The sequence below is a fragment of the Methylobacterium sp. WL120 genome, from assembly GCF_008039465.1.
In the GTDB taxonomy this organism is placed as follows: Bacteria; Pseudomonadota; Alphaproteobacteria; order Rhizobiales; family Beijerinckiaceae; genus Methylobacterium; species Methylobacterium cerastii.
Genome location: NZ_VRUT01000018.1, coordinates 1 through 46,000, shown reverse-complemented (window position 1 = coordinate 46,000; position 46,000 = coordinate 1). Strand labels below are relative to the sequence as shown.

Here is a 46,000-nt window from a genome sequence, read left to right as displayed (position 1 = left end):
CCTCCGAGGCGGCCGGAAGCCGCGGCGGCGTCATCAGGAAGGCCGGCAGGCCGGCCGCATCCTCGGCGACGGCGCGCGGCTCCTCGCGGCGGCGCTCGCGACGGGCGGGAGCCGGAGAGTCCGGGCGCACCGGCGCTTCGGCACGCACGGGCGCCTCGGTGCGGACGGGTGCCTCGGTGCGGACGTCCTGGCGCGACTCGCGGCGCGGCTGTTCCGTGCGTCCGTTCTCGTAGCGGCTGTCGCGCGGCGCGTCGGTGCGGGGCTGCTCCTGGCGCGACGGGTCCTGTCGCGCGATGTCCTGCCGAGACACGTCCTCGCGCGGCTGGTCCCGGCGGGTGAACTCGGCCCGGTTCTCCTGGCGATTCTCTTGCCGGTTCTCCTGGCGCGGATACTCCTGCCGCCCGTTCTCTTGCCGCCCGTTCTCCTGGCGATTGAAGGTCTGCCGGGGCGCGTCCTGACGGTCGTAGTCGGAGCGCTGGCCGTTATCCTGGCGCGGCTGATCCTGCCGATTGCCGTCCTGACGGTTGCCGTCCGGGCGCTGGTTGTCGAAGCGGGCGCCGTTGTCGAAGCGCGGCCGGTCGTTGCGGTTGTTCTGGAAGCGGTCGCGGCGCTCCTGCCGGTCGCCGCGGTTCTGGTTCTGGCCGAACCGGTCGTTCTGACCGCGATCGTTCTGGTTGCGATCCTGGCGCCCGTCCTGCTGGCCGCCCTCGCCGCGGTTGTCGTAGGGCTGCGGCTGCTGGCCGGGATCGCCGTACTCGGCGGCGTAGCCGGCATAGCCCTGGCCGTTGGCCTCGCCGCCCTGCTCGTCGTCACCGTCTTCCATGTCGTCGTCGTAGGCGCGGGAGGCGTAGCCGGCGCCAGCCTGCGGGCGGCCCTGCTCCTGGGCGCCGGAGATGATCCGGAAATAGTGCTCGCCGTGCTGGAAATAGTTTTCCGCCGCCACCGGGTCGCCCGCCGCCTGCGCGTCGCGCGCGAGCTGCGCGTACTTGTCGGCGATATGCTGGGCGGTGCCGCGGACTTTGACGTCGGGACCGTTGGATTCGTAGGACCGCGTCAACGGATTCGGGCCCTTCGGCCGGTTCCGGCCACGCACCCGTCGGTTCTGGTTTGGTCTCATCGGTCTCAGATGACCCTCGTTACTGCGAGCGCGTCTGGTCTGGGGTTCGGGCTGTGGGGCCGGGCTCCCGAGGCGCCGCCAGGCGGGTCCTCGCCGGCGCCCGCGGAGGGATCATCGGACTTGATCCACGAACCGCTCGCCTACCAGCCGTCTGTCCCGATCCCTCGGGGCCTACGCTTGCGTCCAAGACGCGTGTCGATTGTCAGGTTCGAAAACCGCCGCGCCGCTGCTCGAACCCGAGCCTGCGTCTGATCGGCGGTGGAGCGCTCGGCCGGCATCCCGCGAAGGATGACCCATGCCGAACCTACGATCGGTACTCTTAACGGATCGTCCACGAACCGCAAGTCGCACGGGCCGTTCCTGCAAAAACGTGATGGGGAGTTCGTCGCCTTTCGCAGGATCGTTGCCGCGAATCCGCTACGCGGACACCGCTGCGGCGTTCGAGGTGAACGATGCGACCCGTGCGTGCCCGGCGAGATCGCGCATGATGCCGCCCGGTCGAAGGCCGGCCGTCGCCCCCAAGTCGGTCACGGCCTCGGCCTGATCGTAGCCGATTTCGAGATGGAGCGAGCCGCCCGACGCCAGCAGGCCCCGAGACACCGCCCCAACGATCCGTCGATAGGCGCCGAGGCCGTCATCGCCGCCGTCGAGGGCCGTGAGGGGGTCGTGCTCGCGCACCTCGCGGTCGAGCCCGGCGATTACGGGACTCGCGATGTAGGGTGGGTTCGAGACCACGCGGTCGAACGGGGCGCCGAGGGCATCGCACCAATCGCCGGCGACGAAGCCGGCGCGCTCGGCGACGCCGTTGTCGCGCGCGTTCGCGCGCGCCGTCCTCAGGGCGCCCCACGACCGGTCCAGCCCGATCCCGGTGGCGTTCGGCAGCGCGCTCAGCAAGGCGACGAGGATGCAGCCGCTGCCGGTGCCGAGATCGAGGATGCGGACCGGCGCTGCGTGGTCGGGGATCGAGGCGAGCGTCGCCTCGACCAGGGTTTCGGTGTCCGGCCGTGGCACCAGCGTCTCCGGCGACAGGCGGAACGGCAAGCCCCAGAACTCCCACGCCCCGAGGATGCGAGCCACGGGCTCGCCGGACAGGCGGCGCTGTGCTGCGACCTCCAGCCTATTCGCTTCTCCCGGCCCGAGTACACGTTGCCCGTGCAGCGCGAGGTCGATCGCGCGAAGATCGAGCACGCCGAGCATCAGGAAGCGGGCGTCGCCCTCGGGCACACCCTCGGCTACGAAGGTGCTGGCGAGACGCCGAAGCGCATCGCTGCGGCTGTCGGCGGGATGCACGATCGCTGCGGCGCTCACCGCTGCTTCGCCGAGGCCCGCAATTCAGCGGATGCAACAGCGGCACGCTGTCCGAGCATGGCGCGGGTCCCCTTTCCCGGGCGGGAGAGGGACAGGGTGAGGGATGAGAGCCGTCCGGAGAGGTCACGCCCCTCACCCCACCCCTCTCCCCATGGGAGAGGGAGCCGCGCTGCGGCCAGCCTTACGCGGTACGGGCTCACGACATGCCTTCGGCGGCCAGCAGCTCGGCTTGGTGCTCGGTGACCAGGGCGTCGACGAGTTCGTCCAGCGCGGTGCCGGCGAGCATCTCCTCCAGCTTGTACAGGGTGAGGTTGATGCGGTGGTCGGTGACCCGGCCTTGCGGGAAGTTGTAGGTGCGGATGCGCTCGGAGCGGTCGCCGGTGCCGACCTGCGACTTGCGGTCGGCGGCGCGGACGGCATCCTTGGCGGTACGCTCGGCGTCGTAGAGCTTGGCGCGCAGCAGCGACATCGCGCGGGCGCGGTTCTTGTGCTGGGAGCGCTCCTCCTGGACGAAGATCACGATCCCCGACGGCAGGTGGGTGATGCGGATCGCCGATTCGGTCTTGTTGACGTGCTGACCGCCGGCGCCCTGTGAACGCATGGTGTCGATCTTCAAGTCGGAATCGTTGACGACGATATCCACCTCCTCGGCCTCGGGCAGCACCGCCACGGTGGCGGCGGAGGTGTGGATCCGCCCCTGCGCCTCGGTGTCGGGCACGCGCTGGACGCGGTGGGCGCCGCTCTCGAACTTCAGGCGAGCGAACACGCCACGCCCCTTCACCTCCGCCACGACCTCGCGGTAGCCGCCGACCGTGCCCTCGCTCTCGGAGATCACCTCAACCTTCCAGCCCTTGGTGTCGGCGTACTTCGCGTACATCCGGAACAGGTCGCCGGCGAAAAGCGCCGCCTCGTCGCCGCCGGTGCCGGCCCGGATTTCGAGGATCGCACTCTTCTCGTCGGCCGCATCCTTCGGCAGCAGCATCAGCTGCAGATCGCGATGCGCCTTGATCAGCGCGTCCTCGGCGTCGGGCTTCTCGGCGGCGGCGAGCGCCCGCATCTCCGGGTCGCCGCCGGGCTCGTCGATCAGCGCTTCGACCTCGGCGAGGTTGGCGGCGGCGGCACGGTAGGCATGGATGCCGGCGACGACGGGATCGAGGTCCGACAGCTCGCGGGAGAGCTGGACGATGCTCTCCGAGCTTCCGTCGCCAGCCGCGAGGGTGCCGGTGACGATGTCGTGGCGCACGAGGATGGCGTCGAGGCGGTCGGGGGGAAAGGGAATCATCGACCGGGGTCTACTCTGGGACGCTGACGGAAACGAGACCGGTTTTGACGCGTAGTGCGCTCAGACCGGGATGCCGTGGGCCTTGGCGAAGGCGGCGAGCGCCGGGCGGAGCGAGGCGCCGTCGTGAGAGCGGGCCATCTCGGCGTCGATCACGTCGGCGATCGCCCGCGCGTCGAGGCTCAGCACCATCGCCTTGATCGGGCCGATGGAGGCCGGCGACATCGAGAGGTCGCGGAACCCCATCCCGATCAGCGCCATCGCTTCGAGCGGACGGCCGCCGATCTCGCCGCACACCGTCACCGGGCACCCGGCCGCGTCGGCGCGCTCGGCGATCAGCCGGAAGGCGCGGATCGCGGCGGCGCAGAGCGGATCGAACCGGTCGGCGACCCGGCGGTTCTCGCGATCGACCGCGAACAGGAACTGCATGAGGTCGTTCGAGCCGACCGACAGGAAGTCGGCGACCTTCGCGATTTCGTCGATCTGGAACAGCAGCGAGGGCACCTCGACCATGGCGCCGAGGCGGCAATCGCTCGGAAGCGGATGGCCGTGGCGGCGCAGGTGCGCCTTCTCGCGGTCGACGATAGCCTTGGCCCGCACGAACTCGTCGACGGTGGCCACCATCGGGAACATGATCTTGAGCGGCCGCCCGGCCGCCGCCCGCAGCAGCGCCCGCAGCTGGACCCGCAGCAGCGCCGGCCGGTCGAGGCCGATGCGGATCGCGCGCCAGCCGAGCGCCGGGTTTTCCTCCTCGAGCTTGGGCATGTACGGCAGGATCTTGTCGCCGCCGATGTCGAGCGTCCGGATCGTCACCGGCCGGTCGCCGGTGGCGGAAAACACCGCCTCGTAGAGCGCCTGCTGCTCGGCCGCCGACGGCATCCGCTGCGCCACCATGAACTGCAGCTCGGTGCGGAACAGGCCGATGCCCTCGGCGCCGGTTTCGTTCAGGTGCCCGAGGTCGACGAGGAGGCCGGCGTTGAGGTGGAGCCCGATGCGGATGCCGTCGCGGGTGATCGCGGGCACGTCGCGCAGCGCCCGATATTGTTCCTGCCGCTTGGCGCGCAGGCGCACCATCTCGGCATAGGCCGCCTCGATCTCGGGTCCGGGGCGGACCTGGACCTCGCCCGAGACGCCGTCGACGATGATCGCGTCGCCAGAATCGCAGAGCGCCGTCGCGTTCTCGACCTCGCCGACGGCGGGGATGCCCAAAGCCCGCGCGACGATCGCGATATGGCTGGTCGGGCCGCCCTCCTCCAGCACCACGCCGCGCAACCGCGACGGGTCGTAGTCGAGGAGCGCCGCCGGCCCCATCGAGCGGGCGACCAGGATGGCGTTGTCGGGCAGGAACGCGCCTGAGCCCGCGCCCTCCTGGCCGGTGAGGCGGCGCAGCAGGCGGTTGGCGAGGTCGTCGAGGTCGTGCAGGCGGTCGCGCAGGTACGGGTCGCTCTGGCGCATCATCCGCGCGCGGTTGTCCGACTGGACCCGCTCGACCGCGGCCTCCGCGGTGAGGCCGGAGACCACCGCCTCGCGCATCCGGCGCAGCCAGCCCTTGTCGTGGGCGAACATGCGCACCGTCTCCAGCACTTCTCGCGATTCGCCGGTGCCGATCTTGTCGCCGCGCTCGACCAGGGCGTCGATCGCCGAGCGCACCGCCTCGATCGCGGCTTCGAGCCGGGTGATCTCGGCCTCGACGTTCTCGGCGATCAGTGTCTTCACGACGATACGCGGCTCGTGCAGCACGACGTGGCCGAGGCCGATGCCGTCGGCGAGCACGACGCCGCGGGCGCTGACCGCGCGGCGCGCGGCGGTGCCGGCGTCGGGCGCCAGCCCCTGCAACTCGCCGGACGCGATCATCTCCGAGAGCACCATGGCGGTGGTCTGGAGCGCCTCGATCTCCTCGTCGGAATAGACGCGGTAGGTCTTGTTCTGGACGGTGAGCACGCCGAGCGTGTTGCCGGCCCTCAGCAACGGCACGCCGAGGAAGGCGTGATACGCCTCCTCCCCCGTCTCGGGGCGGTAGGAGAAGGCCGGGTGGGTCTGCGCGTCGGAGAGCGAAAGCGGCTCGGCCGTCTGCGCGATCAGGCCGACGAGGCCCTCGTCGGCGCGCATCCGCGTGAGGTGGACCGCCTCGCGGTTGAGGCCTTCCGTCGCGAACAGCTCGAGCGTGTTGTCGTCGCGCAGGACGTAGACCGAGCAGACCTCGGCGATGACGTTGGCGGCGATGACCACGACGATGCGGTCCAGGCGCGCCTGGGGGCTGACCGGCTCCGCCATGGCTTCGCGAAGGCGGCGCAGCAGCAGGCGCGGGCCTCCGGGCGCAGCGGGCATCGTCTGGTCAATCCCCTGTCAGCGCGGCGCCGAACGTCGGCGCCGGGCAACCTCAGGTCGAACCCGTCGGACGGGCCTGCAAGCCTCAAGCTTGATCCAGGCCGTATAGCGAGTGGAGCGTGCGGACGGCAAGCTCGGTATAGGCCGCGTCGATCAGCACGGAGAACTTGATCTCGGAGGTGGTGATGGCGCGGATGTTGATGCCCTTGTCGGCAAGCGCCCGGAACGCCTTGGCCGCGACGCCGGCATGGCTGCGCATTCCGACGCCGATCGCCGACACCTTCACCACGTCGGTGGCGCCTTCGATCTGGGCGAAGCCGATCGTGTCGTGCGCCCGATCGAGCACTGTGCGGGCGCGGTCGTAGTCGGCCGCCGGCACGGTGAAGGTCATGTCGGTGGTGGACTGGTCGCCCGACACGGTCTGGATGATCATGTCGACGTTGATGTTGGCGTCGGCGAGCGGCCCGAAGATCGCGGCGGCGACGCCGGGGCTGTCCTTGACGCGGCGAAGCGTGATCTGCGCCTCGTCCCGCGCGAAGGCGATCCCGGTGATGATCTGCTGTTCCACGTCGGTTTCCTCGTCGCAGATGAGGGTGCCGGGGCGCGCGGCGTCCGGCGGATCGAAGGAGGAGCGGACCGTGGTCGGCACCCGGTGCACCATGGCGAGCTCGACGGAGCGGACCTGCAGCACCTTGGCGCCGAGGGAGGCCATCTCCAGCATCTCCTCGAAGGTGACGCGCTCCATGCGCCTCGCCTTCGGCACGACGCGCGGGTCGGTGGTGTAGACCCCGTCCACGTCGGTGTAGATGTCGCAGCGCTCCGCGCCGATCGCGGCGGCGATCGCGACCGCGCTGGTGTCCGACCCGCCACGGCCCAAAGTCGTGATCCGGCCGGTCTCGGAATGGATGCCCTGGAAGCCGGCGATCACCGCAACCTCGCCGCGCTTGAAGCCGGCGTCGAGCCGTGCGCCGTCGATCTCCTCGATGCGGGCCGAGCCGTGCGCGTCCGAGGTCTGGATCGGGATCTGCCAGCCTTGCCAGGAACGGGCCGCGATGCCGGCCTTGCGCAGCGCGATCGCCAGCAGGCCGGAGGTGACCTGCTCGCCCGATGCGACGACGGCGTCGTACTCGGCGGCGTCGTAGTCGCCGTCGGCGTCCTTGACCCAGCCGACGAGCTCGTTGGTTTTGCCCGACATCGCCGATACCACGACCGCGACCTCGTAGCCGGCCGCGACCTCGCGGGCGACGTGGGCGGCCACGTTGCGGATGCGCTCGACGTTGGCGACCGAGGTGCCGCCGAATTTCATCACCAGACGGGGCATGGAGCGTCCGCGTTTCTCAAACTTCGTCGATCGGCCGATCCGGGCGCATCGGGACCGGGCGTGTAGGACGGCCCGCGGGGATTTCCGAGCGACCGCGCCGATCGCTGTACCGCACCGGCGTCCGGCGGGTACAAGCGGGGTCGGGACCTGTCAACACGCCGCCGATTCCGCTGCCGCGTTCCGCTGCGAAGTTCGGCCGCCCGTGCGAACCGGTCGGGCCGGCGCGTGTTTCCAACTGCCTGGTACGGACCCTCAAGGAGAGCGGATGAGCATCGACGAGACCGCCGCGGGCGGCGCCGCGCACGCGCGCACCGGGTCGGTGAACCCGGCCGAAATCGCCCGGTTCGACGCGCTGGCGGCGACGTGGTGGGACCCGCGCGGGCCGATGCGGGTGCTGCACCGCTTCAATCCCGTCCGCCTCGCCTACATTCGCGACACGGTCTGCCGCCATTACGGGCGCTCGGCTGAGACGCCCTTCGCGCTGGACGGCCTCTCGGTGGTCGACGTCGGCTGCGGCGGCGGCGTGCTGTCCGAGCCGCTGGCGCGCCTCGGCGCCGACGTCACCGGCCTCGACCCGGCCGTGCAGAACATCGCCGCCGCCCGCCGCCATGCGGAGGCCGAGGGCGTGCCCGTGGATTACCGGGCCGAGACCATCGAGTCGGTGGCCGCCGCGGGCCGGACCTTCGACGTGGTGCTGATCATGGAGGTGATCGAGCACGTCTCCGACATGCCGGCCTTCGTCCGCACCGCGGCCTCGGCGGTGAAGCCGGGCGGCCTGCTCTTCGCCGCGACGCTGAACCGGACGATGCGCTCCTTCGCGCTCGCGATCGTCGGTGCCGAATACGTCCTCGGCTGGCTGCCGAAGGGCACGCACGACTGGCAGAAGTTCGTGACGCCGTCCGAGCTGACGGCTGCGCTCCGGGGCGGCGACCTGTCCGTGACCGACACGACGGGCGTCGTCTACAACCCGCTCACGGACGGATGGCGGGTGGGCCGCGACACGGCGGTGAACTACATGCTGGCGGCCGAGAAGCCGGCTTAGGGCGCCCCTGCCCAACCCTGCCACCACCGGGCGGTCCCCGAAGGAGACGCGATGCTCGAGAAGATACCCGCCGCCGTGGGCCATGCCCTGTCCGGCCTCAAGGCCGGGCTCGAGAAGGCCGTCTTTCACACCGAATTTCCCGACGCTCCGGCGACGATCGCGTTGACGAGCCCAGACTTCGCCGACGGCGCGGCTCTGCCGGCCCGTTTCACTGCGGACGGTGACGGAACCTCGCCGCCGCTTGCCTGGAGCAACCTTCCGGCCGGCACGGCCGCCGTCGTGATCCTGGCGGAGGATGCCGACAGCCCGACGCCGCATCCGCTGGTGCATCTGATCGCGTGGAACCTAGCGCCGGTAATGTCGGATCTCGCCGAGGGCGCGTTGACCGCGGATGCGCCCGTGGATCTGGGCAAGAACAGCTTCCTCAAGGCCGGCTGGCTGCCGCCGGACCCGCCGAGCGGTCACGGTGCGCACCGCTACCTGTTCCAGGTCTACGCCCTCGACCGTCGCCTCGACCTGTCGCCCTCCCCAGGCCGCGGCGCCCTGGTCGACGCGATGCGGGGCCACGTCCTGGCAAAGGGCTCGCTCACCGGGACCTACGAGCGGCGCTGAGGCGCATAGCCGGCCTCGATCGATCGAGGGCGGATGACCAAACCAACGGAACGCGCGCGATGAAGGCTCTCCTCTGCACCCGGCTCGGCGGACCGGACGACCTGTCGATCGAGACGTTGCCCGATCCCGTGCCCGGCCCCGGCGAGGCGCTGGTGCGGGTCTCGGTCGCCGCGCTCAACTTCTTCGACACGCTGATCATCGCCGGGCGCTACCAGGTGAAGCCGGAGCTGCCGTTCTCGCCCGGCGGCGAAGCCTGCGGCGTGGTCGAGGCGCTCGGCCCCGGCGCGGAGGGCGTGCGGGTCGGCGACCGGGTGATCGTGCACGCCAAGTACGGCACCTGCCGCGAACGGGTGACCGTCCCGGTGCGCCTGCTGACCCCCGTGCCAGACGGCGTGAGCGACGAGCAGGCGGCGGGCCTGACGATCACCTACGGCACCTCGCTGCATGCCCTGCGCAACCGCGCGAAGGTCCGGCCGGGCGAATGGCTCGCGGTGCTCGGCGCCTCGGGCGGCGTCGGCCTCGCGGCGGTGGAACTCGGGGCGCTGCTCGGCGCCCGCGTCATCGCCTGCGCCTCGTCGGAGGACAAGCTCGCGGTCGCGCGCGAGCACGGGGCCGAGATCGGCCTCGTCTACGACCCGGCGACCTTGCGTGACGCCCTCAAGGAGGCGACCGGGGGCAAGGGCGTCGACGTGGTCTACGACGCTGTCGGCGACGCGTTCTCGGAGCCGGCCTTCCGCGCGCTGACCTGGCGCGGGCGCCTCCTCGTCGTCGGCTTCGCCGCCGGCGAGATCCCGCGCCTGCCGCTCAACATCATGCTGCTCAAGGAACTCGACGTGATGGGCGTCCACTGGGGCGTGTTCACCGAGCGCGAGCCGGAGGTGCACCGCGAAAACCAGCGCCAGATGCTGGCCTGGGTCGCCGAGGGTCGGCTGACCGCGCGGGTGCACGGCGCCTACCCCCTCGAAGACTACGCCGCGGCCCTCGGCATCCTCAGCCGCCGCGAGGCGGTGGGCAAGGTGCTGCTGCGGCCCTGACGCCTCAGATCAGGCCCTGCGCCTTGGCGAGCGCCACGAGGTCGCCCTGCGGCCGGGCGCCGATGTGCTGGATCACCTCCGCCGCCGCCAGCGCGCCGAGGCGGGCCGCGGTGACGTAGTCGAGGCCGCGGGCGTGCCCGGCCAGGAAGCCGGCGGCGAAGAGGTCGCCGGCGCCGGTGGTGTCCACGACCTCGCGCACCGGCGACGCCTCGACCGAGCGGATCTCGCCGCCCTTCACCACCATCGCGCCCTCGGACGAGCGCGTGACGAGGCCGAGGAGGTGCTTGCCGCGGCCGTCGCGTTCGTCGCGCAAGGCCTTGAGCGCCGCGTCCGGGTCGTCGGTCTGGTACAGGCTCTGCAGCTCGCCGATGTTGGCGAACAGGATGTCGACGCTGCCGTCTCGGATCAGGCCGAGGAATTCGTCGCGGTAGCGGCCGACGCAGAACGCGTCCGAGAGGGTGAGCGCCACCGCATTGCCGGCACCGTGCGCGATCGACACCGCCTTGCGGAACGCGTCCTTGGCGGCCGGCGGGTCCCAGAGGTAGCCTTCGAGGTAGACGACGCGGGCGCTCTCGACGACCGCCTCGTCGAGGTCGGCGGGCGACAGGCCCTGGCATGCGCCGAGATAGGTGTTCATCGTGCGTTCGCCGTCCGGCGTCACCAGCACGAAGCAGCGGGCGGTGGCGGGGCCGTCGGTCGCGGCCGGCACGCCGAAGGCGACGCCGGTCGCCTTCAGGTCGTGGCTGAACAGGCGGCCGAGCTCGTCGTCGCGGACCTTGCCGACGAAGCCAGTCTTGGCGCCGAGCAGCGCGGCGCCGACCGCCGTGTTGGCGCCCGACCCGCCCGACACGATCGTCGCCGGCCCCATCGCGGAAAACAACGCCTCGGCGCGCGGCTCGTCGATGAGCGCCATCGCGCCCTTCGGCACGCCCTGGTCTGCGAGGAAGCCCTCGTCTGTGCGGGCGATGACGTCGACGATGGCGTTGCCGAGCACCAGGAGGTCGAGCTGAGCGGTCATTCGGTCGTCCCTTCGAAATCTGCCCGCGCTCTCGCACCGGCGTCCGAACGGGTCAAGCGAGGCGGCTCAGGCGTCGGCGAACATCTCGGCGACCGGCACGTCGAGGCCGAGCGGATCGAGCCGGAGCACGCTGTCGGCCGCGATCCGCGACTCGATCACCTCGGCGCCACGGCGGTGATGGATGACGAGGCGTTTGACGGGATCGACGATCAGGTAGTGCATCACGCTGGCGAGGCTGAAGTACCCGGCGAACTTGACGCCGGTGTCGATCGCCTTGGTGCTCGGCGAGATCACCTCGACGACGATCAACGGATCGTTCACCTCGACCGCGTCGGCATCCATCCGGGAGCCGCACACGACGAGGGCGTCCGGCTCGAAAGCAGTGGTCGGATCGATCCGCACGGTCATGCCGTCCGGAAACACCTCGCACGGGAGGCCGCCGGCACGAACCGCGGCGTGCAAGGCTACGAAGATCCTAGATTTGGCGCGGGCATGCCGTGCGCGCTGCGGCGAGATGGCGAAGACTTCGCCGTTCAGGATTTCGTAGCGGCCACGTCGATCCTCGGCCCAGGTCAGGAACTGATCCACGGTCATTCCCGGATCGGGCCGAAGCTTGGGCTGAGCGCTCATCGGCCGATCCTAGCAGTCGGCGACGCCGTCGCGAAGCGGCGGCTACTGCATCGACTTGACTTCGCACTGCGCGTAGTCGGCACTCGCCTTCACGTAGGCGTTGAGCTTCTGCAGGTAGCCTTCGGCCAGAGGCCGAAAGGCCTGGAGCTGGAGGTTGTAGGCCTTGATCGCGTCGTTGTAGCTGTAGGCCTCCCAGCCGGGGCATCCGCCCTTGGCATCGAGGCAGGCGGGCTTTGCCGGCAGGGCCGGCTTCTCCGGCTTGGCCGAGGCCGGCGGCGGCTCCGGCAGGGGGCAGGCCGCGAGTGCCGCCCTGGGCGCGACGAGCGCCAGGGCGAACAGGGATCGGCTCAGGAAACCGCGCATGGACAGGTCGAGCTCCGTTCGGCCCGCGTCGGGGCCGGCCGGGTTGTGCGTCCGCGTGCCTCCGGGAGCAAGGCGGTCATCCGGCCGGCTGGACGCGGTGCGGCCGCTCCGCCCGCGGCGCGGGCTTGCGCGCAGCCGGCATCCCGCGAACCAGGGCGACCACCGGCAGCAGCAGGCCGATGGCGAGCACCCACCAGGCGGGGCGGATCACGTCGGAGAAGTCGAGGTTGGCGCCGAGCACGAGGTCGGCCGGGATGCCGCTCTTGATCCCGTACCACGCCGCCTCGATCCCCGCCGTCGCGAGGCCGGCGGCGACCGCCAGCAGCGCCAGCGACCACGGCCGCATCGGCAGGCGGACGCGTTGCATCAGGCGCCAGCCCATCAGCAGCACGAAGAGCCCGGTCCAGAACACCGGGTCTGAAACGTCGATCTTCGATTGCAGGAAGTAGTGCAGCAGGCCGAGAATGCCGATCGCGTAGGCCGCCTTGTGCAGCCGCGTCCAGTTCTTTCCCATCCGCCGGATCGCAGCATCGGTCGAGGTGGCGCCGAGCGCGATCAGGCCGAGGAGCGCGACGAAGCCGATCGTCAGGTAGAACCGCAGTGCGATCTCGGACACGACCTTGGCGAGGTCGAAGTTCTGGTCGACCACGTAGAGCGTCAGGTGCGCCAGCGCGTAGGCCAGGGTGGTGACCCCGATAAGGCGGCGGACGTTGATCAGCTTCGGCCAGTTCGCCACCCGTCGCAGCGGCGTGACCGCAAGGGAGGCCAGCAGGAAGCGGATGGTCCACTCGCCGGTGCCGTGGATCAGTGCCGTGATCGGCTTGGGCCCGAGAGTGTTCGTCGCGTAGGCGCCCGCGAGGTAGCAGGCCGGCGCGACGGCGAGCAGGAACGCCGCGAGCTTCAGGAGCGAAAGGCGCCCGGCGCGGTCGAGCCAGGGCAGCGGCAGGGCGTGGGACCGGGCGTCGGACATGGCGGCTCTTCGTATCGGCTGTCGGTGACGGTTCGCGGCCCGGAACGGCCAGCGGGGAACGCTCGCGATCCATTCGCTGGGTTCGCCCCACGGTTACGGATGCGGGCCGTTTTCGGTTTCGAACGCGCGAAGACGGTTGACCGCACCGGAGCGCGGCCGAGATAGCCCCGCAACCCAACGACGCAGGATCGCATCCGATGGATTACCGCACGCTTGGCCGCTCCGGCCTCAAGGTCTCGCCGATCTGCCTCGGCACGATGATGTTCGGCGGCGCCACCGACGAGGCCGATTCCGCGCGCATCGTCGCCAGCGCCCGCGAGGCGGGCGTGAACTTCATCGACACGGCCGACGTCTACAACGCCGGCGTCTCGGAGGAGATCACCGGCCGGGCGATCGCCGCCGACCGGCATGCCTGGGTGCTGGCCACCAAGGTGGCCAACCCGATGGGCGACGGACCCAACGACCGCGGCCTGTCGCGCGTCCACGTGCTCCGCGCCGCCGACGAGAGCCTGCGCCGGCTCGGCACCGACTTCATCGACATCTACTACCTCCACCGGGAGGATCACGCGACGCCGCTCGACGAGACCGTGCGGGCGATGGAGACCCTGGTCCGCCAGGGCAAGATCCGGCATTTCGGCGTCTCGAACCACCGCTCCTGGCGCATCGCCGAGATCTGCCGCCTGTGCGACGCCTACGGCATCGACCGGCCGGTGGTGAGCCAGCCCTATTACAACGCCTTGAACCGCATGCCCGAGACCGAGCACCTGCCGGCCTGCGCGCATTTCGGCCTCGGGGTGGTGCCGTACTCGCCGCTCGCCCGCGGCGTGTTGACCGGAAAGTACGATCCCGACGCCCCGCCCCCGGCCGACACCCGCGCCGGCCGCCAGGACACGCGGATGATGCAGACGGAATGGCGCCCGGAATCGCTACGCATCGCCCGCACCCTGAAGGACCATGCCGAGGCCCGCGGCATCACCGCCGGCCAGTTCGCCTTCGGCTGGGTGATGAACAACCGCGCGGTGACAGCGGTCATCGCGGGTCCGCGCACGCTGGCGCAGTGGACCGACTACCTCGGCGGGCTCGACTACGCCTTCACCCCCGAGGACGAGGCCCTGGTCGACGGCCTCGTCGTGACCGGCCATCCCTCGACGCCCGGCTACAACGATCCGGCCTACCCGGTCGAGGGCCGCGTCACGGTGAGCGGGACCAAGGCCTGAGGCACGTATCGATCGATCGGGTCCAATATTGGCGCAGGCAAGATTGGCGCAGGACGACACGGCCGTCGGGAAGGAGGATTAAAGATCGATTCACGCAAAAGGCCCTAGCGTGATGGTCGTTGCAGTTCCTGCGTATCCGAAGTGCCATGCCCCCATCCGTCGAGGTCGCGCCCGACCTGTCCGGGCTGATCGAACTGTCGCGCATCGCGCATCTCGACCTGAAGCCCGTCATCCTGCGGGTCCAGACCGATCTGTTCGTGCAGGCGGCCAACCGCGACAAGTCGGACATCGAGTCCTTCGCATCCCTCGCCGGCGGGCTTATCCCGACCGTCGACGAGGAGACGGCGGCGATCATCGCGGAGAAGCTCGCGCCCTTCGCCGACACGCCGCAATCCGTTCTGGCCACCCTCGCCGCCCGCGGCGGCCGCGTCCGCGACATCGTCCTGGAGACAGCCGTCACGCTCTCGCCGGCCCTGATCGACGCGGCGCTCCTCGACGGCGCCGACCTCGGCTCGGCGATGGCCGGGCGGCCCGGCCTGCCCCGCGCAGTCGTCGCCGAGTTGGCGCAGCGCGGCGATCCGGCGATCGACCGGGCGCTGGCCGGGAACCTCGCGATCACCCTGCGCAGCGACAGCGCCCGCCACCTCGTGGGCCGCGGCCGCGCCGACCCGGACCTCGCCGGCCTGCTTCTGGCGCGCCCGGACCTCGCGGCCGACGACCTCGCGCCGCTCTACCTGCATGCCGACCCGATCCGGCGCGATGCGATCCGCGAGGCCATCGCCGCCACGGCGGCGCTTCGCCCCTGCCCGCCCCCACCACGCGACCTCGGCGCGATGCTGCTCGGACTGTCCGCCGCCCACGACGTGCCCGGCTTCATCGCCGCGCTGTCCGACGGCCTGGGGCTGCCGGCGAACTTCTTGCGCGCCGCGCCGGACCCGGGCTCGCGCTACGACCTGCTCACCCTATGCCTGCGCGCCGCCGACCTGCACGAGGAGGAGGCGGTCTACGTCTTCCTGACCCTCGACGAGGCGGTGTCGCGCTCGGCCGAGCGGGTGTTCGAACTTGTCCGCCTGTTCCGCACCACCGATCGCCCGGCCGCCCGCGACCTGCTCTCGGCGATCCTCGACCGGCCGCTGCGCGAGCGCACCGCCACGGCCGACGCGCACCAGCCGCACCATGCGCCGGACACGGGCAAGGTCAGGGCAAGTGCCGTCGAACGGCCTGCCGCCCGCACGACCCTGCCGGGACGAGCGCGCAAGTCGTCTTGAAGCCCGCCCGGATGTCGGTGACGAGCCGGGCCTTTCGCTTGCTGATGGGCTGCCGCCGTTAGAGCCGGCTTCGCGCGTCGCAGCTCAGTCCGCGCCGCGTCGTCAGTGCCCCTCCGCGCCGCGCCAGGCGGCCTTGCGGTCGGCGTCCGCCAGGGTGTCGCGCGAGACGCTTGCCGTGCCGACGTGCCTGCCGAGCTCGGCCATGGCATCCTGCGCCAAACGCTGGCGGGACTCCGCCGGCAGTGCGCTCCAGGCCACCGAGGCGGACCCGACCGTCGCGAGCACCGTCGATCCCGTCGCCAGGACCGTCGCAGCCGGATCGCGCACGGCCGCCGTCGCCGTCGCCGTCGCCGTCGCTGCGGGTCCGATCGCGGACGTCGAGGGCTGGTCGCGCGTCGCCGCGAAATAGGACAACGCGCCGATCACCAGGGCGGCTCGCAACAGGAACGACATGGACGGTGATCCGGACGGCGGACGGGTTGGACTGGCCGAGGGTGGCGCCGACTTCCTGAACCCGCCGTCAACTGAGCGCGGAAATCGGCGTCGATGGTGAACGAACCGCATTCGGGACGACGGCGCACAGTCACGGTTACGTTGTGGAAAGCATCCGGGTGATCGGAAGCCGGCGCGCAACACTCGTTTAAGCCCGGTCTGCGACGGTCGGCTCCTAGTCGTTCGTCACCGAACCGGGGGGCGCGAAGGCCGAGTATTTCCTGGGATGCCGCGGTGTTGGCTGCCCCGGGTCTTGGGTCTTGTGCGTTGCGCGTATCTGTCTTGCGTATTCAACACCGGCTGCCCGCGCTGCTCGACGCCCGCCTCGCGAGCTTCGTGCATGAATCCGCGATCGAGGACGCGGCCGTGCGCTTCCGCCACGAGCGCTTCCTGGTCTCGCGCCTCGCCACCGGCGCGGTGATGATGGCTGGGCTGCCGCCCTACCTGCTGTGGCGCGGCGTGCCCTCGGGCATCGAAGTCCTCGCCATCGCCAGCCTGTTCCTACCGGTCCTCGCCGCCGTCCTGCTCTCGCGCACCGGCTCGCTCTGGGTCGCTCACGCGGTCTCCTCCGCCGGCCTCACCGGGCTGATCGTCTGCCTCGCCGGGCTCACCGGCGGCGTGCAGTCGGCCGCGACCGTCTGGCTCGTGGCGATCCCGCTCGAAGCGGTGGTCTCCGGCTCGAAGCGGGCGACCGTCGCCGCGTCCCTGCTGGCGATGCTCGGCGTGCTCGGCGTCGCGCTCGCCGGCTCTTGGATCGTCACCAGCCCGACGGTCGCGCTCTCGGCCACCGTGGCGTTACCGGTCTTCGCCATCACCGCCATCGGCCACGTCGCCGCGCAGGTGTTGGAGCAGATGCGCAACGAGGGCCAATGGCGCAAGCGCATGCGCGACAACGAGGCCCGGGACCGGATGCTGCTCGCCGCGATCGACGACCTGGTCACCTGGCACGACGCCAACGGCCGGGTGATCGAGGCGTCGGCCTCGGCCGAGACCCTCGTCGGCACCGACGCCCTGCGCCTGCGCGGCCACGGCCTGCTGGAGCGCGTCCACGTCGCCGACCGCCCCGCCTTCCTGCAGGCGATCAGCGACGTCGCGGCGTTGGGCAAGCCCGCGACGGTGCAGCTGCGCCTCAACGTCGACCCGACCGCGCGGCGGCAGGACGGCGCACGGCTGATCCATGTCGAGATGCGGGCGCACCGGATCGCGCAGGGTCCGTCCGGCCCGGTCGGCGTCGTCGCCGTGACCCGGGACGTGACCGAGCATCGCCGCCATGCCGAGGAACTGGAGCGGGCGCGTGCCGAGGCGGAGCGCGCCGACGAGGTGAAGAGCCGGTTCCTGGCCAACGTCACCCACGAGCTGCGCACGCCCCTGAACGCCATCATCGGCTTCTCCGAGGTGCTGGCCGGCGAAGGCGCGATGGTGCTCGGGCCCGAGCGGGCGCGGGAATATGCCGGCATCATCGGCGCCTCGGGGCAGCACCTGCTCAGCGTCGTCAACACCCTGCTCGACATGAGCCGGATCCAGAGCGGCAACTTCGATTACGCGCCGGAGACGGTGGACGCGGCAGCTCTCGTGCGCAGCTGCTGCGACTTGATGAAGCTCAAGGCCGACGAGGCCGGAATCGTCCTTGTGCCGACGCCCGCGCACGGCTCTATCGAGATCACCGCGGATTCGCGTGCCTGCCGGCAGGTGCTGATCAACCTGATTTCGAACGCGGTGAAGTTCACGCCCGCCGGCGGCCGCATCGAGGTGGCGCTGCGCAGGACCGAGACCGGCCTCGACCTCGTCGTCTCGGATACCGGCATCGGCATCCGGGAAGCCGACCTGCCGCGGCTCGGCACGCCGTTCTTCCAGGCGGGGACCGGCGGCTACAAGCGCACCCACGAGGGTACCGGCCTCGGCCTGTCCGTGGTGCAGGGTCTCGTCGGCCTGCACGGCGGCGCCATGACGATCGAGAGCGCGCCGGATGCGGGGACGGCCGTCACCGTCAGCCTGCCGAAGGCCTGCCGCCAGCCCGAAAGCGCGCTCGGCACCGCGCCGCTGACCGCCCGGGTGCGCACGACCCGCAATGCGCCAGCCACCGGCGCCGTCGTTCGCCTGCCGCTCGGCCTGTTCGACAGCGGGCCGACGGTGGTGCGGGAGCCCGACGAAGCCGCGCGCCTGCGCCGCGCCGGCTGATCCGAAACGCAACGGGGAGACAGAATGTCCGAGATGCGCGACCATCGCGAGATCACCGTCGCCGGCGAGGCCCGCAGCGCACGCCCGGCCAAGGCCGCCCGCCACCCGACACCACCTCGCGCAGCCATCACCGATGCCGACGCCTCGGAATGGCGGGTGATGCTCGGGGCCGTGGCCAGCGGGACCTTGCGCATGTGCCGGCGCAACCCCGGTACGCTGTTCGGCGGGGTGGTCGCGCTCGGCGCCGTGGTGATGGTCTCGATGAACGCGCTGGGCTACCAGACCGGCCGCCACCCGGCGCCGATCCTGCCGAAGATCGCGATTCGCCAAGACGCGCTTCGCCAAGACGCGCTTCGCCAAGACGCGGTACGGAAGGACCCGGTCCCGAAGGCTTCGCCGGACATGGCGGCCGAAGCCGCGCGGCCCGCCGAGCCGTCACGGCCGCCGGCCAAGACCGCCGAATCCGCCAAGCCTGCGAACCGGGATGCGATCGCCGACCTGATCCGGTCCGGCGAGACCACCGCCTCGGTCACGCCGAAGGCGGCCGCCGCATCACCGAAACCGCAGCCCTCGGTGATGCAGGCGCAAAAGGCTCTGACGAAGCTCGGCTACGGGCCGCTCAAGGCCGACGGGCTGATGGGCGCCACCACCCGCGCGGCGATCGAAAAGTTCGAGCGCGACCGCAAGCTGCCGGTAAAGGGCGAACCCGCCGGCCGGACCCTGCGCGAGCTCGCCGCTCGCGCTGCCCTGCCCCCGGCCTGATTGCATCGCGGTCCGGCGCGGCGCATGCCCGGCGCGCATCCGCACTGGGAGGTCCCATGCCGCGCCTGCGCTCCGATTTCTGGGTCTCGGCCCACCTGAGGCGCCTCGCCGTCGAGGGCATCTCCGCGGTTCAGCGGCGGCGCGGGGCGGCGGAGGCGGGCGCGATCTTCGTCAAGGTCGATCGCCTCGACGGACGCGCCGACCTCTACGGGCCGGCGCCGCAGGCTTTGTTCGAGGGCGAGGATTCCGGCGGCCGCCGTTTCGTGGCGATGGTCACCGAGGGCACGCCGCTCGATGCCGAGGAGCGCCTGACCAAGGAGATCCGCTTCGATCCCGACCTGTGGATCATCGAGGTCGACGACCGCGAAGGCCGGCACCTCCTCGATCTCGCCGAATAGCCTCAGGCCGCCTCGCCCGCGAGTCGCCGCGCCGCACGATCGCGCTCGATCAGCGGCAGCAGGGCAGCCAGGTCCGGCCCGTGCTCCAGGCCGGTGAGCGCCAGGCGCAGCGGCATGAAGAGGGCTTTGCCCTTGGCGCCGGTCCGCTCGCGGATCGCGGTGGTCCAGGCCTTCCAGGTCTCGGGGCCGTAGGGCTCGGGCGGCAGCGTCGCCAACGCCGCGTCGGTCACGACGGCGTCCGCGATCACCGGCGCGACCGGCCCGACCACCACCTGCCACCAGTCGCGAATCTCGGCGATCCGGTGGAGATTCGCCCGCGCCGCCAGCCACAAAGGTTCGGCGACGGCCGCCGGGATGCCGAGCGCGTCCAGGCGCTCGGCGGCGTCCGCGAACGGCATCTCGTGGAGGATGCGAGCGTTGAGCCCGTCGAGTTCGTGCGGATCGAACTTGGCCGGCGCCCGGGAGATGTGGGCGAGGTTCACGAGCTCGGCGAGCGCGTCCATCGTCGCGACCGCGCGCACAGCCTCGGCCGAGCCGGTGAGCACGGCGAGCGAGCGCACGGCGGCCGGCTCGTAGCCCGCCTCGCGCAGCGACCGCAGCGACAGGTGGCCGAGGCGCTTCGACAGCCCCTCGCCGTCCGCAGTCGTCAGAAGGTTGTGGTGGCCGAAGACCGGAAGCGCAGCCCCCAGCGCCTCGAAGATCTGCACCTGTACGCCGGTGTTGGTGACGTGGTCCTCGCCACGGATCACGTGGGTGACGCCGAGGTCGGCGTCGTCGACCACCGAGGGCAGCGTGTAGAGGTAGCTGCCGTCGGCGCGCACCAGCACGGGGTCGGAGAGCGAGGCGCAATCGACGTGCGCCGTGCCGCGGACGAGGTCGTCCCAGGCGACCGCCCGCGGCTCGAGCTTGAAGCGCCAATGCGGGATGCGGCCTTCCGCCTCCATGGCGGCGCGCTCGTTGTCGCTCAGCGCGAGCGCCGCGCGATCGTAGATCGGGGGTAGGCCGCGGCCGAGCTGGCGCTTGCGCCGCCGCTCCAGCTCCTCCGGCGTCTCGTAGCAAGGATAGAGCCGGCCGAGCGCCTTCAGCTTGTCGGCGGCGGCGTCGTACACCGCCGTCCGGTCCGATTGGCGGGCGCGCAGGTCCGGCACGATGCCGAGCCAGGCGAGGTCCGTCTCGATCGCCTCGGCGAAGGCCTCGGTCGAGCGTTCGCGGTCGGTGTCGTCGAGCCGCAGCAGGAAGCGACCGCCGTTCGCGAGGGCGAAGAGCGCGTTCAGCAGCGCGGGCCGCGCGTTGCCGATGTGGAGGAAGCCGGTGGGCGACGGCGCGAAGCGGACAAGAGGAGCCATGGCGGCGTCTTAACCTCCAATTGCCCCTCTCCGCCACAGCCCGACCGGGATGTCGCGCGTAGACGGCGGAAACACGTGGCGACGGATTGCGCGGTCGGCGACGCTTCCAGGCAGCCGGAACCCGGCGTTCCTTGGATGGGGCGCCGCGGCGGCCGACAAGCGCGGAGCGGAAATCCGGCCGGAACCGGTGCGGTCGTCGATGTCGATCGGTGATCGCATCGGTTCTGCAGCTTGACGCCACCGCTCAGCCGGCCCTAGAAGGCCCTCGTTCCGGGATCGACGGCGTCAGCGCTGGTCGATCGGGATCGCGGCGGCCCAAGGGCTCGCCGCGCGGGATGGACGGTTAGCACAGCGGTAGTGCGTTCCCTTCACACGGGAAAGGTCGCAGGTTCGATCCCTGCACCGTCCACCATTTCCTCTCAGATCAGTTTGGCCGCTCGTCCGACCTACGTTGTCGTGCGCCGAAGCCACCGAACCTTGTGTCTCAGCCCTCAGAGGTGGTTGGGAGGCGAGCGCTGCGTTGCCTGATCCAGCCTCCGGCCAAAGCGCGAAACCCGCCATTAACCTTCCTCGGTGATTTGTCGGATCGTTAATGGCTTCGCGCGGGCTGTCCCTGCTGCCGGCCAAGGATGGCACATCATGCGGCTGATCGTCGGCACCCTGATCGTCTTCGCCTGCGTCTTCGGCAGCTATTCGGCGATGGGCGGCCACCTCGAAGTGCTTTGGCAGCCGTTCGAGTTCGTCATCATCCTCGGTGCGGCGATCGGGGCCTTCATCATCGGCAACACCGGGCCGGTGCTCAAGGCCGTGCCCGCCATGTTCGGCACGCTCGTGAAGGGGCCGAAATACAACCAGCAAGCCTATGTCGAGCTTCTGGGAATGCAGTTTTCCTTGTTCAAGCTCGCGAAGCAGAAAGGCCTGATGGCGCTCGAGCCGCACATCGAAGAGCCGAGCGAGTCGACGCTGTTCAACGCCTTCCCGACCTTTGCAGCCAACCATCACGCGGTCGAATTCGTCTGCGACTACATGCGGATGGTGACGCTGGGCGCCAACAACGTCCACGAAATCGATGCGCTCATGGATGAGGAACTCGAGACGCACCACCAGGAGCAGGAGCGTATCGTCTCGGCCATGCAGTCGCTCGCCGACGGTACGCCCGCGCTCGGCATCGTCGCCGCCGTGCTCGGCGTGATCAAGACGATGGGAGCCATCAAGGAGCCGCCGGAGGTGCTGGGCCATCTGATCGGCGGCGCGCTCGTCGGCACCTTCTTCGGCGTCTTCGTCGCCTACGGCTTCTTCGGGCCCATGGCGCAGTCGCTCAAGAGCCTCTTCGAGGCGGAGTCGAAATACTACGTTTCGCTAAAGGCTGGTCTCCTTGCCCACATCGCCGGCCAGCCGCCGGTGATGGCGGTGGAATTCGCCCGCAAGGCCCTAATGAGCGACGTCCGCCCGACCTTCAACGAAGTGGAAGCGGCGACCGCCGCCCTGCCCGCCTAATCCGACCCCATCTCGAGAAGGGACGCGACGATCATGGCGCTCCAGCCGATCATCATCAAGAAGGTCAAGAAGGCCGCGCACGGGCACCACGGCGGGGCCTGGAAGATTGCCTACGCGGACTTCGTGACCGCCATGATGGCGTTCTTTCTGCTGATGTGGCTGATCAGCATGACGACGCAGGAGCAGAAGGCCGGTTTGGCGGAATACTTTGCGCCGGCGGCTTTGAGCCCCGCTTCCAGCGGCGCTGGCGGAATGCTCTATGGGACCTCTCTCGATACGTCGGGCAACAAGCCGTCCACGCCCCGCGAGAAGGCGACGGGTTCAGCCGAGCAGGATGAGAGGGCGCGCCCGACCAGTGCGGGCGGCGCCAGCGACCTCGATGCCAGCCGCCCGGCCGCCAGCGTGCAGCCCAATTACAGCGCCATGGCCAGCCTGCGGCAGGCGCTCCAGAAGATGCCCGACATCGCCGAGCTGTCGCGCAACATCGTGATCGAGCCGACCAAGGAGGGCGTGAACGTCTCCCTCGTGGACGACGACGGCCGTTCCATGTTCCGCGAGGGTTCGGTCGACCCCCACGAGCGGACCCGTCGCGTGCTGGAAGCGCTGGCGCCCGCCCTGCGCCGGCTACCCAACCGCCTGTCCATCACCGGCTACACGTCCGCCACCCGCCCGGGTTCGGCGCGGGCCGGCGAACCCTGGAACCTCACCGCCGGGCGTGCGCTCACCGTACGCGAGATCCTGTCGGGCGCCGGGGTTCCCAACGAGAACTTCGCGTCGGTGGTGGGACGCGCCGACACCGAGCCGGTCTTTCCCGACAACCCCTACATCGCCCCGAACCGGCGGGTGACCGTCACGCTGCTCAATGCGAGCCCGGCGACGCCCCCGAACATCCTTCGCTGACGGACCAACCGCATCGCCTCTGTTGAATGCTCGGCCCAATAGGACCGAACTGATCTGGGCACGGCGTCCACGGTGCGGTGCCATGCCTAGACCACCACTCTGAAACCTGATCTTAAGCCACTTTCAGTGTGGAACCACCGGCTCGGTGCGAACGAAGAGCGACCAAGCCTCACGTCCCAAGACAAACGTCCGGCAAAGCTCAGTTGTTGGCGGTGCGGAACGTGTCGCAGGACTTCGTCTGGCCGCTCTTGTAGCCGTTCATGAACCAGCGTTGGCGCTGCTCGGACGAGCCGTGCGTGAACGAGTCCGGCACTGCGTAGCCCTGGCTCTGCTTCTGCAGCTTGTCGTCTCCGATCGCGCTGGCCGCGTTCATCGCCTCGTCGATGTCACCCTGCTCCAGGGAATTGTACTTGTCGTTGGAGTTCTTGGCCCAGACGCCGGCGAGGCAATCGGCCATCAGCTCGATCCGGACGGAGAGCGCGTTCGCTTCGCGCTTGGACGAGGCCTGCTGCTGGCGGGCCTGGACCTTGCCGAGGATGCCGAGGACGTCCTGCACGTGATGGCCGACCTCGTGCGCGATGACGTAGGCGTAGGCGAAGTCGCCCTTCACACCGAACTTCTGCTCCATCTCCTTGAAGAAGCCGGTGTCCAGATAGACCTTCTTGTCGAGCGGGCAGTAGAACGGACCCATCGCCGCCTGGGCCGAGCCGCAGCCGCTGCGTGTGCCGCCGGTGTAGAGCACCATCGTGGTCGGGGTGTACTGCTTGCCGGTCTGGTTCGGGAGGATCTGGCTCCAGACGTCCTCGGTGTTGCCCAAGATCTTGGAGGCGAAACGGCCGCTGTCGTCGGTCGGCGCCGTCTTGCGCCGCGTCTGCGTCTGCGGGTCGGCCTGCTCCTCGCGCTGGCTGCCGCCGCCGCGGGTCATCTGTTCGGCGCCGCCCATCAGGATCGCCGGATTGATGCCGGTGACCCAGCTGATGATCAGGATCACGACGATCGCGCCGATGCCGAGCCCGCCGGCACCGCCGCCCGGAAAGCCCATACCGCCGCCGCCGCCTTCGCCGCGACGATCCTCGACGTTGTCCGAACTCCGAAAATCGTCCCAGCGCATAATTTCGACCGCCACTCGTTCTCACGACGCCGTTATCGCGAGTCGCAGGGTAATGACACAGGCCGAGCGAGGGTTCCGCTCGAACGGTCAAGCTTTTCCGTCGAGGGCGGCGCGCAGCAGCCGGAAATCCCGCCAGGCGAGCCGCTTCTGCATCGGCTGCCGCAGGAGGTAGGCCGGGTGGAGCGTGGCGAGCGCCCGCACCGTGCGATGGGGCATCGCGTAGGGGTAGAACCGCCCGCGCGCCTTCAGAATGCCGTCCTTGGTGCCGGTGATCGCCTTCGTCGCCGGGCTGCCGAGGCAGACGATGATGTCGGGGTCGGCAAGCTCGATCTGCCGCTCGAGGAACGGGCGGCACACGGCGAGCTCCTGGATCGTCGGCTCGCGGTTACCGGGCGGGCGCCACGGCACCACGTTGGCGACGTAGGCCATCGTGCGGTCGAGGCCGATCGCCGCCATCATCCGGTCGAGCAGCTGGCCCGAGCGGCCCATGAACGGCTTGCCGACCCGATCCTCGTCGGCGCCCGGCGCCTCGCCGATGAACATCAGCTTCGCGGCGGGATTTCCGTCGGAGAAGGCGAGGTTCTTGGCCGTGAAGCGCAGCGGGCACCCGTCGAAGTCCGTGAGCAGCGCCTCCAGCTCCGCGAGCGTCCCGACCTCCCGGGCCCGGGCCCGGGCATCGGTGGCGGCTTCCTCGGGCTTGGCCGACGCAGATTGTCCGTAGGTGCGGGGCGGTGACGGCGCCTTCTCCGGTGCCGGCGGCGCCTCTTCGCGGGACGACACCGCGTCGCGCGGCGGCAACGCGCGGCGCGCGGCCTCGACGGGCGCGTCGCGGGCGGGTGATGTGCGGCGCAGGGTCGGAGCCGGCGTGTCGGCTTCCTGGAAGCGGTCGTGCGGCGCCTCGTCGAGGGCGAGGTCGACGCCGCTCTCCACATGGAAATCGAGATACGCGATCAGGTCGCGCTGTGCGTCCGCCGACGATGTCATGGGCATGATGTGGGGCGTGACGCACCTGTGGACAACGCGGCATCGGCGCCGTCGCCGCGCGGCGCCGAGACGCCGCGATGCGCGACTTGGCCGCTCCCGCGCCTTCTCCCCTGCCAGCGGCGGCTTGCCAACCTACATTGGAACGGGTTCAGAACGACAGCACACGGCGCATCCACCGATCGGCCCGCGTCAGCGGACGGCCCGGGCGCACGAAAGAGACACGGCAGGAGACGACAGGCATGGCGCATCCCGAACGCGAGGGCATGGATTTCGACGTGGTCATCGTCGGCGCGGGGCCGGCCGGCCTCGCCGCGGCCATCCGCCTGAAGCAGCACGCCCATGAGAGCGGCGACGAGATCAACGTCGTCGTCGTCGAGAAGGGCTCCGAGGTCGGCGCCCACATCCTCTCGGGCGCCGTGATCGACCCGTCGGGCCTCGATACCCTGGTGCCGGACTGGCGCGACGATTCCGAGCGTCCACTGAAGACCGCGGTGGAGCGCGACGAGTTCCTGTACCTGACCAAGAACAGCGGCGTGACGATGCCGAACCTGTTCTTTCCCAAGTTCATGTCGAACCACGGCAACTTCGTCGGCTCGCTGTCGAACGTCGCCAAGTATCTCGGCGCCAAGGCCGAGGCGCTGGGCGTCGAGATCTATCCGGGCTTCCCGGCCTCAGAGGTGCTCTACGACGACCGGGGCGTCGTCGTCGGCATCGCCACCGGCGACCTCGGCATCGCCAAGTCGGGCGAGCCGCGCGACGACTACACCCGCGGCATGGAGCTGCGCGGTAAGTACGTCATCTTCGGCGAGGGCGCCCGCGGATCGCTGACCAAGACCCTGATCGACCGGTTCGAACTCAACCGCCACAGCGACCACCAGAAGTACGGGCTCGGCGTGAAGGAGCTGTGGCAGCTCGCGCCCGGCCAGTTCGAGCCGGGCCTGGTGCGCCACTCGATGGGCTGGCCCCTGCCGAACAAGGCCGGCGGCGGCTCGTGGCTGTACCACTTCGACGACCACCTGCTCTCGGTCGGCTTCGTCACCCACCTGAACTACGAGAACCCGACCCTGTCGCCGTTCGAGGAGTTCCAGCGCTTCAAGACCCACCCGATGATCCGCGAGGTGTTCGAGGGCGCCAAGCGCATCGGCTACGGCGCGCGCGCGATCATGGAAGGCGGCTGGCAGTCGGTGCCGAAGCTCGTCTTTCCCGGCGGCTGCCTCGTGGGCGATTCCGCCGGCTTCGTGAACGTGCCGCGCATCAAGGGCTCGCACAACGCGGTCCTCTCCGGCATGCAGGCGGCCGACGCCATCGCCGACGCGCTGAAGGCGGGCCGCCAGGGCGACGAGCTCACCGCCTACGACGCCGGCTGGCGCGACAGCGCGATCGGCGCCGACCTCAAGGCGGTCCGCAACGTGAAGCCGCTATGGTCGCGCTACGGCACCCTCGCGGGCGTGGGCCTCGGCGGCCTCGACATGTGGTCGAACACGCTGCTCAACGCCTCGCCCTTCGGCACGCTCAAGCACGGCAAGCCCGACCACGCCTGCACCAAGCCGATCTCCGAGGTGACGCCGATCGTCTACCCGAAGCCCGACGGCAAGCTCACCTTCGACCGGCTCTCCTCGGTCTACCTCTCGAACACCAACCACGAGGAGGACCAGCCGCCCCACCTGCAGGTGAAGGACATGGGCCTGCAGAAGGCCTCCGAGCACGACGTGTTCGGCGGTCCCTCCGCGCGCTACTGCCCGGCCGGCGTCTACGAGTGGGTCGAGGATGCGGCGGCCGGGGACGGCGTGCGCTACCAGATCAACGCGCAGAACTGCGTCCACTGCAAGACCTGCGATATCAAGGACCCGAACCAGAACATCAATTGGGTGACGCCGGAGGGCCCGGGCGGACCGAACTACCCGAACATGTGATCAGGAGGCGGCCGGAGACCTGCTCCGGCGCAGAGCGTGTCTCCGACGCAGCGCGCCTCTCCCGGAGGGCTTCGGTGGAAGGAAAGCGCGCTCGCACGGCCTTGCGAGCCTAAGAATCGCGACGGGTGCGGCGGCCTTGAGCGGTCGTGCCCGCGCCATCCTTTCGCCTTGCGGGCGTGGCGGGAAGAGTCCAGTGTCCCCGCCGAATTCGGCGCCGCCTGGCCGCGATGGGCCGGCGCCCGCAGGAGCCGTGAACGGTGCCCATGACCGATGTCCGCCCCCGTCGCACCCGTTCGGTGCTCGCCCTGACGTTCGCCGCGAGCGTCTCGCTGTGCGGGCCCACGCTCGCCGTGCAGCCGCGGGAGTCGAGCCCGATGTCGGAGTACGAGCCGGCGGAGTCCCTCGAAGGCAACTTCCTCTCGGCCTACATCGCCGGCGCCTCGCGCGACACCGCGGCGGCTGCGAGCTTCTACCGCGAGGCGGTGAAGGCCGACCCGCGCAACACCGACCTTCTGGAGCGTGCCTTCGTCTCGCTCCTAGCCGACGGCGCGCTGCCCGACGCCTTCCGCGCGGCCGAACGCCTCGTCAACCGCGACTCGACCAACGGGCTGGCGCAACTCTCGCTCGGCGTGCGGCAGATCAAGGCCGGCCAGTGGGCCGCCGCCCGCCAGAACTTTTCGCGCAGCGGACGCGGCGCGGCCGCCGACCTGACCGCGACGCTGCTCACAGCCTGGGCCTATGCCGGCGCCGGCGACGGCAAGCGGGCGTTGGAGACCGTGAGCAAGCTCAAGGGTGAGCGCTACTACAACACCTTCCGCGACTACCATGCCGGCCTCATCGCCAGCGTCACCGGCGATCAGGCCGAGGCCGAGCGCCGCCTCAAGGCGGCGTACGAGGCCGACAAGAACACCTTGCGCATCGTCGACGCCTACGCCCGGTTCGAGGCCAATGCCGGCCGCACCGACCTGGCGATCCAGGCCTATTCCGACTTCGACGCGCTGATGCCGCGCCACCCGATCGTGCGCGACGCCCTCGACAAGCTGAAGGCCGGCAAGCCGCTCGCCCGCCTCGTCACCAACGCGCAGGAAGGCGCCGGCGAGGTGCTGTATGGGCTCGGCTCCGCCGGCTCCACGCAGGGCGACGAGCTGCCGGCGGTGGTCTACCTGCGGCTCGCCCTCTACCTCGCACCCGAGCACGCGCTGGCCCGCCTGACGCTGGCCGACACCCTCGACCGGATGAAGCAGCCGGAGAAGGCCAACGAGGCCTACGCCCAGATCCCCGCCACCTCGCCGCTGAAGCTCAACGCCGACATCCAGATCGGCCTCAACCTCGAGCAGGCGGGCAAGGGCGACGAGGCGCTTCAATATCTCGACGCCGCGATGAAGGCGCACCCGGACGACATCGACATCATCACGGCGCTGGGCAACGTCCAGCGCTCGCGCAAGAAGTACGAGGAGGCGGCCGAGACCTACAGCCGTGCGATCGCTCTGATCGGCGACCGGCCGCAGGCGAACTTCTGGACCACCTACTACTTCCGCGGCACCGCCTACGAGCGCGCCAAGCAATGGCCGAAGGCCGAGGCCGACTTGAAGAAGGCCCTGGAGCTGGTCCCGGCGAGCCAGCCGGCGGCGAAGGCTCAGGTGCTGAACTACCTCGGCTATTCCTGGGTCGATCAGAAGATCAACATCGACGACGCCTTCAAGCTGCTCAAGCAGGCGGCCGACGCCAGCCCGCGCGACGGCATGATCGTCGACAGCCTCGGCTGGGCCTATTTCCGCCTCGGCCGTTGGGACGACGCCGTGCGCGAGCTGGAAAAGGCCGTCGAGCTGAAGCCGGGCGACCCGACCATCAACGACCACCTCGGCGACGCCTACTGGCGCGCCGGCCGCCGCCTCGAAGGCAAGTTCCAGTGGCAGCACGCCAAGGATCTCAACCCCGAGCCGGACGACCTCGTGCAGATCAACGAGAAGCTGAAGAACGGCCTGCCGGACACCGACAAGCCGACGGCCACCGCCGAGAACCCGCCGGCCCCGGTGGCGGCGCCGCACAATGCAGAGAACCCGGAACTTCCCAAGGGCGCCCCGGCCCCGACCGAGGCCCCCGGCGCGGCCGACAAGAAGAGCGGCGGCTGAACGGCCTTTCACCGATTCAATCCATCGTTCATGCCGGCTGCCAACCAGGGTAGCCGGCATTTCTTTGCGGCGCATCTTCGCTGGAGGCGTCGTCCACATCGGTCCAGAATACGCGATGGCACGTCTCACCACCCGCGCTCCTGCGAAGATCAACCTCACCTTGCACGTCCTCGGGCGTCGCCCCGGCGACGGGTATCACGTGCTCGAAAGCCTCGTGGCGTTTGCCGGCGCTTGCGACACGCTGACCCTCGATCCCGGTGCCGCGCTGTCGCTCGCGGTGAGCGGCCCGACCGCCGGGCCGGCCGGGCCGACCGGGGACAACCTCGTGATCCGGGCGGCGCGGCACCTCGCGGACGGCGTGCCGGATTTGAAGGTCGGGGCGTTCGACCTCGTCAAGCGCCTGCCGGTGGCGGCGGGCATCGGCGGCGGGTCGTCGGATGCGGCGGCCGCCCTGCGTCTCCTCGCGGAGCTGAACGGGCTCGCCCTCGACCACCCCGCGGTGATCGCCGCCGCGCGGGCGACGGGGGCCGACGTACCGGTCTGCCTCGATCCGCGGGCGCGGATGATGCGGGGCGCCGGCGAGGAGATCGGCCCGACGCTTGGGATCGCACCGCTGCCGGCGGTGCTGATCAATCCCGGCGTGCCGGTGCCGACGGCCCCCGTGTTCAAGGCGCTCGGACTTCAGGTCGGAGACAGGCTCGACGGCGCGGCGCATCCCGAGATCGGCGGCGGCGACGCCGACACGCTGCTCGCGGCGATCAGGCCGGCGCGCAACGACCTCGAAGCGCCGGCACTCACCGTGGCGCCGGTGATCGGCACGGCGCTGACGGCGTTGCGTACCCAGCCCGGGTGCCGGCTTGCGCGGATGTCGGGTTCGGGCGCGACGGTGTTCGCCGTGTTCGCCGACCGGCATGCGGCCTCGCGCGCGGCCCGGGCCATCGGTTCGGCCCAGCCTGGTTGGTGGACCGTCGCGACCTACCTGCGCTGACGGGCCGGCGCAGGCGCCGGCTCGCCACGACGAGGATCAGTGGACGCGCGAGACGCAGAAATCCACGACCTGCAGCAGCGCCGACTTCATCGGGCTTTCCGGGAACGGATCGAGCGCGTCCCGCGCCAGCGTGCCGTACTCGCGGGCGCGCGCCACCGTTTCCTCGAGGGCGTGGTGGCGCCGCAGGATCGTGTAGGCGGTCTCGAGGTCGCCCTCCTCCAGCGCGCCCTGCTCCAGCGTCCGCCGCCAGAACGTGCGCTCTTCCTCGGTGCCGCGGCGCACCGCGAGCACGATCGGCAGCGTGATCTTACCCTCGCGGAAGTCGTCGCCGACGTTCTTGCCGAGGGCCGCGCTGGTGCCGCCGTAATCGAGCACGTCGTCGATCAGCTGGAAGGCGATGCCCAGGTTCATGCCGTAGGCGCGGCACGCCTCCTGCTCCGCGACCGGGCGCCCGGCCAGTACCGGGCCGACTTCGCAGGCGGCTGCGAACAGCTCGGCGGTCTTGGCGCGGATCACCGCGAGGTACTCGTCCTCCGAGGTGCCGGTGTTCTTGGCGGCGGTGAGCTGCATCACCTCGCCCTCGGCGATCACGGTGGCGGCGGCCGAGAGGATGTCGAGGGCGCGCAGCGACCCGACCTCGACCATCATTCGGAAGGCCTGGCCCAGCAGGAAGTCGCCGACGAGCACGCTGGCCTCGTTGCCCCACTTGATCCGTGCGGCGACCCGGCCGCGGCGCATGTCGCTGCCGTCGACCACGTCGTCGTGCAGCAGGGTCGCGGTGTGCATGAATTCGACGCTGGCGGCGAGCTTCACGTCGCCGTCGATCCCCGCATAGCCGCAGAGGTCCGCGCTCGCGAGCGTGAGGATCGGGCGCAGGCGCTTGCCGCCGGAATCGATCAGGTGGTTGGCGACCTCGGGGATCATCGCCACGTCCGATCCGGTGCGCGACAGGATCTGGGCGTTCACCCGCTCCATGCCACCCGAGACCAGGGCCACCAGGTCGGCCAAGCTCGCCTCCGCGTCGGGGCGGCCCTCTTCGATGGAAACGACGACACCCAAGGTCCGATGCCTCCAGACCGATCTTCGATTGCAGCGCGCGATGCGCCACCCCTTCGCACGGGCTTCAGGGCACCGCAACATGCGCGCGTGAAACCGGATATGGTGCCGCCGCATGGATCGGCGCACGCGACGAAAGCGCCCTCCACCCGCGAACGGGGCCGCGATGACCGAACTGATCCGCACCAACGACATCGTCCTGATCGGCTTCGCGCAATCGCTGCTCGAGGGCGCGGACATCCCGGTCCTCGTGGCCGACAACCATATGAGCCTGATGGAGGGTTCGATCGGCGCCTTCCCCCGCCGCCTGCTGGTGCCCGGCGACCATGCGGCCCAGGCCCGCCGGCTCCTGCGCGACGCCGGGCTCGGCCACGAGCTGCGGGACGCGACCGCCTGACCATGCGCCAGACCTCGGATGCCGCGCCGGACGACTTCCTCGGCGGGGCCTTGCGCCTGCTGCAGCCGCCGCGCGGGAGCCACCGGGCCGGAACCGATGCGGTGCTGCTCGCGCGCCTCGTCGAGCCGAAGGCCGGCGACGTGATCTGCGACGTCGGAGCGGGAACGGGTGCGGTCGGGCTCGCGGCCGGAATTGGCGCGCCGGGCAGCCGCGTCGTGCTGGTCGAGCGCGCGCCCGACCTCGCCGCGTTGGCGCGCCGGAACGCCGAGGCCAACGCGATGGCCGATCGCGTCTCGGTCGTCGAGGCCGACGTGCTCGGTCCAGGGGCAGAACGCCGAGCCGCCGGCCTCGTCTCCGGCAGCGCCGACATCGTGCTGACCAACCCGCCGTTCTTCGAGGCCGGTCGCCACCGCCCGTCGCCGGATGCAGGCAAGGCGACCGCGCACGCATTTCCCCCCGGCGGATTGGAGGCCTGGATCCGCACTTGCACCGACCTTCTGCCGGCCGGCGGCCGGCTCGGGCTGATCCACAGGACCGACGCGCTACCGCTCTGCCTCGACGCCCTGCGCAATCGGTTCGGCGGCGTCGCGATCCGCCCGGTCCACGCCCGGGCGGATCGTCCGGCGATCCGCATCCTCGTCAGCGCGACCAAGGGGAGCCGCGCCGCCCTGGAACTGCGTCCGCCCCTCGTCCTCCAAGGGGCGGACGGCGCCTTCACCGCCGAGGCGGACGCCCTGCATCGCGGCCGGCCGTGGCCGCCATGAAGCCGTTTCGCTCCGGCCGAGTTCGTCTAGGGTATGGATCAGGCGGCGTGCCGGACACCGCCCGAGCGCATCTCAGTAGAACCGCAGGCGGCGGTGATGCCCGAAATGGTGGCGGTGATGGTGATGGCGGCGCCAATGGTGGTGGCGGTGCCAGCGGTGATGCCGGTGCCAATGATGGCGGTGCCAGTGCCGGCGGCCGTGCCAGCGGGCGGTCTGCACGAGCGGTTCGGCGTCGGACTGGGCGGCGGCGATCGGCACGCTCATCGGGGCGGCCTTCGCCGAGAGGCTCAACCCGGTCGCGCCGCCGAGCAGCGCGAGCACGACCATCAGAAATTTCCAGGATCGCATCGAGACGTCCTCTCCTCCCTGTAACACGGTCGAGGATCGCGCCCCCGCCCGGACGGAAACCACTCCGCCGGGCCTGAAACGGCGATGGGCCTGTTTCGGTTCGATCGACGACACGCGAAACACTTCGTCGTGCGACGACGGCCCCTTGGCGAAAGCCTTGCGCAAGCGGTGCCGATGACCAATTCGGAAGGCGCAACTCTTCCCGAGCAGAGCCCCCATGCCCCTCGCCGTTCCGGACTTCGTGCGTGCCCTGCTGCCGGCGCGCTTCCGCAAGGCGCGCCCGCGCGTCGCCGTCGTGCGGTTGAATGGCGCCATCGGCGCGGTCTCGCCGCTCCGTCCCGGCCTGTCGATCGGCACCGTGGCGGGTAGCCTCGAGCGCGCCTTCGAAACCCCGGGCGCGGTGGCGGTGGCGATCGTGATCAACTCGCCGGGCGGCGCGCCGGCCCAGTCGCACTTGATCCACCGGCGTATCCGCGACCTGGCGACGGAAAAGAAGCTGCCGGTCTACGCCTTCGTCGAGGACGTGGCGGCCTCCGGCGGCTACATGATCGCGTGCGCGGCCGACACCATCGTCGCCGACCCGACCTCGGTGGTCGGCTCGATCGGCGTGGTCTCGGCGGGTTTCGGGTTCGATAAGCTGCTCGCGCGCGTCGGCGTCGAGCGCCGCGTCCACACCCAAGGCGAAGCCAAGGCGATGCTCGATCCGTTCCGGCCGGAAGACCCGGCCGACGTCGAGCGCCTCTTGCGCATCCAAGCGGACGTGCAGGACCTGTTCACCAGTCTCGTCACGGCCCGCCGCCCGACCTTGAAGGCCGGCGAGAACCTGTTCACCGGCGCGATCTGGACCGGTCGGCAGGCGTTGGAGCTCGGTCTCGTCGACGCGCTCGGCGACATCCGTTCGACCTTGAGGACCCGCTTCGGCGAGACCGTCGAGATGCGGCTCGTCGCGGAGGCGAAGGGGTCGTTCGTCAGCCGCCTCTTGCGTCGCGCGGCACCGGGCGGGATCGGCCTTGCGGACGAGACGATTGCCGCGGTGGAGGAGCGCGCCGCCTGGGCGCGCTTTGGTCTCTGAGCGGGACCGCCAAACCGGCGATCAGCGGACCAGGCAGGCGGCGTCCGGCGTGCCGTAGCCGCTGTAGACCACCCGCACTTTACGGGTGCAGCCCTCGGCCTTGATCGCGGGCGCCGCGACCGGGGCGACCTCGACCGGCATCACCGCGACCGGCACAGTCACCGTGGCGGTGTCTTCCACCGTCGCGAAAGCGCTGCTGGCGCTCATCACCAGGGGGGTGGCGACCAGCGAGGCGGCGACGAGAACCGCGAAGACGGTGACGTTCTTCTTGGCGAGGCTGCGCATGACTGATGTTCCGTGGCGTTCGGCCCCTGCGGGCGCCGGATGTCCTGATGTCGGGCAATAAACTTGGCCGTGCCGATACGGTTCCGCTTGTCCGTCGAATTTGCGCCACATTCGGTGCGGGCCCGCACGCGCACCGGCCTAGCGGTTGCTCAATGGGGCGGCGCACGCTTAAACCCCGGGCGCCCTCCCCCCGCGCGACGACGAAGAAGCCCCATGCCGAGCGATGCCGATCTCAGCCCAAAGACCTCGTTCCAGGGCCTGATCCTGACGCTGCAGCGCTTCTGGGCGGCCAAGGGCTGCGTGATCCTGCAGCCCTACGACATGGAGGTTGGCGCCGGCACGTTCCATCCGGCCACTACCCTGCGGGCGCTCGGGCCCAAGCCCTGGAAAGCCGCCTACGTGCAGCCCTCGCGCCGGCCGAAGGACGGGCGCTACGGCGAGAACCCGAACCGGCTGCAGCACTACTACCAGTTCCAAGTCATCTTGAAGCCGAACCCGGACAACCTGCAGGAGCTCTACCTGGAATCGCTCGCCGCAATCGGCGTCGACCTCGCCCTGCACGACATCCGCTTCGTCGAGGACGACTGGGAGAGCCCGACGCTCGGCGCCTGGGGCCTTGGCTGGGAATGCTGGTGCGACGGCATGGAGGTGAGCCAGTTCACCTACTTTCAGCAGGTCGCGGGCCTCGAATGCGCGCCGGTGGCGGGTGAGCTGACCTACGGGCTGGAGCGGCTGGCGATGTACGTCCAGGGCGTCGAGAACGTCTACGATTTGAACTTCAACGGCGGCACGGGCGCCGACAAGGTGACCTACGGCGACGTGTTCCTGCAGGCCGAGCAGGAATACTCGCGGCACAACTTCGAGGCGGCCGACACGACGATGCTGTTCCGCCAATTCGCCGACGCCGAAAAGGCCTGCCGCAGCTACCTCGACGCCGGCGCTCCGAAGCGCGAGGGCGCCCGCCATCGCATGGTGCAGCCGGCCTACGACCAGTGCATCAAGGCGAGCCACGTCTTCAACCTGCTCGACGCGCGCGGCGTGATCTCGGTGACCGAGCGCCAGAGCTACATTCTGCGGGTGCGCGAGCTGGCCAAGGCCTGCGGCGCAGCCTGGCTGCTGACGGAGGCCGGCGGCGCCCCGGCCGCGGCATGAACCGCGTCGCGCTCGCCGCCCTGGCGCTGGTCTGCCTCGCCGGTCCGGCCGCGGCGCAATCCGCCACCGACCCGGTCGAGACCGTGCGCGCCTTCTACGCCAAGGACGACATCGGGGCCGTCGGCTTCTACGCCACGCGTCTGCGCGCGCTCTACGAGCGGGATCGCCGCGAGGCCGGGAACGAGGTCGGCCGCCTCGATTTCGCGTTCACTGTGAACGGGCAGGACACCGAGGCGAATTGGCAAAAGACCCTGAAGCTGGTCGCGCTCTCCGCCGATCATGAACGCGCGCAGGTGCAGGCGACCTTCCGCAACTTCACGCCGCAGGATCTGCGCTACGATCTCGTGCGCGAGGACGGGCGCTGGCTGATCGCCGACGTGCGGTCGATGACAGGCCAGACCTGGGATCTCGTGACCATCCTGTCGGGGAAGCTGCCTTAAGCGCATCGCGAAGCGGATATCGGCGGCGGCATCCCGCGCCTTCCGCGTCGCTTCGTCTCGACGGACGCCGAGCGGGCGTCTATTCCCGCGCGCATGCCCGATTTGCTGCTCGAACTCCGCTCCGAAGAAATTCCGGCCCGCATGCAGCTGCGTGCGGCCGAGGACCTGAAGAAGCTCGTGACCGACGCCCTGGTCGAGCGCGGCTTCCTCTACGACGGCGCCAAGGCCTTCGCGACGCCGCGCCGCCTGGCGCTCCACGTCGCCGGCCTGCCCGCCCGCGGCGAGGCCGTGCGCGAGGAGCGGCGCGGGCCGAAGGTCGGCGCGCCGGATGCGGCGGTGCAAGGCTTCCTGCGCGGTGCCGGCCTGACGAGCCTCGACCAGGCGCAGACCGTCGTCGATCCGAAGAAGGGTGAGTTCTACCTCGCGGTGATCGAGAAGCCCGGCCGCGCGACGCTGGACGTGCTGGCCGAGATCCTGCCCGCGATCATCAACAGCTTCCCTTGGCCGAAATCCATGCGCTGGGGCGCGGCCTCGGCGCAGGCGGGGGCCTTGCGCTGGGTGCGTCCGCTGCAATCGATCGTCGCGACCTTCGGCCCAGAGACCGAGACGCCGGACGTGGTGCCGTTCGAGGTCGGCGGGATCGTGGCCGGGGCGACGACCTACGGCCACCGCTTCCTCGCGCCGGATGCGATCGAGGTGCGGCGCTTCGACGACTATGTCCAGAACCTGGAGCGCGCCAAGGTCGTGCTCGACGCGGACCGCCGCAAGGACATCATCCTGCACGATGCCCGCGACCTCGCCTTCGCGCGCGGCCTCGAGCTCGTGGAGGACGAGGGCCTGCTGGAGGAGGTCGCCGGCCTCGTGGAATGGCCGGTGGTGCTGATGGGCACCTTCGACCGAAGCTTCCTCGACATCCCGGGCGAGGCGGTTCGCGCAACCATCCGCGCCAACCAGAAATGCTTCGTGGTTCGTGAAGCCGGCGGCGCGCTGGCGCCGGCCTTCATCCTGGTCTCGAACCTCGTCGCCTCGGACGGCGGCGCCGCGATCACCGCCGGCAACGAGCGCGTCGTCCGCGCCCGGCTCTCGGACGCGAAGTTCTTTTGGGAGACGGACAAGGCGATCCGCCTCGAAGACCGGCTACAGAGGCTCGACACCATCGTGTTCCACGAGAAGCTCGGGACGCAGGGCGAGCGGGTGCAGCGCATCGCGGCGCTCGCGAAGGAACTGGCGCCGCTGGTCGGCGCCGATCCCGAGCTGGCGGAGCGCGCCGCGCGCCTCGCCAAGGCCGACCTCGTCACCGAGATGGTCGGCGAGTTCCCCGAGCTGCAGGGTTTGATGGGGGCTCGCTATGCCGCTCTCCAGGGCGAGCACCCGAGCGTCTGCGCCGCGATCGAGGAGCACTATAAGCCGGTCGGGCCGTCCGACCGGGTGCCGACCGACCCCGTCTCGGTGGCGGTGGCGCTGGCCGACAAGCTCGACACGCTGGTCGGGTTCTGGGCGATCGACGAGAAACCGACTGGGAGCAAGGACCCGTATGCGTTGCGGCGCGCGGCTTTGGGGGTCGTGCGACTCGCGGTCGATTGTTCGCTAAGACTGAGTCTGACGCAGGCTTTTGCGTTCGCACATCTTGCAAGGTCATTGACTCCAGACGAATCGAGCTACTTCAAGCGAAGCCATAACGAGGGAATCCCAAGCCAGCGTACGACTTTGGATATTGTAAAAAGTGCGGGTATCCTCGGGTCGAGTTTTGCGGATTTGGTCGATGGCAAAGGAAGTCTTCTCACCTTTTTCGCCGATCGCCTCAAAGTCTACCTCCGCGAAAAAGGCGCCCGGCACGACCTGATCGACGCCGTCTTCGCGCTTCCCGGGCAGGACGATCTGCTGATGGTCGTCCGCCGCGTCGAGGCGCTCGGCGCCTTCCTCGACACCGAGGACGGCAAGAACCTGCTCGCGGGCGTGAAGCGCGCCTCGAACATCCTGCGGATCGAGGAGAAGAAGGACGGCTGCGCCTACGGCGGCGAGCCCGACGCCGCGCTCGCCGCCGCCGGCCAGCCCGAGGAGCGGGCGCTCGCCGAGGCGCTGGCGACCGCCCGGACCGAGGCCTCGGCCGCGGTCGCGAAGGAGGACTTTGGCGGCGCGATGCGGGCGCTCTCGCAGCTGCGCGCCCCGGTGGACGCCTTCTTCGAGCACGTCACCGTCAACGCCGACGACCCGCGCCTGCGCGAGAACCGCCTCACCCTCCTCAACGCGCTCCGCGCCGCCACCCGCGAAGTCGCGGATTTCTCGGCGATTGTGGGATAGTGCGCGGGTCCCTTCTCCCAGGGGGAGAAGGACAGGATGAGGGGCGGGAGGCGTCAGGAAGGACCGCGCCGGTCGCAACGTGTCTGCCGGATTCGGTCCGGCAGCGACATGGGCTCGTCAATCGGCCGACGCTGTCGACATCGCGCGCAGTTCGGTGGCGTTACGCCCCTCATCCCGACCTTCTCCCCCTGGGAGAAGGAGCCATGTCGTGGAAAACGCGGGATCTCCGCCACCGTCGCGCCGTGAGGCCTTTATGGAGCAGATCGCTTACGCGCGGGGTTTGCGTCGCACGCAGACGCAAGCCGAAGCCAAGCTCTGGTCCGTGCTCCGAAGGCGCCAACTGAACGGGTGGAAGTTCCGGCGCCAGTGCCCCATCGATCGCTATGTTGCGGATTTCGTCTGCATCGAGGCGAACCTCATCGTGGAAGTGGATGGCGCGACCCATTCCACGATGCAGGAATGCGAGCGGGATGCGGTTCGCACCCGTACCCTTGAATCCTGCGGTTTCGCGATCCTGCGCGACACCAACGCCGAGATCGCCGAAAACCTCGACGGCGTGCGCGAGACGATCCTCGCCGCGGTCGAGCGGCGGCTCTCCGTCTGATGCGTCTCAGAACCAGCCCTTGATCCGGAACACCACGATCGGGATGATCGCGCTGGCGAGGATCAGGCTTAGAGCGTAGGGGTAGCCGTAGGCCCAGTCGAGCTCGGGCATGTGCTTGAAGTTCATCCCGTACATCGAGGCGATCAGCGTCGGCGGAACGCCGACCACCGAGACGACGGTGAGCACGCGGAAGACGTTGTTCTGTTCGATGTTGATCAGGCCCAGGGCCGCGTCGAGGAGGAACTGGACGTTCTCCGAGAGCCGCGTCTCGAACTCGTCGAGGGATTCGATGTCCCGGCGGATCGTCTCGAAGCGGGCGTCGGTCTCCTCCTGAGCCAGCACCTGCTCGCAGGCGCCGGCGACGAAGGGCACGATGCGCTCGAGCCCGAGCAGGCTCGCCCGGATCTTGCCGAGCACCTTCCCGCGGCGGGCGATGCCCCGCAGGATGCGCCGCAGCGCCAAGTCCCGCCGGCGCGGGGGCGCCGCCTCGTCGGATTTCGCGGGCCGGGCGCGCACGTCGAAGTCGAAGATGCGGGTCGAGAGCCTGTCGAGCTCGGCGCCCATATCCTCCAGGGAGTCGGCCAGGCTGTCGACGAGTTCCTCCATCAGCAGCAGGAAGACCGCGATCCCGGTCTTGGCCTCCTCGCCCTCGTGGACCCGCTTGCGCACCTCGGCGAAGGCGCGCAGCTCATGGAATCGCACCGTCACGAGGTGGTCCTTCGTCAGCACGAAGCCGAGTGGGTTCAGGACCGAATCGGTGCTCTCGAAGGTGATCATCGGCGTCGAGAGCGACAGGCCGTTCTTCAGCCGGCGCAGGCGGCTCGAACTCTCGACCTCCGACAGCGCCTTGCGCGAGGGCACCCGGATGCCGGTGGCCTCCTCGACCGCGCGGGCTTCCTCGGGCGTCGGGTCGTTGAGGTCGATCCACACGGCCTGCGTCGGGACGGCGGCGCCGCCCGCCTCGTTCGGCGCGAGCGCGCCCTCCGGTCCGTGCAGGCTCAGCATGGCAGGAACTTCCGTCGGCGCGTGCGATCAGGGGAGAAACCCGGCGTGCGACGGCCGTCGCAGGGTGCGACAGACTTGACTCGCCAAGGGGCCGCGGCTATCTCGCCCGCAGCCTTGGCACTCATCTTTCTAGAGTGCTAACGGCAGGGTTGGACGCGGACCACCGCGGCATCAACGCCGTTTCGCGAATTCAAACAAGAGGGCAGCTCATGAAGTTCCGTCCGCTGCACGACCGGGTCGTCGTCCGCCGCATCGAAGGCGAAGAGAAGACCAAGGGCGGCATCATCATCCCCGACACCGCCAAGGAGAAGCCGCAGGAAGGCGAGATCGTCGCCGTCGGCCCGGGCGCCCGCGACGAGGCCGGCCGCATCAACGCGCTCGACGTCAAGGCCGGCGACCGCGTCCTGTTCGGCAAGTGGTCGGGCACCGAGGTCAAGATCGACGGTCAGGACCTCCTGATCATGAAGGAATCCGACATCATGGGCGTCGTCGCCTAAGGTCTTCGGACACCTGACTTAAACCGCCCTTCGAGGCCCGAACCGGTCTTGGGGCTTCCCCACTAACGAAAAGGAATCCTGCACATGGCAGCGAAAGACGTTCGTTTCTCCTCTGACGCGCGCGACAAGATGCTCCGTGGCGTCGACATCCTCGCGGATGCCGTCAAGGTGACGCTCGGCCCCAAGGGCCGCAACGTCGTGATCGAGAAGAGCTTCGGCGCGCCGCGCATCACCAAGGACGGCGTCACCGTCGCCAAGGAGATCGAGCTCGCCGACAAGTTCGAGAACATGGGCGCCCAGATGGTGCGCGAAGTGGCCTCGAAGACCAACGACATCGCCGGTGACGGCACCACCACCGCGACCGTGCTCGCCCAGGCGATCGTCCGCGAAGGCGCCAAGTACGTCGCCGCCGGCATGAACCCGATGGACCTGAAGCGCGGCATCGACCTCGCCACGGCCGCCGCGGTGAAGGACATCATCGCGCGCTCCAAGAAGGTCGCCTCGTCCGAGGAGGTCGCCCAGGTCGGCACGATCTCGTCGAACGGCGACAAGGAAATCGGCGAGATGATCGCCCACGCCATGCAGAAGGTCGGCAACGAGGGCGTGATCACGGTCGAGGAGGCGAAGACCGCCGAGACCGAGCTCGACGTCGTCGAGGGCATGCAGTTCGACCGCGGCTACCTCTCCCCGTACTTCATCACGAACGCGGAGAAGATGGTCGCCGAGCTCGAGGACCCCTACATCCTCATCCACGAGAAGAAGCTGTCGTCGCTCCAGGCGATGCTGCCGGTGCTCGAGGCCGTGGTGCAGACCGGCAAGCCGCTGGTCATCATCGCCGAGGACATCGAGGGCGAGGCGCTGGCCACCCTCGTGGTGAACAAGCTGCGCGGCGGCCTCAAGGTCGCGGCCGTGAAGGCTCCGGGCTTCGGCGACCGCCGCAAGGCGATGCTCGAGGACATCGCGATCCTGACCCAGGGTCAGATGATCGCCGAGGACCTCGGCATCAAGCTCGAGAACGTCACCCTGCCGATGCTCGGCCGCGCCAAGCGGATCCGCATCGAGAAGGAGACCACCACGATCATCGACGGTTCGGGCGAGAAGGCCGACATCGAGGCCCGCGTCGGGCAGATCAAGGCGCAGATCGAGGAGACCACCTCGGACTACGACCGTGAGAAGCTCCAGGAGCGCCTGGCCAAGCTCGCCGGCGGCGTCGCGGTCATCCGCGTCGGCGGCGCGACCGAGGTCGAGGTCAAGGAGAAGAAGGACCGCGTCGACGACGCGCTCAACGCCACCCGCGCGGCTGTCGAAGAGGGCATCGTCCCCGGCGGCGGCACCGCCCTGCTCCGCGCCAAGAAGGCGGTCGCCGCCCTCTCGAGCGACAACCCCGACGTCCAGGCCGGCATCAAGATCGTGCTGAAGGCGCTCGAGGCCCCGATCCGTCAGATCGCCCAGAACTCGGGCGTCGAGGGCTCCATCGTCGTCGGCAAGATCACCGACAACACCTCTTCCGAGACCTACGGCTTCAACGCCCAGACGGAAGAGTACGTCGACATGATCCAGGCCGGCATCATCGACCCGGCCAAGGTCGTGCGCACCGCCCTGCAGGACGCGGCCTCGGTCGCCGGCCTGCTCGTCACCACCGAGGCCATGATCGCCGACTCTCCGAAGAAGGACAGCGGCGCCTCCATGGGCGGCGGCGGCGGCATGGGCGGCATGGGCGGCGGGATGGACTTCTAAGTCCCAGCCACCATCGCAAGGTCGGAAAGAGGGTCGCCGCAAGGCGGCCCTCTTTTCGTTTGCGTCCGCCATGCTTGGGAGACTCTAGATTTATTTTTTCTCCAGAATGGCGCTGGTGATCGGCCCTCGAGCGATATGCGCATATGCTGAAATTTTAGCAAGTCGCTTTAAAACATTGATTATTTTCAGTTACCGCGGGTACTTTCGAGGGAGAGCGATCTTCCGAAGCCAATCCAGTATATGACTTGAGGTTGATTTCTCGACCTGGATGAGATTTCCTTCCGTTCGGCGGGGGGAGACGGGTTTGGACGTCGAGGGCTTCATCGAACGCTGGACCGCACGCGAGGGCGGTGCGGAGCGCGCGAACTACCAGATGTTCCTCAGCGAGCTCTGCGACGTGCTCGGCGTACCCCGACCGGAGCTGGCCGGCGGCGACACCGCCCGCAACGACTACGCCTTCGAGCGCGCCGTGCGCCTGCGCGCGGGCGACGGCGGTACGGCTCCCCGGCGCATCGACCTCTACCGGCGCGGGCACTTCATCCTCGAAGCCAAGCAATCGCGCTTTCCCGGCGCGAAGAACGCGCCGCGGCAGGTCTCCGCCGCCCAGCTCTCCCGGCTTGCCGCCGAACCAGAACAGCTCGGGCGCCGGGCCGCCGCGAAGGGCTGGGACGTGATGATGCAGAACGCCCGGCGCCAAGCGGAAGGCTACGTCTTCCTGTTGGATCCCGAGCATGTGGCACCGCCCTTCCTCATCACCTGCGATGTCGGCCACGCGCTGGAGGTGTTCGCCGATTTCTCCGGGACCGGGCGGGCCTACGTGCCGTTTCCCGACCGCCAGGGCTTCCGCATCTTTCTCGAAGACCTGCGCGACCCGGCGGTGCGCACCCGGCTCGCGGCGATCTGGACCGACCCAGGCAGCCTCGATCCGGCGCGGCATGCGGCCAGGGTCACCCGCGAGATCGCCGCGCGGCTCGCCGCCGTGAGCAAGGCGCTCGAGGCGGACCATGCGCCCGAGGAGGTCGCCCACTTCCTGATGCGCTGCATTTTCACGATGTTCGCCGAGGGCGTGGACCTGCTGCCGAAGGGCAAGTTCACCAAACTGCTGGCAGAATGCGCCGAAAGCCCGGGCGTCTTCGCTCCGCTCCTCTCGGACCTCTGGGCCAAGATGGACGCGCCGCGGGAGCAGGATCGCTTCTTCTCGGGGTTCCAGCAGCACCTGCGCCTCTTCAACGGCAACCTGTTCTCCAATGCGACGGCGTTCCCGCTGGCGCGCGAGGAGATCGGGGAGCTGCTGGCGGCCGCCCGGAAGGACTGGACGGAGGTCGATCCCGCGATCTTCGGCACGCTGCTGGAGCAGGCCCTGGACAAGGCGGAGCGGCGACGGCTCGGCGCGCATTACACGCCGCGCGTCTACGTGCAGCGTCTCGTCGAGGCGACCGTGATGCAGCCGCTCCGGGCCGACTGGCAGGCGGCGCTCATGAGAGCGGAGACCGCCCACCAGGGCGGGGACGAGAAGGCGGCGGTCGGCCACGTGCGTGCGTTCCACCGCACGCTCTGCGCCACCCGCGTCCTCGATCCGGCCTGCGGCACCGGCAACTTCCTCTACGTCGCGCTCGAGCTGATGAAGACCCTCGAAGGCGAGGTGCTGGAGACGCTGGCGCGCCTGGGCGAGGCCGAGAACATGGGGCTGGATCGCGAAACCGTCGATCCGCACCAGTTCCTCGGTTTGGAACTGAACCCGCGCGCCGCCGCGATCGCCGAGCTCGTGGTGTGGATCGGGTACCTTCAGCAGCATTACCGGACCCGCACCGGACACCCGTCCGAGCCGATCCTGCGCGCCTTCAAGAACATCAACTTCGGACGCGGCGAAGGCTACGATGCCGTCTTGACCTGGGACGGCTATCCGCTTCCGACGATCGTCGAGATAGATGGCAGACCCGTCGAGACCTATCCGAAGGCCCGGCGGCCGGACTGGCCGGACGCCGAGTTCATCGTCGGGAATCCACCGTTCATCGCAGGAAGCGACCTGCGCGGCGAATACGGACACGGCTATGCCTCAGCCGTCTGGGCCGCCTATCCGAACGTCCCCGGCGGCGCGGACTTCGTGATGTGCTGGTGGGATCGGTCGGCCGTCCAGCTTGCGGGGCCGATCCTGAAACGGTTCGGCTTCGTGACGACGAACAAGATCGCACAGGGATTCAGTCGCAAGGTCGTCGCCCATCACCTGGGTCTCAAACGCCCGATCCGCATCGCGTGGGCGATCGACGATCACCCCTGGTATCGCGGAAAGGGCGGCGTCGCGCAGGTCCGGATCGCGATGACGGTCGGCGATCGAAAAACGACGGCGGGACGCCTTCTAAGGATCAAGCAGGAAAAGCTCACCTCCGACGAGCAGATCGCAGTCGAATACGTGGAGGAAGACGGCATCATCAACGCGGACCTGACGATCGGCGCCGACATCACGAAGTCGAAGGCGCTTCTCGCGAACCGAGGCTGCTCTCACGGCGGTGTGAAGTTGCACTGAAAGAGGTTCGTCCTGAACGAGGCGGAGGCTGGCCTGCTCGGGGTCGGGACACGCGCGGGCATCGAGGAATTCATACGGCCGTACCGGAACGGACTCGACCTGCGATCCGTCAGACCCTCCAGGCTCGTCATCGACATGTACGGCCTCGCTCCCGACGACATCCGAGCGCGCTATCCCGAGGCCTATCAACGTCTGCTCGAGGTGCGCGACGAGCGTCAGGACGCCATCGACCAGGTCCGCCTCAAGGGCCGCGAGCCCAGCAAGGATGTTCTGGCGTACCGGGACTTGTGGTGGCTCTTCGGTAAACCGCGCCCCGAGATGCGTTTCGCGTTGGCGAACCTCGGCCGGTACATCGGCACGATCGACACGGCGAGAAAACGCCTCTTTCAGTTCATCGACAGTGATATCCTATGCGATGACAAGATCGTCGTGATGGCGATCGAGGATGCGGCCACCCTGTCCATCCTGTCGTCCCACATCCACGTCACATGGGCCGAGCGCTCCGGCGGCTGGCTCGGCGTCGGGAACGACTCGGTCTACTCGAAGACGCGTTGCTTCGACCCTTTCCCGTTTCCCGAACTGTCTGCCAAGCTGAGGATGCAGCTTCGCACGATGGGAGAGGAGCTGGATTCGACGCGCAAGGTCATCCAGGAAGAAAATCCCGACCTGGGCCTGACGGAGGTCTACAAGCTGCTCGACCTGATCCGTGCCGGAGCCCCGCTCAGCAGTCGGGACGAGGACGTGAGAACGCGCGGGCGCGTCCTCATCCTGCGGGAGCTGCACGACACGATCGACCGGCTGACCGCCGACGCCTACGGATGGCCGCACGGATTGTCCGATGCGGACATCCTGGTCCGGCTCGTTGCGCTGAATGCGGAGCGGGCCCGCGAGGAGGCGGCGGGCCATGTGCGTTGGCTTCGGCCCGACTACCAGGTCCCGCGCTTCGCCGGAGAGATCGGGGCGAGGACCGAAGACCTGGATCTCGGCGAGGCCGAGATCGCGATCGGCAGGGACTTGCCGGCGTTCCCCACGGACCGCAGCGAACAGCCCCTCGCGGTCGTAGCCATCCTTCGCAGAGTCGACCGCCCGATGGATGCGGCCGCCCTCAGTCGCGGGTTCAAGCGCGGCGGCAGGCGCATCGAGGCGCGGGTGGCGCAGATCCTCGCCACGCTCAGCCTCTACGGCCACATCGTCGAAGCCGGCGACGGTCGCTTCCTTGGACGACGCGCCGCCTGATGCGGTGCGGCGGCCCGGTTCAGCCCGCCCGGCGTCCGCAGCGGACGTAGGAGGCGGTGCCCTTTCCGCTCGTCCAGGTCAGGCGGTCGCCGTCGACGACGAGGCGGACCTGCGACGACCAGCGCCGGCCGCGGTCGGCGCAGTCGGCGGCCATCACCCAGGCGTTGCCGGTGCGGCGGCCGTCGTGGAAGCTGCAGATCGTCCGCCCGGCGCTGGCGCGGTCGGGGGTGATCGTCGCGGGGATGTAGCCGCGCCGGCGCGAGCGCCGGCCGCAGGCGGCTTCGGTCGGCCCCCAGGTGCCGACGTACTCGGCGCGCTCCACCCGCGGGACCGGCGCCGGGGCCGGCATCGGCGCGGCGGCAACGGGGGCGGCC

At 69.7% G+C, this 46,000-nt stretch carries 41 protein-coding genes, 1 tRNA gene and 1 pseudogene; 25 read left to right on the top strand and 18 right to left on the bottom strand.

The features are described from left to right. The 5 genes from FV229_RS06015 to FV229_RS05995 form a co-directional block, all read right to left on the bottom strand. Nucleotides 1-1,093, bottom strand: a 1,093-nt coding sequence (locus tag FV229_RS06015; RefSeq protein ID WP_147751085.1) for a DUF4167 domain-containing protein, incomplete at its 3' end; no start/stop codon positions are given. 441 nt (nucleotides 1,094-1,534) lie between these two features. Continuing rightward, nucleotides 1,535-2,425: a peptide chain release factor N(5)-glutamine methyltransferase gene (gene prmC / locus FV229_RS06010; protein ID WP_246688070.1), complete on the bottom strand. Its 891-nt coding sequence runs from the start codon at nucleotides 2,423-2,425 to the stop codon at nucleotides 1,535-1,537. 196 nt (nucleotides 2,426-2,621) lie between these two features. Then, nucleotides 2,622-3,707 (bottom strand): peptide chain release factor 1, encoded by a 1,086-nt coding sequence (gene prfA / locus FV229_RS06005; RefSeq protein WP_147751084.1) that lies wholly within the window; start codon nucleotides 3,705-3,707, stop codon nucleotides 2,622-2,624. 60 nt (nucleotides 3,708-3,767) lie between these two features. Further along, nucleotides 3,768-6,032 (bottom strand): phosphoenolpyruvate--protein phosphotransferase, encoded by a 2,265-nt coding sequence (gene ptsP / locus FV229_RS06000; RefSeq protein WP_147751083.1) that lies wholly within the window; start codon nucleotides 6,030-6,032, stop codon nucleotides 3,768-3,770. An 85-nt stretch (nucleotides 6,033-6,117) separates the two neighbouring features. Continuing rightward, nucleotides 6,118-7,353 (bottom strand): aspartate kinase, encoded by a 1,236-nt coding sequence (locus FV229_RS05995; protein WP_147751082.1) that lies wholly within the window; start codon nucleotides 7,351-7,353, stop codon nucleotides 6,118-6,120. Nucleotides 7,354-7,618: 265 nt separating this feature from the next. Between FV229_RS05995 and ubiG the strand changes: the two genes are divergently transcribed. Genes ubiG through FV229_RS05980 form a run of 3 tightly spaced genes read left to right on the top strand, consistent with a single transcriptional unit; the run spans nucleotide 7,619 to nucleotide 10,041 of the window. Beyond that, entirely contained in the window at nucleotides 7,619-8,395 is a 777-nt protein-coding gene (gene ubiG, locus FV229_RS05990; RefSeq protein WP_147751081.1) for a bifunctional 2-polyprenyl-6-hydroxyphenol methylase/3-demethylubiquinol 3-O-methyltransferase UbiG, read from the top strand. A gap of 51 nt (nucleotides 8,396-8,446) precedes the next feature. Beyond that, complete coding sequence (locus tag FV229_RS05985; protein WP_147751080.1) at nucleotides 8,447-9,007, top strand: YbhB/YbcL family Raf kinase inhibitor-like protein; 561 nt, start codon at nucleotides 8,447-8,449, stop codon at nucleotides 9,005-9,007. A gap of 59 nt (nucleotides 9,008-9,066) precedes the next feature. Continuing rightward, nucleotides 9,067-10,041, top strand: coding sequence for an NADPH:quinone oxidoreductase family protein (locus FV229_RS05980; protein WP_147751079.1), 975 nt, complete (start codon nucleotides 9,067-9,069; stop codon nucleotides 10,039-10,041). A gap of 4 nt (nucleotides 10,042-10,045) precedes the next feature. Here the strand turns inward: FV229_RS05980 and FV229_RS05975 are convergent, their stop codons facing one another. From FV229_RS05975 to FV229_RS05960, 4 genes are all read right to left on the bottom strand, one after another. Next, complete coding sequence (locus FV229_RS05975; protein ID WP_147751078.1) at nucleotides 10,046-11,059, bottom strand: adenosine kinase; 1,014 nt, start codon at nucleotides 11,057-11,059, stop codon at nucleotides 10,046-10,048. Nucleotides 11,060-11,125: 66 nt separating this feature from the next. Then, nucleotides 11,126-11,689 carry a Uma2 family endonuclease gene (locus FV229_RS05970; protein WP_147751077.1) on the bottom strand — a complete coding sequence of 188 codons (564 nt, stop codon included), beginning with the start codon at nucleotides 11,687-11,689 and terminating at the stop codon, nucleotides 11,126-11,128. Nucleotides 11,690-11,731: 42 nt separating this feature from the next. After that, entirely contained in the window at nucleotides 11,732-12,052 is a 321-nt protein-coding gene (locus FV229_RS05965) for a hypothetical protein (RefSeq protein ID WP_147751076.1), read from the bottom strand. 76 nt (nucleotides 12,053-12,128) lie between these two features. Beyond that, nucleotides 12,129-13,022: a protein-methionine-sulfoxide reductase heme-binding subunit MsrQ gene (locus FV229_RS05960; protein WP_147751075.1), complete on the bottom strand. Its 894-nt coding sequence runs from the start codon at nucleotides 13,020-13,022 to the stop codon at nucleotides 12,129-12,131. A 197-nt stretch (nucleotides 13,023-13,219) separates the two neighbouring features. Between FV229_RS05960 and FV229_RS05955 the strand changes: the two genes are divergently transcribed. Both FV229_RS05955 and FV229_RS05950 read left to right on the top strand, forming a co-directional pair. Then, nucleotides 13,220-14,239 carry an aldo/keto reductase gene (locus FV229_RS05955; RefSeq protein WP_147751074.1) on the top strand — a complete coding sequence of 340 codons (1,020 nt, stop codon included), beginning with the start codon at nucleotides 13,220-13,222 and terminating at the stop codon, nucleotides 14,237-14,239. A gap of 146 nt (nucleotides 14,240-14,385) precedes the next feature. Continuing rightward, nucleotides 14,386-15,507 carry a DUF2336 domain-containing protein gene (locus tag FV229_RS05950; protein ID WP_147751073.1) on the top strand — a complete coding sequence of 374 codons (1,122 nt, stop codon included), beginning with the start codon at nucleotides 14,386-14,388 and terminating at the stop codon, nucleotides 15,505-15,507. Nucleotides 15,508-15,609: 102 nt separating this feature from the next. On the opposite strand, the gene FV229_RS05945 is transcribed toward FV229_RS05950, so the two are convergent. Beyond that, complete coding sequence (locus tag FV229_RS05945) at nucleotides 15,610-15,960, bottom strand: hypothetical protein (protein WP_147751072.1); 351 nt, start codon at nucleotides 15,958-15,960, stop codon at nucleotides 15,610-15,612. A gap of 321 nt (nucleotides 15,961-16,281) precedes the next feature. Here FV229_RS05945 and FV229_RS05940 point away from each other — a divergent pair, with 321 nt between their 5' ends. From FV229_RS05940 to FV229_RS05930, 3 genes are read left to right on the top strand one after another with little or no spacing between them, the layout of a single operon-like run. Beyond that, nucleotides 16,282-18,177 carry a PAS domain-containing sensor histidine kinase gene (locus FV229_RS05940; RefSeq protein ID WP_147751071.1) on the top strand — a complete coding sequence of 632 codons (1,896 nt, stop codon included), beginning with the start codon at nucleotides 16,282-16,284 and terminating at the stop codon, nucleotides 18,175-18,177. 33 nt (nucleotides 18,178-18,210) lie between these two features. Beyond that, nucleotides 18,211-18,939, top strand: a complete 729-nt coding sequence (locus FV229_RS05935) for a peptidoglycan-binding domain-containing protein (RefSeq protein ID WP_147751089.1) — start codon at nucleotides 18,211-18,213, stop codon at nucleotides 18,937-18,939. Between the two features lie 56 nt (nucleotides 18,940-18,995). Then, nucleotides 18,996-19,337 (top strand): DUF1491 family protein, encoded by a 342-nt coding sequence (locus FV229_RS05930; RefSeq protein WP_147751070.1) that lies wholly within the window; start codon nucleotides 18,996-18,998, stop codon nucleotides 19,335-19,337. A 2-nt stretch (nucleotides 19,338-19,339) separates the two neighbouring features. Here FV229_RS05930 and gltX read toward each other — a convergent pair whose 3' ends face one another. Then, nucleotides 19,340-20,683, bottom strand: a complete 1,344-nt coding sequence (gltX, locus tag FV229_RS05925; protein WP_147751069.1) for a glutamate--tRNA ligase — start codon at nucleotides 20,681-20,683, stop codon at nucleotides 19,340-19,342. 337 nt (nucleotides 20,684-21,020) lie between these two features. Here gltX and FV229_RS05920 point away from each other — a divergent pair. The 3 genes from FV229_RS05920 (at nucleotide 21,021) to FV229_RS05910 (ending at nucleotide 23,080) form a co-directional block, all read left to right on the top strand. Then, nucleotides 21,021-21,095: transfer RNA gene (locus FV229_RS05920), tRNA-Val, on the top strand. Nucleotides 21,096-21,322: 227 nt separating this feature from the next. Continuing rightward, nucleotides 21,323-22,180, top strand: coding sequence for a flagellar motor stator protein MotA (gene motA, locus FV229_RS05915; RefSeq protein ID WP_147751068.1), 858 nt, complete (start codon nucleotides 21,323-21,325; stop codon nucleotides 22,178-22,180). Between the two features lie 33 nt (nucleotides 22,181-22,213). Next, a complete protein-coding gene (locus FV229_RS05910) occupies nucleotides 22,214-23,080 on the top strand; it encodes a flagellar motor protein MotB (RefSeq protein ID WP_147751067.1) in 867 nt (288 codons plus the stop codon). Between the two features lie 199 nt (nucleotides 23,081-23,279). Here FV229_RS05910 and FV229_RS05905 read toward each other — a convergent pair whose 3' ends face one another. After that, nucleotides 23,280-24,191 (bottom strand): neutral zinc metallopeptidase, encoded by a 912-nt coding sequence (locus FV229_RS05905; RefSeq protein ID WP_147751088.1) that lies wholly within the window; start codon nucleotides 24,189-24,191, stop codon nucleotides 23,280-23,282. An 87-nt stretch (nucleotides 24,192-24,278) separates the two neighbouring features. Then, a complete protein-coding gene (locus FV229_RS05900) occupies nucleotides 24,279-25,175 on the bottom strand; it encodes a uracil-DNA glycosylase (RefSeq protein ID WP_147751087.1) in 897 nt (298 codons plus the stop codon). 239 nt (nucleotides 25,176-25,414) lie between these two features. On the opposite strand from FV229_RS05900, the gene FV229_RS05895 reads away from it, so the two are divergent. The 3 genes from FV229_RS05895 (at nucleotide 25,415) to FV229_RS05885 (ending at nucleotide 30,208) form a co-directional block, all read left to right on the top strand. Continuing rightward, on the top strand, nucleotides 25,415-27,088 hold the full coding sequence (locus tag FV229_RS05895; RefSeq protein WP_147751066.1) for an electron transfer flavoprotein-ubiquinone oxidoreductase: 1,674 nt from the start codon (nucleotides 25,415-25,417) through the stop codon (nucleotides 27,086-27,088). Between the two features lie 263 nt (nucleotides 27,089-27,351). Beyond that, nucleotides 27,352-29,220 (top strand): tetratricopeptide repeat protein, encoded by a 1,869-nt coding sequence (locus FV229_RS05890; protein ID WP_147751065.1) that lies wholly within the window; start codon nucleotides 27,352-27,354, stop codon nucleotides 29,218-29,220. 115 nt (nucleotides 29,221-29,335) lie between these two features. After that, nucleotides 29,336-30,208 (top strand): 4-(cytidine 5'-diphospho)-2-C-methyl-D-erythritol kinase, encoded by an 873-nt coding sequence (locus tag FV229_RS05885; RefSeq protein WP_147751064.1) that lies wholly within the window; start codon nucleotides 29,336-29,338, stop codon nucleotides 30,206-30,208. A gap of 36 nt (nucleotides 30,209-30,244) precedes the next feature. Here FV229_RS05885 and FV229_RS05880 read toward each other — a convergent pair whose 3' ends face one another. Then, nucleotides 30,245-31,267: a polyprenyl synthetase family protein gene (locus FV229_RS05880; protein WP_246688069.1), complete on the bottom strand. Its 1,023-nt coding sequence runs from the start codon at nucleotides 31,265-31,267 to the stop codon at nucleotides 30,245-30,247. 163 nt (nucleotides 31,268-31,430) lie between these two features. On the opposite strand from FV229_RS05880, the gene FV229_RS05875 reads away from it, so the two are divergent. Together FV229_RS05875 and FV229_RS05870 are read left to right on the top strand one after the other, a co-directional pair. Beyond that, complete coding sequence (locus FV229_RS05875) at nucleotides 31,431-31,661, top strand: DUF2007 domain-containing protein (RefSeq protein ID WP_147751062.1); 231 nt, start codon at nucleotides 31,431-31,433, stop codon at nucleotides 31,659-31,661. Between the two features lie 2 nt (nucleotides 31,662-31,663). Continuing rightward, on the top strand, nucleotides 31,664-32,425 hold the full coding sequence (locus tag FV229_RS05870) for a methyltransferase (protein ID WP_147751061.1): 762 nt from the start codon (nucleotides 31,664-31,666) through the stop codon (nucleotides 32,423-32,425). 72 nt (nucleotides 32,426-32,497) lie between these two features. Here FV229_RS05870 and FV229_RS05865 read toward each other — a convergent pair whose 3' ends face one another. Next, on the bottom strand, nucleotides 32,498-32,773 hold the full coding sequence (locus FV229_RS05865) for a hypothetical protein (RefSeq protein ID WP_147751060.1): 276 nt from the start codon (nucleotides 32,771-32,773) through the stop codon (nucleotides 32,498-32,500). Nucleotides 32,774-32,990: 217 nt separating this feature from the next. Between FV229_RS05865 and FV229_RS05860 the strand changes: the two genes are divergently transcribed. After that, complete coding sequence (locus tag FV229_RS05860; protein ID WP_147751059.1) at nucleotides 32,991-33,845, top strand: S49 family peptidase; 855 nt, start codon at nucleotides 32,991-32,993, stop codon at nucleotides 33,843-33,845. Between the two features lie 21 nt (nucleotides 33,846-33,866). On the opposite strand, the gene FV229_RS05855 is transcribed toward FV229_RS05860, so the two are convergent. Next, nucleotides 33,867-34,130: a hypothetical protein gene (locus FV229_RS05855; RefSeq protein WP_147751058.1), complete on the bottom strand. Its 264-nt coding sequence runs from the start codon at nucleotides 34,128-34,130 to the stop codon at nucleotides 33,867-33,869. A 213-nt stretch (nucleotides 34,131-34,343) separates the two neighbouring features. Here FV229_RS05855 and FV229_RS05850 point away from each other — a divergent pair, with 213 nt between their 5' ends. The 4 genes from FV229_RS05850 (at nucleotide 34,344) to FV229_RS05835 (ending at nucleotide 38,627) form a co-directional block, all read left to right on the top strand. Next, complete coding sequence (locus FV229_RS05850; RefSeq protein ID WP_147751057.1) at nucleotides 34,344-35,282, top strand: glycine--tRNA ligase subunit alpha; 939 nt, start codon at nucleotides 34,344-34,346, stop codon at nucleotides 35,280-35,282. Further along, nucleotides 35,279-35,722, top strand: coding sequence for a DUF3828 domain-containing protein (locus FV229_RS05845; RefSeq protein ID WP_147751056.1), 444 nt, complete (start codon nucleotides 35,279-35,281; stop codon nucleotides 35,720-35,722). Before FV229_RS05850 ends, FV229_RS05845 begins: the two co-directional genes overlap by 4 nt. 93 nt (nucleotides 35,723-35,815) lie before the next feature. Next, nucleotides 35,816-38,023 carry a glycine--tRNA ligase subunit beta gene (glyS, locus tag FV229_RS05840; RefSeq protein WP_147751055.1) on the top strand — a complete coding sequence of 736 codons (2,208 nt, stop codon included), beginning with the start codon at nucleotides 35,816-35,818 and terminating at the stop codon, nucleotides 38,021-38,023. 208 nt (nucleotides 38,024-38,231) lie between these two features. Next, nucleotides 38,232-38,627: a DUF559 domain-containing protein gene (locus FV229_RS05835; RefSeq protein WP_348644172.1), complete on the top strand. Its 396-nt coding sequence runs from the start codon at nucleotides 38,232-38,234 to the stop codon at nucleotides 38,625-38,627. A 6-nt stretch (nucleotides 38,628-38,633) separates the two neighbouring features. On the opposite strand, the gene FV229_RS05830 is transcribed toward FV229_RS05835, so the two are convergent. Then, entirely contained in the window at nucleotides 38,634-39,632 is a 999-nt protein-coding gene (locus FV229_RS05830) for a magnesium transporter CorA family protein (protein ID WP_147751054.1), read from the bottom strand. 209 nt (nucleotides 39,633-39,841) lie between these two features. Here FV229_RS05830 and groES point away from each other — a divergent pair, with 209 nt between their 5' ends. The 4 genes from groES to FV229_RS27955 all read left to right on the top strand — a co-directional run bounded on the left by groES (nucleotide 39,842) and on the right by FV229_RS27955 (nucleotide 45,626). Next, nucleotides 39,842-40,129 (top strand): co-chaperone GroES, encoded by a 288-nt coding sequence (gene groES, locus FV229_RS05825; protein ID WP_055886789.1) that lies wholly within the window; start codon nucleotides 39,842-39,844, stop codon nucleotides 40,127-40,129. A gap of 84 nt (nucleotides 40,130-40,213) precedes the next feature. After that, nucleotides 40,214-41,866, top strand: coding sequence for a chaperonin GroEL (groL, locus tag FV229_RS05820; RefSeq protein ID WP_147751053.1), 1,653 nt, complete (start codon nucleotides 40,214-40,216; stop codon nucleotides 41,864-41,866). A 304-nt stretch (nucleotides 41,867-42,170) separates the two neighbouring features. Continuing rightward, nucleotides 42,171-44,390, top strand: a complete 2,220-nt coding sequence (locus tag FV229_RS27960; protein WP_246688068.1) for a DNA methyltransferase — start codon at nucleotides 42,171-42,173, stop codon at nucleotides 44,388-44,390. 135 nt (nucleotides 44,391-44,525) lie between these two features. Continuing rightward, nucleotides 44,526-45,626, top strand: a complete 1,101-nt coding sequence (locus FV229_RS27955; protein ID WP_246688067.1) for a type IIL restriction-modification enzyme MmeI — start codon at nucleotides 44,526-44,528, stop codon at nucleotides 45,624-45,626. A gap of 19 nt (nucleotides 45,627-45,645) precedes the next feature. Here the strand turns inward: FV229_RS27955 and FV229_RS05810 are convergent. After that, a pseudogene (locus FV229_RS05810) lies at nucleotides 45,646-46,000 on the bottom strand (peptidase inhibitor family I36 protein); the annotation flags it as partial.

Bases quoted from the DNA above. Each gene is read 5' to 3' on its own strand.
- prfA (WP_147751084.1), bottom strand. From the start codon at position 3,707: ATGATTCCCTTTCCCCCCGACCGCCTCGACGCCATCCTCGTGCGCCAC.
- ptsP (WP_147751083.1), bottom strand. From the start codon at position 6,032: ATGCCCGCTGCGCCCGGAGGCCCGCGCCTGCTGCTGCGCCGCCTTCGC.
- FV229_RS05995 (WP_147751082.1), bottom strand. From the start codon at position 7,353: ATGCCCCGTCTGGTGATGAAATTCGGCGGCACCTCGGTCGCCAACGTC.
- ubiG (WP_147751081.1), top strand. From the start codon at position 7,619: ATGAGCATCGACGAGACCGCCGCGGGCGGCGCCGCGCACGCGCGCACC.
- FV229_RS05985 (WP_147751080.1), top strand. From the start codon at position 8,447: ATGCTCGAGAAGATACCCGCCGCCGTGGGCCATGCCCTGTCCGGCCTC.
- FV229_RS05980 (WP_147751079.1), top strand. From the start codon at position 9,067: ATGAAGGCTCTCCTCTGCACCCGGCTCGGCGGACCGGACGACCTGTCG.
- FV229_RS05975 (WP_147751078.1), bottom strand. From the start codon at position 11,059: ATGACCGCTCAGCTCGACCTCCTGGTGCTCGGCAACGCCATCGTCGAC.
- FV229_RS05970 (WP_147751077.1), bottom strand. From the start codon at position 11,689: ATGAGCGCTCAGCCCAAGCTTCGGCCCGATCCGGGAATGACCGTGGAT.
- FV229_RS05965 (WP_147751076.1), bottom strand. From the start codon at position 12,052: ATGCGCGGTTTCCTGAGCCGATCCCTGTTCGCCCTGGCGCTCGTCGCG.
- FV229_RS05960 (WP_147751075.1), bottom strand. From the start codon at position 13,022: ATGTCCGACGCCCGGTCCCACGCCCTGCCGCTGCCCTGGCTCGACCGC.
- FV229_RS05955 (WP_147751074.1), top strand. From the start codon at position 13,220: ATGGATTACCGCACGCTTGGCCGCTCCGGCCTCAAGGTCTCGCCGATC.
- FV229_RS05950 (WP_147751073.1), top strand. From the start codon at position 14,386: ATGCCCCCATCCGTCGAGGTCGCGCCCGACCTGTCCGGGCTGATCGAA.
- FV229_RS05945 (WP_147751072.1), bottom strand. From the start codon at position 15,960: ATGTCGTTCCTGTTGCGAGCCGCCCTGGTGATCGGCGCGTTGTCCTAT.
- FV229_RS05935 (WP_147751089.1), top strand. From the start codon at position 18,211: ATGCGCGACCATCGCGAGATCACCGTCGCCGGCGAGGCCCGCAGCGCA.
- FV229_RS05930 (WP_147751070.1), top strand. From the start codon at position 18,996: ATGCCGCGCCTGCGCTCCGATTTCTGGGTCTCGGCCCACCTGAGGCGC.
- gltX (WP_147751069.1), bottom strand. From the start codon at position 20,683: ATGGCTCCTCTTGTCCGCTTCGCGCCGTCGCCCACCGGCTTCCTCCAC.
- motA (WP_147751068.1), top strand. From the start codon at position 21,323: ATGCGGCTGATCGTCGGCACCCTGATCGTCTTCGCCTGCGTCTTCGGC.
- FV229_RS05910 (WP_147751067.1), top strand. From the start codon at position 22,214: ATGGCGCTCCAGCCGATCATCATCAAGAAGGTCAAGAAGGCCGCGCAC.
- FV229_RS05905 (WP_147751088.1), bottom strand. From the start codon at position 24,191: ATGCGCTGGGACGATTTTCGGAGTTCGGACAACGTCGAGGATCGTCGC.
- FV229_RS05900 (WP_147751087.1), bottom strand. From the start codon at position 25,175: ATGACATCGTCGGCGGACGCACAGCGCGACCTGATCGCGTATCTCGAT.
- FV229_RS05895 (WP_147751066.1), top strand. From the start codon at position 25,415: ATGGCGCATCCCGAACGCGAGGGCATGGATTTCGACGTGGTCATCGTC.
- FV229_RS05890 (WP_147751065.1), top strand. From the start codon at position 27,352: ATGACCGATGTCCGCCCCCGTCGCACCCGTTCGGTGCTCGCCCTGACG.
- FV229_RS05885 (WP_147751064.1), top strand. From the start codon at position 29,336: ATGGCACGTCTCACCACCCGCGCTCCTGCGAAGATCAACCTCACCTTG.
- FV229_RS05875 (WP_147751062.1), top strand. From the start codon at position 31,431: ATGACCGAACTGATCCGCACCAACGACATCGTCCTGATCGGCTTCGCG.
- FV229_RS05870 (WP_147751061.1), top strand. From the start codon at position 31,664: ATGCGCCAGACCTCGGATGCCGCGCCGGACGACTTCCTCGGCGGGGCC.
- FV229_RS05865 (WP_147751060.1), bottom strand. From the start codon at position 32,773: ATGCGATCCTGGAAATTTCTGATGGTCGTGCTCGCGCTGCTCGGCGGC.
- FV229_RS05860 (WP_147751059.1), top strand. From the start codon at position 32,991: ATGCCCCTCGCCGTTCCGGACTTCGTGCGTGCCCTGCTGCCGGCGCGC.
- FV229_RS05855 (WP_147751058.1), bottom strand. From the start codon at position 34,130: ATGCGCAGCCTCGCCAAGAAGAACGTCACCGTCTTCGCGGTTCTCGTC.
- FV229_RS05850 (WP_147751057.1), top strand. From the start codon at position 34,344: ATGCCGAGCGATGCCGATCTCAGCCCAAAGACCTCGTTCCAGGGCCTG.
- FV229_RS05845 (WP_147751056.1), top strand. From the start codon at position 35,279: ATGAACCGCGTCGCGCTCGCCGCCCTGGCGCTGGTCTGCCTCGCCGGT.
- glyS (WP_147751055.1), top strand. From the start codon at position 35,816: ATGCCCGATTTGCTGCTCGAACTCCGCTCCGAAGAAATTCCGGCCCGC.
- FV229_RS05830 (WP_147751054.1), bottom strand. From the start codon at position 39,632: ATGCTGAGCCTGCACGGACCGGAGGGCGCGCTCGCGCCGAACGAGGCG.
- groES (WP_055886789.1), top strand. From the start codon at position 39,842: ATGAAGTTCCGTCCGCTGCACGACCGGGTCGTCGTCCGCCGCATCGAA.
- groL (WP_147751053.1), top strand. From the start codon at position 40,214: ATGGCAGCGAAAGACGTTCGTTTCTCCTCTGACGCGCGCGACAAGATG.
- FV229_RS27955 (WP_246688067.1), top strand. From the start codon at position 44,526: ATGTACGGCCTCGCTCCCGACGACATCCGAGCGCGCTATCCCGAGGCC.